The organism is Brevibacterium sp. LAARM3_SD1, assembly GCF_057364765.1.
In genome coordinates this window covers 113,336-156,861 of sequence record NZ_JBNFOL010000008.1, presented here as the reverse complement: position 1 = coordinate 156,861, position 43,526 = coordinate 113,336, and the positions used below count along the sequence as shown (strand labels likewise).

At 64.0% G+C, this 43,526-nt stretch carries 29 protein-coding genes and 2 pseudogenes (1 of these 31 cut by a window edge); 7 read left to right on the top strand and 24 right to left on the bottom strand.

What is annotated here, in order from left to right; genetic code table 11:
• Positions 1-43: 43 nt before the first annotated feature.
• The 4 genes from AC2W7L_RS07060 to AC2W7L_RS07045 all read right to left on the bottom strand — a co-directional run bounded on the left by AC2W7L_RS07060 (position 44) and on the right by AC2W7L_RS07045 (position 5,805).
• The gene (locus AC2W7L_RS07060; RefSeq protein WP_486003875.1) at positions 44-1,870 is read right to left on the bottom strand and encodes a dipeptide ABC transporter ATP-binding protein; all 1,827 of its coding nucleotides are present in this window, start codon (positions 1,868-1,870) and stop codon (positions 44-46) included.
• Complete coding sequence (locus tag AC2W7L_RS07055) at positions 1,867-2,838, bottom strand: ABC transporter permease (protein WP_486003874.1); 972 nt, start codon at positions 2,836-2,838, stop codon at positions 1,867-1,869. Before AC2W7L_RS07055 ends, AC2W7L_RS07060 begins: the two co-directional genes overlap by 4 nt.
• Before the next feature lie 87 nt (positions 2,839-2,925).
• On the bottom strand, positions 2,926-4,017 hold the full coding sequence (locus AC2W7L_RS07050; protein ID WP_486003873.1) for an ABC transporter permease: 1,092 nt from the start codon (positions 4,015-4,017) through the stop codon (positions 2,926-2,928).
• Positions 4,018-4,170: 153 nt separating this feature from the next.
• A complete protein-coding gene (locus tag AC2W7L_RS07045) occupies positions 4,171-5,805 on the bottom strand; it encodes an ABC transporter substrate-binding protein (protein WP_486003872.1) in 1,635 nt (544 codons plus the stop codon).
• Between the two features lie 375 nt (positions 5,806-6,180).
• Here AC2W7L_RS07045 and AC2W7L_RS07040 point away from each other — a divergent pair.
• Positions 6,181-7,718: pseudogene (locus tag AC2W7L_RS07040) on the top strand (alanine/glycine:cation symporter family protein).
• A 208-nt stretch (positions 7,719-7,926) separates the two neighbouring features.
• Here the strand turns inward: AC2W7L_RS07040 and fbaA are convergent.
• Both fbaA and AC2W7L_RS07030 read right to left on the bottom strand, forming a co-directional pair.
• Positions 7,927-8,952, bottom strand: coding sequence for a class II fructose-bisphosphate aldolase (gene fbaA, locus AC2W7L_RS07035; RefSeq protein WP_486003871.1), 1,026 nt, complete (start codon positions 8,950-8,952; stop codon positions 7,927-7,929).
• A gap of 248 nt (positions 8,953-9,200) precedes the next feature.
• Positions 9,201-11,162 carry a BCCT family transporter gene (locus AC2W7L_RS07030; RefSeq protein ID WP_486003870.1) on the bottom strand — a complete coding sequence of 654 codons (1,962 nt, stop codon included), beginning with the start codon at positions 11,160-11,162 and terminating at the stop codon, positions 9,201-9,203.
• A gap of 186 nt (positions 11,163-11,348) precedes the next feature.
• Here AC2W7L_RS07030 and AC2W7L_RS07025 point away from each other — a divergent pair, with 186 nt between their 5' ends.
• The gene (locus tag AC2W7L_RS07025) at positions 11,349-12,683 is read left to right on the top strand and encodes an MFS transporter (protein ID WP_486003869.1); all 1,335 of its coding nucleotides are present in this window, start codon (positions 11,349-11,351) and stop codon (positions 12,681-12,683) included.
• 36 nt (positions 12,684-12,719) lie between these two features.
• Here AC2W7L_RS07025 and AC2W7L_RS07020 read toward each other — a convergent pair whose 3' ends face one another.
• Positions 12,720-13,208 carry an SRPBCC family protein gene (locus tag AC2W7L_RS07020; RefSeq protein WP_486003868.1) on the bottom strand — a complete coding sequence of 163 codons (489 nt, stop codon included), beginning with the start codon at positions 13,206-13,208 and terminating at the stop codon, positions 12,720-12,722.
• A gap of 31 nt (positions 13,209-13,239) precedes the next feature.
• A complete protein-coding gene (locus tag AC2W7L_RS07015; protein ID WP_486003867.1) occupies positions 13,240-13,581 on the bottom strand; it encodes an ArsR/SmtB family transcription factor in 342 nt (113 codons plus the stop codon).
• 102 nt (positions 13,582-13,683) lie between these two features.
• On the opposite strand from AC2W7L_RS07015, the gene AC2W7L_RS07010 reads away from it, so the two are divergent.
• From AC2W7L_RS07010 to AC2W7L_RS07000, 3 genes are read left to right on the top strand one after another with little or no spacing between them, the layout of a single operon-like run.
• The gene (locus tag AC2W7L_RS07010) at positions 13,684-14,328 is read left to right on the top strand and encodes a TetR/AcrR family transcriptional regulator (RefSeq protein ID WP_486003866.1); all 645 of its coding nucleotides are present in this window, start codon (positions 13,684-13,686) and stop codon (positions 14,326-14,328) included.
• The gene (locus tag AC2W7L_RS07005) at positions 14,325-15,263 is read left to right on the top strand and encodes an ABC transporter ATP-binding protein (protein ID WP_486003865.1); all 939 of its coding nucleotides are present in this window, start codon (positions 14,325-14,327) and stop codon (positions 15,261-15,263) included. The genes AC2W7L_RS07010 and AC2W7L_RS07005 overlap by 4 nt, the downstream gene beginning before the upstream one ends.
• On the top strand, positions 15,260-16,996 hold the full coding sequence (locus tag AC2W7L_RS07000; RefSeq protein ID WP_486003864.1) for an ABC transporter permease: 1,737 nt from the start codon (positions 15,260-15,262) through the stop codon (positions 16,994-16,996). The genes AC2W7L_RS07005 and AC2W7L_RS07000 overlap by 4 nt, the downstream gene beginning before the upstream one ends.
• A 29-nt stretch (positions 16,997-17,025) precedes the next feature.
• Here the strand turns inward: AC2W7L_RS07000 and AC2W7L_RS06995 are convergent, their stop codons facing one another.
• The 14 genes and pseudogenes from AC2W7L_RS06995 to AC2W7L_RS06930 all read right to left on the bottom strand — a co-directional run.
• Entirely contained in the window at positions 17,026-19,383 is a 2,358-nt protein-coding gene (locus tag AC2W7L_RS06995) for a helix-turn-helix transcriptional regulator (RefSeq protein WP_486003863.1), read from the bottom strand.
• A gap of 288 nt (positions 19,384-19,671) precedes the next feature.
• Positions 19,672-20,985: an O-antigen ligase family protein gene (locus AC2W7L_RS06990; protein ID WP_486003862.1), complete on the bottom strand. Its 1,314-nt coding sequence runs from the start codon at positions 20,983-20,985 to the stop codon at positions 19,672-19,674.
• Positions 20,948-22,126: a glycosyltransferase family 4 protein gene (locus AC2W7L_RS06985; RefSeq protein WP_486003861.1), complete on the bottom strand. Its 1,179-nt coding sequence runs from the start codon at positions 22,124-22,126 to the stop codon at positions 20,948-20,950. The genes AC2W7L_RS06990 and AC2W7L_RS06985 overlap by 38 nt, the downstream gene beginning before the upstream one ends.
• A gap of 4 nt (positions 22,127-22,130) precedes the next feature.
• Complete coding sequence (locus tag AC2W7L_RS06980) at positions 22,131-23,465, bottom strand: lipopolysaccharide biosynthesis protein (RefSeq protein WP_486003860.1); 1,335 nt, start codon at positions 23,463-23,465, stop codon at positions 22,131-22,133.
• A 13-nt stretch (positions 23,466-23,478) separates the two neighbouring features.
• Positions 23,479-24,156, bottom strand: a complete 678-nt coding sequence (locus tag AC2W7L_RS06975; protein WP_101555351.1) for a sugar transferase — start codon at positions 24,154-24,156, stop codon at positions 23,479-23,481.
• 5 nt (positions 24,157-24,161) lie between these two features.
• A complete protein-coding gene (locus tag AC2W7L_RS06970; RefSeq protein ID WP_486003859.1) occupies positions 24,162-24,773 on the bottom strand; it encodes an arsenate reductase/protein-tyrosine-phosphatase family protein in 612 nt (203 codons plus the stop codon).
• Entirely contained in the window at positions 24,766-26,352 is a 1,587-nt protein-coding gene (locus AC2W7L_RS06965; protein WP_101555353.1) for a tyrosine-protein kinase domain-containing protein, read from the bottom strand. Before AC2W7L_RS06965 ends, AC2W7L_RS06970 begins: the two co-directional genes overlap by 8 nt.
• Before the next feature lie 219 nt (positions 26,353-26,571).
• On the bottom strand, positions 26,572-27,786 hold the full coding sequence (locus AC2W7L_RS06960; RefSeq protein ID WP_486003858.1) for an aminotransferase class I/II-fold pyridoxal phosphate-dependent enzyme: 1,215 nt from the start codon (positions 27,784-27,786) through the stop codon (positions 26,572-26,574).
• Entirely contained in the window at positions 27,783-28,850 is a 1,068-nt protein-coding gene (locus AC2W7L_RS06955; RefSeq protein ID WP_170286910.1) for a GNAT family N-acetyltransferase, read from the bottom strand. The genes AC2W7L_RS06960 and AC2W7L_RS06955 overlap by 4 nt, the downstream gene beginning before the upstream one ends.
• 261 nt (positions 28,851-29,111) lie before the next feature.
• A complete protein-coding gene (locus tag AC2W7L_RS06950; protein ID WP_486003857.1) occupies positions 29,112-31,007 on the bottom strand; it encodes a polysaccharide biosynthesis protein in 1,896 nt (631 codons plus the stop codon).
• A gap of 248 nt (positions 31,008-31,255) precedes the next feature.
• Complete coding sequence (locus AC2W7L_RS06945; protein WP_486003856.1) at positions 31,256-33,943, bottom strand: LuxR C-terminal-related transcriptional regulator; 2,688 nt, start codon at positions 33,941-33,943, stop codon at positions 31,256-31,258.
• 283 nt (positions 33,944-34,226) lie between these two features.
• Positions 34,227-36,800 carry a LuxR C-terminal-related transcriptional regulator gene (locus tag AC2W7L_RS06940; RefSeq protein ID WP_486003855.1) on the bottom strand — a complete coding sequence of 858 codons (2,574 nt, stop codon included), beginning with the start codon at positions 36,798-36,800 and terminating at the stop codon, positions 34,227-34,229.
• Positions 36,785-37,534 carry a helix-turn-helix transcriptional regulator gene (locus tag AC2W7L_RS06935; protein ID WP_486003878.1) on the bottom strand — a complete coding sequence of 250 codons (750 nt, stop codon included), beginning with the start codon at positions 37,532-37,534 and terminating at the stop codon, positions 36,785-36,787. Before AC2W7L_RS06935 ends, AC2W7L_RS06940 begins: the two co-directional genes overlap by 16 nt.
• A gap of 1,380 nt (positions 37,535-38,914) precedes the next feature.
• Positions 38,915-39,331: pseudogene (locus AC2W7L_RS06930) on the bottom strand (AAA family ATPase); the annotation flags it as partial.
• A 301-nt stretch (positions 39,332-39,632) separates the two neighbouring features.
• Here AC2W7L_RS06930 and AC2W7L_RS06925 point away from each other — a divergent pair.
• Together AC2W7L_RS06925 and AC2W7L_RS06920 are read left to right on the top strand one after the other, a co-directional pair.
• Positions 39,633-40,826: an acyl-CoA dehydrogenase family protein gene (locus tag AC2W7L_RS06925; RefSeq protein ID WP_135808845.1), complete on the top strand. Its 1,194-nt coding sequence runs from the start codon at positions 39,633-39,635 to the stop codon at positions 40,824-40,826.
• Between the two features lie 38 nt (positions 40,827-40,864).
• Positions 40,865-42,010: an acyl-CoA dehydrogenase family protein gene (locus AC2W7L_RS06920; RefSeq protein WP_039212058.1), complete on the top strand. Its 1,146-nt coding sequence runs from the start codon at positions 40,865-40,867 to the stop codon at positions 42,008-42,010.
• A gap of 357 nt (positions 42,011-42,367) precedes the next feature.
• Here AC2W7L_RS06920 and AC2W7L_RS06915 read toward each other — a convergent pair whose 3' ends face one another.
• Both AC2W7L_RS06915 and AC2W7L_RS06910 read right to left on the bottom strand, forming a co-directional pair.
• Positions 42,368-42,997 carry a TrmH family RNA methyltransferase gene (locus AC2W7L_RS06915; protein ID WP_486003854.1) on the bottom strand — a complete coding sequence of 210 codons (630 nt, stop codon included), beginning with the start codon at positions 42,995-42,997 and terminating at the stop codon, positions 42,368-42,370.
• Positions 42,994-43,526, bottom strand: the 3' end of a protein-coding gene (locus AC2W7L_RS06910) for an ABC transporter permease (RefSeq protein ID WP_486003853.1). 1,150 nt of this gene lie beyond the right edge of the window; only the last 533 of its 1,683 coding nucleotides appear in the window; its start codon lies off the right edge, out of view; the stop codon is at positions 42,994-42,996. Before AC2W7L_RS06910 ends, AC2W7L_RS06915 begins: the two co-directional genes overlap by 4 nt.

Genomic DNA, 43,526 nt, shown 5'->3' with positions numbered 1-43,526 from the left:
CAGCAACCTCGCGCGAGGTTGCTGGGCCGCCGTCAGGTAGTAATCAGGGGGTGGTGCGGAGGGTTCTGGCCAGTTCGCGGCGCTCAGCCTGCTCCTTCGGGTCCGGGACCGGCAGCGACGCGATGAGACGCTTCGTGTAGTCGTTGTCCGGTGATCCGAGCACCTGCTCACCCGTGCCCTCTTCGAGCAGCTCACCGTGGAAGAGCACCCCGATGCGGTCGGAGAGCATATCGACCACGGCGAGGTCATGGCTGATGAACAGGGCCGCGAAGTCGAAGCGGTTCTGCAGCTCGACGAAGAGCTCGAGCACCTTCGCCTGCACCGACACGTCGAGAGCCGAGGTCGGCTCATCGGCGATGAGCAGCTCCGGATCGAGCGCCAGCCCACGCGCCAACGACGCCCGCTGGCGCTGACCGCCTGAGAGCTCGTGCGGATAGCGGGCCGCATACGCCTTCGGCAGCTGCACGGAATCGAGGAGTTCGAGCACTCGCTGCGACCTGTCGGACGGGCTCATCTCCCGCCGGTGGATCGCGAACGGTTCGGCGATGCACTCCCCGATCGTCAGGTGCGGATTGAACGAGGCCGCCGGGTCCTGGAACACAAACCCGATCCGTCGCCGGATCTTCGAGAACGCACGCTCCTTGAACCCGACCATCTCGTGCCCGAGCACCGCGAGGCTGCCGCCGCTGGCCCTGGTCAGGCCCGCGATCGCACGCCCGATCGTGGTCTTGCCCGACCCCGATTCGCCGACGAGTCCGTAGACCTCGCCGGCCTTGATGTCGAAGCTGACCTTCTTCACCGCGTGGAAGTCCGATTTGCCGATTCCGCCCGGATAGACGATGTCGAGATCGCGCGCGGTCACGATCGATTCGCGTGCATCTCTCTCCTTCGCCGAGGCGGTCCCGACCGAGGTCTCCCCCGCTGAGTCGGTGCGGCGTGAGCCGGCACCGTCCGATGTCTCACCCGTCGACGACGGATCCCCCGCGGTCGCACCGGACCGGGGTTCCGCCTCGGCGGCGGCCGCCTTGCGACTGCCGGCCACGGTCGACCCGATCCGCGGCACTGCCGCGAGCAGCTCACGCGTGTACTGCTCCTGCGGATCATTGAAGAGCTGCTCGACGGACGAGACCTCGACGAGGTCGCCGCGCAGCATCACGGCCACGCGATCGGCGAGGTCGGCGACGACGCCCATGTTGTGGGTGATGAGGACGATGGCCGTGCCCGTCTCGTCCCGCAGTTCGCGCAGCAGGTCGAGGATCTCCGCCTGCACGGTGACGTCGAGGGCGGTGGTCGGCTCGTCGGCGACGATGAGCTTCGCGCCGAGAGCCAAGGCCATGGCGATGACGATGCGCTGCTTCTGCCCGCCCGAGAACTGGTGCGGATAGTAGTCGAAACGGCTTTCGGCATCGGGGATCCCGACCTGCTGCATGGCCGTGACGACGCGTGCCTTGAGGTCGGCCTTGCTCGCCTTCCTATCGTGGGCGCGCAGGCCTTCGGCGATCTGCCATCCGACCGTGTACACGGGGTTGAGCGCGGTCGACGGCTCCTGGAAGACCATCGCCACATCCCGGCCGCGCATGGCCCGCAGCTCATCGGCGGAGACGCTGAGCACGTTCTGCCCGGAGATGACGATGGCTCCGGAGCGCTGTGCCGTCTCCGGCAGCAGCCCGAGGATGGACCGGGCGGTCACGGTCTTGCCGGACCCCGACTCACCCACGATCGCCAGCACCTCACCGGGTGAGACGCTCAGCGATACGTCTTTGACGGCGTGGACGTCCCCGCCATCGGTGGAGAAGGTGACGTCGAGGCCGTCGACGTCGAGGATGCTGCCGGTCGCCGAGGCGGTCTGCTCGTGTTTCTGCTTGCTCATGCCGTGACCTCCGCGGACTTGGTGTTCTTGAGCTTGGCTTTGCGTCGCACGCGCAGACGCGGATCGTTGAGGTCGTTCATCGACTCACCGACCAGGGTGATTCCCAGCACCGTGAGCACGATGGCCAGGCCCGGGAACACCGCCGTCCACCACACGCCGGAGGTGACGTCCGGCAGTGCCTTGTTGAGGTCGTATCCCCATTCCGACGCCGAGGTGGGTTCGATGCCGAAGCCCAGGAACCCGAGTCCGGCCAAGGTCAGGATCGCCTCGGAGGAGTTGAGTGTGAAGATCAGCGGCAGGGTCCGCGTGGCATTGCGGAAGATGTGCTTGGAGATGATCCGCGTCTTCGACGCGCCGAGGACGATCGCCGATTCGACGAACGGCTCGGCCTTCAGACGCAGGGTCTCGGCACGGACGACGCGGAAGTACTGCGGGATGAAGACGACCGTGATCGAGAACGCGGCCGCGGCGATGCCGCCCCACGCACTCGACTGACCGCCGGAGATCGCGATCGACATGACCAGCGCCAGCAGCAGGGTCGGGAAGGCGTAGACGGCATCGGCGATGACGACGAGGATGCGGTCGAGCCAACCGCCGATGTAACCGGAGATGAGACCGAGGATGACACCGGCGAAGATCGACATGACCACGGCCACGACGATGACGGCCACAGCCGTCTGGGCGCCCCAGACGACACGGGAGAAGACATCGTAGCCGCCGACGGTCGTGCCCCAGATGTGGGTGCCGCCGGGGGGCAGCTTCGAGCCGAAGTTGCCCTCGGAGGTGCCCAGCTGGTTGAACCCGTAGGGGGCGATGAGCGGAGCGAAGATCGCGCAGATGAGCACGATTCCGCACAGCACCAAGCCGGTGATGAGCATTCCGCGCTGCAGACCGACCGACTGCCTCAGGTGGGAGATGATCGGCAGGCGGGAGAACCAGGATTTCCTAGTTCGGTCGTCGAACGCCACTGCGGGGACACCGGAGCCGGGAGCCTCCTCGGCGAAGGTCTGGGCCGTCTCATCCGGGCCGGTTCTGTGGAGTCTCTGGAGTGGACATCAGTACCTCACTCTCGGGTCGATGAACGCGGCGATGACGTCGACGAGGAAGTTCGTGACCGCGACGATGACGGCGAGGAAGACGACGATTCCCTGGACGGCCACGAAGTCACGGGCGGTCAGGTATTCGGCGAGTTTGAAGCCGAGTCCCTTCCACTCGAACGTCGTCTCCGTGAGCACGGCGCCGGCGAGCATGAGCGCGATCTGCATGCCCATGACGGTGATGATCGGGATCAGCGCAGGACGGTACGCATGCTTGGTGACCAGGCGGTATTCGGAGATTCCGCGGGATCGACCGGAGTCGATGTACTGCTGTTCGAGCGTGCCGATGAGGTTCGTGCGCACGAGTCGGAGGAAAACTCCGGCGGTGAGCACGCCGAGCGCGATCGCCGGCAGCACCGCATGGGCGAGGACATCGCCGAGGACGGAGAAGTTGCCGATGCGCAGAGCATCGACGAGGTAGAACCTCGTCGGGCCGACGACACCGGACATGATGTACTCGGTCTCCGTGGTGCCGCGGCCGGCCACCGGCAGGACCGGCAGGAAGACGCCGAAGATGAGTTTGAGGATCATGCCGGCGAAGAACACCGGGGTCGCATAGCCGAGGATCGCGAGCACACGCAGTGCCGCATCCGGGGCCTTGTCGCGGTGGTAGGCGGCGAGCATGCCCAGCGGGATGCCGAGGATGAACGCGACGATGAGCGCGTAGAAGACGAGTTCGACGGTCGCCGATCCGTAGTTGAGCAGGATCGACGAGACGGGCTGGCCGTCGGAGACCGCGGTGCCGAAGTCGCCCTTGAGCAGGTTGCCCATGTATTCGAAGTACTGGACGAGGATGGGCCGGTCGTAGCCGGCGGCGTGGACGCGCTCGGCCAGCTGGGCCTTCGTCAGGCGTCCGCCCAGCGCTGCGGTGATCGGGTCACCGGTGATGCGCATGAGGAAGAACACCAGAGTGGTGAGGATGAAGATGGTGGGAATGATGAGGAGGAAGCGGATGAGGACATAGCGTCCCAGACCGCCTCCCGAGGGCTTCTTGACCGCGACCGAAGTCTCGGCGGCCTCTTCCCCTGGTTCGCTGATGGCAGCAGACATGTGTTCCTTATGGGATGTGTTTCGAGGCGCTCGCGGCGAGGGACGGGCAGAGGTCGCCTCGGTGAGGGGTCACTGCAGATGTACGGACCTCACCGCGAACGCGCCACGAGGTGCAGGCGAACCGGTCGGCTCACCTGCACCTCGTGTGGGTGATCACTTGCTCAGCAGCGCCAAACGGAACTGGAAAGCGGGGTCGAGGGTGTCGTCGACGCCCTTGACGTCCTTGCCGGACACGGCGATCTGGTTGCCCTGCAGCAGCGGCAGGGTCGGCAGTTCGTCAGCCAGCTGACCCTGGATCTTCTTCAGAGCCTCTTCGCGCTTGCCCTCATCGGCGATCGAGGACTGAGCGTTGAGCTCCTTGTTCATCGCCTCGTCACGGTAGTGGTTGGCGAGGAACGACGGAGTCTCATCCGTGTCGTAGAAGAACGGCACGAGGTAGTTGTCGGCATCCGAGTAGTCCGGGAACCAACCCAGCTGGTACATCGGGTAGACGTCGTCGGTGCGGTCCTTCGAGTACTGCACCCACTCGGTCGACTGCAGCTTGACCTTGAACAGCCCGGTCTTGTCCAGCTGGTCCTTGACCAGGGCGTACTCATCGCCCGAGGACGGACCGTAGTGGTCCGGGTTGTACTGCAGCTTGAGCTCGACCGGGGTCTTGACTCCGGCGTCCTTGAGCGCCTTCTTCGCCTTCTCGACATCGGCGCCGCCCTTGCCGTCGCCGTATTCGGACTTCAGCGGCTCGTCGGAGCCGGGCAGTCCGTCGGGCACGTGCGAGTACAGCGGGGTGAAGGTGTCCTTGTAGACCTGGCTGGCGATGGCCTGACGGTCGACGGAGTCGGCCATGGCCTTGCGCACGGCGAGCGCCTTCTTCTCATCGGCCTCATCGGTCTTCGCACCGAAGGGCATCGTGTCGTAGTTGAACACGATGTAGCGGATCTCGCCGCCGGGGCCCTTGTGGACCTTGAGGTCCTCGTTCTTGCCGAGGTCCTCGACGTCGGTGGCCGAGAGCGAACGCCAGGCCACGTCGATGGTGTTCTCCTGGACGTCGAGCTTCATATTGTTCGCGTCCGAGTAGTACTTCATCTGCACGGTCTCGGTCTTCGCGGGCTCGATGAAGCCCTTGTAGTCCGGGTTGGCCTTGTAGGTGATCAGCTCGTTGAACTTGAAGCCGTCGATCGTGTACGGACCGGCGAAGGCCTTGCCGTCGACGATGTCCTGATCCTTCGTGACCTTGTCGGCCGAGAACACGTCTTCGTCGACGATCGGTCCGGCGGCGCTGGCCAGCACTCCCGGCCAGGTCTGGTCGTTCTTGCGCTTGAGGTTGAAGACGACGGTCTTCTCGTCCGGGGTCTCCACGGACTTCAGTCCGCCCAGCAGCGAGGAGGGCCCGTTGGGGTCCTGGATCTTCAGCTGCCGGTCGAAGGAGAACTTCACGTCCGAGGACGTCAGTTCGTTGCCGTTGGCGTATTTGAGCCCGTCCTTGAGCTTGACCTCATACTTCGTCGGCTCGGTGAAGTCAGCCGATTCGGCGATCGATGGGTTGAGCTCGGCCGTGCCCGGCTTGTAGGCGAGGATATACGGGTAGATCTGCTGTTCGACGAGCGAGCTTCCGTTGTCGTACGCAGCAGCCGGGTCGAGAGCCACGACCTTGTCCGTGGTTCCGACCGTGAGCATTCCGCCCTTGTCGTCCCCGCCGCCGCCTCCGGTCGTCGAGGTCGAGCAGGCGGAGAGGAGCAGAGCTCCGGCTGCGGCGATGGCCACAGCCTTTGCACCGGTTCGTCGTTTCATGGTGTTCCTGTCGTTTCAAAAGTGCTCTTCGTGTCTTCTTTGCTCGAAGAGATCCGCACCACATCATACGGTCCCCGTCCCAAATAGTGAACTGACCCACATGAAGTGATCCAGTTCGCAATGACTTCGCAACAATTCGCCGAGGCGGCCCTGCCCGGCACAGCGAAACCTCTTTTGCCGGAACGGGAAACTGCGTCGGCGAATGCGATTTGCGTCACCGATGACAATCGGTTTGACTTATGAGGTGCATCACGGAGAACACATGGGAAACACTCGTGATACTGGCCGCTGAATCGCCGGCCGGCGCTCTGGCACAGACGCTAGATAAGCAACACCGTGTCGGCGATCCCGGCGCGGAAGAACGAATGGAGAAGCGTGTCCGCTTTCATCGACTGGCTCAACGGAGTTGTGTGGTCCTCCGCCCTCGTCTACCTGTGTCTCGGCGCGGGTGTCTATTTCACGATCCGCTCCCGCGCGGTTCAGATCCGCCAGATCCCAGCCATCTTCAGGCAGATGTTCAGGGGCAAGAGCTCCAATGAGGGAGTCTCGTCCTTCCAGGCCCTCGCGATCTCTCTGGCCGGCGTGTCGGCGTCGGCAATATCGCCGGCGTCGCCACCGCCATCGGCTTCGGAGGCCCGGGTGCCGTCGTCTGGATGTGGATCTCGGCCCTCCTCGGCGCTTCGACGTCCTACGTCGAATCCACCCTGGGACAGATCTTCAAGGAACAGGATCCCCGCACCGGTGAGTACCGCGGCGGCCCGGCCTTCTACATCGAGAAGGCCTACCGCCACACCAAGGCCCGCGGGCTGTTCAAGGTCTACGGCATGGTCTTCGCGGCCGTGACCGTCATCGCCATGTCCTTCATGCTGCCGGGCATCCAGTCCAATGCGATCTCCGGCGCCGTCGAGAACGCCTGGAGCGTTCCCACCTGGGGAACTGCCATCGCGCTCGTCATCATCCTGGGCTTCATCGTCGTCGGCGGAATCAAGCGCATCGCGCACTTCGCCTCGCTGGCGGTTCCGTTCATGGCCGTCATCTACATCATTGCAGCCATCGCCGTGACCATCATCAATGCCGACCAGATCGTTCCGGTCTTCCAGCTGATGTTCAACTCGGCATTCGGCATCGACGCCGGTCCGGAAGCCGCCTTCGGCGGAATCATCGGCATGGCGGTCCAGTGGGGCGTCCAGCGCGGCATCTACTCGAACGAAGCCGGACAGGGCACCGGACCCCACGCAGCCTCGGCGGCCGAGGTCTCACACCCCTCGAAGCAGGGACTCGTGCAGGCTGGCTCGGTCTACATCGACACTCTATTCGTGTGCTCGGCGACCGCGTTCATGATCCTCTCGACCGGTATGTACCGAGTCTTCGACGCCGACGAGACGACGATCATCGGCACCGGTCGCGGACAGATGGTCGAAGAGATCGCTGCGACCCCGGGCGAGAAGTGGCCGCAGGCGGGACTCGACTCGATGATCCACGGCTTCGGGGCCAGCTTCATCGCGATCTCGATCTTCCTCTTCGCCCTGACCACGATCGTCGCGTACTACTACATGGCAGAGACGAACCTCGTCTACCTGCTGGGCAAGGCCAATAACACCTTCGTCCTCGCGGTCGGCAAGCGCGTGCTGCAGCTGCTCATCCTCATCGCCGTCGCCGTGGGTGCGATGTCGACCGCGGGCAGCGCCTGGGCGCTCGGTGACATCGGCGTGGGCCTCATGGCCTGGCTGAACATCATCGGCATCCTCATCCTGCAGCAGCCGGCGTTCAAGCTCCTGCGCGACTTCGAACGCCAGATCAAGCACGGCCTGGACCCGGTGTTCGAGCCCGAGAAGATCGGCGTGCGCAACGCCGACTTCTGGGATCAGCGCGTGGCTCGGCTCAAGGCCGGCGAGGCGGTGCCGGAAGGCTGATGACCCTCGCGGTCGGCTGACGATTCGTCGCCGCCGATCCGCGGGACACCACGAGGCCCGGGACAATGGCGTCCCGGGCCTCGTGCCATTCACAGTGGAATCTCGCCGAGAAACGGGCTGAGCGCCGAGACACGGGTGTGCACATGCGTTTCTCGACGCTTGGCCCGTTTCTCGACGGTTCACGGGGCAGGCTCTGCTGCCCGCCGGCTCACTTCTTCAGGCTGGTGCCTGCCGAGCCGAGGTTCTGGCAGGCTTCGACGACGCGTTCGGCCATGGCCTTCTCCGCCGCCTTGCCGTAGGAGCGCGGGTCGTAGAGCTTCTTGTCGCCGACCTCTCCGTCGATCTTGAGCACTCCGTCGTAGTTGCGGAACATGTGCTCGACGACGGGGCGGGTGAAGGCGTACTGGGTGTCGGTGTCGATATTCATCTTCACGACTCCGTGGCGGACCGCCTCGGCGATCTCCTCTGCGCTCGAACCCGAGCCGCCGTGGAAGACGAGGTCGAAGGGATCTTTCTTGCCGACCTCGGCGCCGACCTTCTCCTGGATCTCACCGAGGAGTTCGGGGCGCAGCCTCACGTTGCCGGGCTTGTACACGCCGTGGACGTTTCCGAAGGTGAGAGCCGTGAGGTAGCGGCCCTTCTCGCCGGTGCCCAGCGCCCGCGCGGTGGCCAGTCCGTCCTCGACGGTGGTGTAGAGCTTGTCGTTGATCTCGTTCTCGACGCCGTCCTCTTCGCCGCCGACGACGCCGACCTCGATCTCGAGGATCGAGTGCGCGGCTGCCGAGAGCTCGAGCAGCTCCTCGGCGAGGACGAGGTTCTCGTCGAGGGGTACGGCCGAACCGTCCCACATGTGCGACTGGAAGTAGGGCTCGCCGCCGTTCTTCACGCGCTCGGTCGACGCGGCGAGGAGGGGCTTGACCCAGGCTTCGACGGCGTCCTTCGGGGCGTGGTCGGTGTGCAGCGCGATGTTGACGTCGTAGCTCTTGGCCACCTCGGCGGCGAAGACGGAGAACGCGATCGCACCGCGCACACGGTCCTTGACCGTCGGCCCGGACATGTATTCGGCGCCTCCCGTGGAGATCTGCACGATGCCGTCGGAACCGGCTTCGGCGAAGCCGCGGATGGCGGCGTTGATCGTCTGCGAGGAGGTGCAGTTGATCGCGGGGTAGGCGAAGCCCTGGGTCTTCGCGCGGTCGATCATCTCGGCATACACTTCGGGGCTGGCAATGGGCATACTTGCTCCTTGGTCGGGGTCGGCCGTTTCTGCTGCCACCAGCCTACTCGTTCCGTCCTGCCCATGGCAGGAGGTCCCAACGGGACCTTCCCTCGCCGAGGATGCCCACCCCTGGCATGGCCCGTGAACGATGAAACCGCTCGACCGGTCGGTCGAGCGGTTTCGTCGGTGGTGAGCCGCCTCGGCGAGAGACTCTGTCCGATGGGACACTCAGGGTGTAAGCCTCGGACGGGCCACTTCGGCGCGGGTCACGACTCGGTGTCCGGAGGTGTCTCCGTGTCCCGGGTCGGAACCTCACGCACGCCGCGCTTGTTGTCTCGGGAAGAAGACTTCGCGCGCTGCTTGCCGAGCAGACCCTGGGAGCTCTTGAGCCGGTAGTCGATGCGTTCGTCGACTTTCTCACCCAGGTATTCGTCGAAGTCGTCGGCCAGGTGCTCGCCGACCGCACGGTAGCGTGCGGCACGTTCGATCGCGGCGGTCCGCTTAGCCTCCTTTCCGAAGGCCTTGAGCGTGGACACACAGACAAGCAGCAAGATGATGGAGAACGGCAGAGCCGTGACCAGCGAACCCGCCTGCAGAGCGGTCAGTCCGCCGGCGACGAGCAGAGCGATGGCGATCGCACCCTCCATCACTGCCCACAGCACGCGCGACCAGATCGGCGGGTTCGGGTGACCGCCCGAGGCGAGCATGTCGACGACGAGCGAGCCCGAATCCGAGGAGGTGATGAAGAAGATCGCCACGAGGATGATCGCGATGACCGAGAGGATCGAGCCCAGCGGCAGGTCTCCGAGCACGTCGAAGAGGACACGCTCGGCGACGACTCCCTCATCCGGGTCGACGAGGTCGCCGGAACCGAAGATCTGACGGTAGATACCGGTTCCGCCGAGGACGGAGAACCAGAAGAACCCGACGATCGAAGGCACGAGCAGGACGCCGGCGATGAACTCGCGAACGGTGCGGCCGCGGGAGATGCGGGCGATGAAGACACCGACGAACGGCGCCCAGGCGATCCACCAGCCCCAGTAGAACAAGGTCCAGCTAGAGTTCCAATCAGCGCCTTCCTGACCGGAGTAGGCTCCGATGTCGAAGGTCATATCGAGCACGTTGGCCAACCAGACGCCGAGCGATTCGACGAAGTTCTGGAACAGGAACAGGGTCGGCCCCAGCACGAGAACCGTGATCAGCAGGACGCCGGCCATCGTGAGGTTGATGTTCGACAGCCACTTGATGCCCGCACCCACACCCGAGACCACCGAGGCGGTGGCAAGGAAGGTGATGATGACAATGAGGATGATGAGGAACGTGTTGTCGTAGTCGCCGACAACTCCGATGTGCTTCAGCCCCGCGGAGATCTGCTGGACGCCGAGGCCCAGCGAGGTGGCGATGCCGAAGACCGTGCCGAAGATCGCGATGATGTCGATGAGGTCACCGACCCAGCCCTTCACCTTGTTGCCGAGCAGCGGTTCGAGCGCCCAGCGGATCGACAGGGGACGTCCACGACGGTGGATGGCGTAGGCCAGCGCCATGCCGAGCACGGCGTAGAGAGCCCAGGGGTGCAGTCCCCAATGGACGAAGGTCTGCGCCATTCCCATCTGCGCATTCTCGACCTCGCCGCCCGGCCAGCCGGGTTTCGGTCCGGTGGTGGCGTAGGTCAGCGGTTCTGCGACGCCGTAGAAGACGAGGCCGATGCCCATGCCGGCGGCGAAGAGCATGGCGAACCAGGACATGAGTCCGAATTCGGGCTGGTCGTCGTCTTTGCCGAGTTTGATCTTGCCGTACTTCGAAAAGCCGACGATGATCGCGAAGGCGACGAAGAGTCCGACGACGAGCATGTAATACCAGCCGAGCTGGGAGACGATCCAGTTCTGGACGGTCGAGATGACATTGCCTGTGCTCTCGGGCAGGGCCACGGAGAACACGACGATGGCAACGATGATGACCAACGCAGGCCAGAACACACGTGGGGCGATCATGCCCTTGCCGATGCGCACACCCTGACGCTGCAGCTTCTTCGTGATCGCGTCATCGGAGTCGGTGTCTCCGATGTGGTACTTCTCAGGCAGGTGCAGTTCGACGGGGTCGGGTTCGCCGAACAGCAGCTGCTCTTCTGGACCCGGGCCGAGCCCGTTACCCGGCTGGGAGTTCGTGTCGGAGTCGCTCACTTCGTCCTCCTGATCGAATGATGGGATTACCGCTTCACTCTGCCCCATTCCTCAGCCACCTTCAAGACAGCTTTCAGCTGGCACCCGCATGACAGGGGTGTTATCCCTGGTCACGAATGGAGTTCATCAGTTCCGGAATCGGGAGACATTACTTAAGGGCATGAAAGTGCGAACGGGAGAATCAGCCCGAGATGGAGACCTCGTTTCGGACTCTGCGTTCAGTACAGTGGCCTCATGGCCTCGACTCTGACTCCGCCCGGTTCGGGAACCGGTTCGGGCAATCGCCTGCGCATCTTCAACTGGGCTCTATGGGACTGGGGTTCGGCGTCCTTCAACGCCGTGATCATCACCTTCGTCTTCGCTCCGTATCTGACGAAGTCCGTCGCCGCCACCGAGGAGGCAGGCTCCTCGGCCTTGGGCTGGTCGATGGCCGCGGCCGGTTTCGTCATCGCCGTCATCGCTCCGGCCGCCGGCACCCGGGCCGATGCCGGAGGTCGGCATCGCCTGTGGCTGGGCGTGCACACGGCAATCGTCGTGCTCACGATGTTCGGGCTCTTCTTCGTCCGCGATTCCCCCGACTATCTGTGGCTGGGTCTGCTGCTCCTGGCCGTGGGCAGCGTCTTCTTCGAATTCGCCGAGGTGTCCTACAACGGCATCATGGTCCGCATATCCCACCCCGACAACGTCGGCAAGGTCTCCGGATTCGGTTGGGGCATGGGCTACGTCGGAGGGCTGGTCCTTCTCGTCACCCTCCTCGTCCTCGTCATCCAACCCGAGATCGGCTTCCTCGGCGCCAGCGACGAGGAGGGACTGAGATTCCGCATCGTCGCGGTCCTGTCCGCCGTGTGGTTCGCGATCTTCGCGATCCCCGTCCTGTTCTCGGCACCGGGCGCGAAGGTCAAGGGCTCCTCGGGCGGGCACCCGATCCGCGCGTTCCTCTCCGATTATGCGGGCCTCGTGCGTCGTCTCATCCGGATGTGGTCGACCGAGCATCAGACGCTGCGGTTCTTCATCGCCTCGGCGGTCTTCCGGGACGGACTCGCCGCGATCTTCTCCTTCGCCGGTGTGCTCGCTGCCGGCAGCTACGGGTTCTCCGCCTCGGAGATCATCATCCTCGGCGTGGCCGCGAACGTCGCCGCCGGTGCCGGTGCGATGATCGCCGGCTGGTTCGATGATCGCCTCGGACCGAAGCCCGTCATCATCGCGGGCCTCGTCGTCATCATCCTCGGCGGGCTGCCGATCCTCTTCAGCGCCGAGGCGGCCGTGTTCTGGGTCTGCGCCCTGATCCTCAGCTTCTGCGTCGGTCCGGTCCAGGCGTCGAGTCGGTCGTTCCTGGCCCGCATCACCCCACCGGAATCGGCCGGGGAGAACTTCGGCCTCTACGCCACAACCGGACGGGCCGTGAGCTTCCTGGGTCCGGCGATGTTCGCCCTGGCGATCATGATCTTCGGTTTCCAACGGGCAGGGACGCTGGGCATCCTCGTGGTCCTCGCCGTCGGTCTGGCCCTCATCATCCCGGTCCGACCCGACGCCCCGGCGCATTCCATGCAGGCGCGCGACGAAAGCTGAAGCATTGCGGAGAGGCCGGGCGCCGGCCGCACCAGCTCACTGCCGGGCGAGCAGCTCGTCGATCTGGTTGAGCGCTCCTGTCGTTCCTTCGACGGCACCCATCTCCACCACGGTGCGCAGTGCCTCGACGGAGTCGAAGATCGATTCATAGGTGGCTCGGGTCCCGTTCTCGGTCGCTTCGAAGCTGTAGACGCACCTGCTTCCGGGCATCGATTCGACGATGGCGAAGTTCTCATCGGCGAAGTAGTCGCGGAATTCCAGGCGCGTGGGACGATCAACAGCGGTCACCTCCCACAGTCCGCAGAACCTCTCGCCCTCCGGGCTCGTCATGAAGTACGTGACTCTGCCGCCGGACTCGAGCGAATGGTCGACGACCGTGGCCGGGTACGTCGGAGGGCCCCAGATCTGCTCGAGCTGGCGGGGGTCGGCGTAGATCTCCCACACCCGGTCGAGCGGCGCCGCGAATTCGGCGACGATCGTCAGCGTCAGTGTCTCTTCGTCTGTGAAAGTGTCGATGACCGGCATTGCTGCTCCTCGAACATTGTGTTGGCTGGCTTCACGGCCCGGCCTGGTGATCCCCGGCCAGAAGGTCGTCGATCCTCTGCACTCGGTCGACCCATTGGTCTTCGAGCTCGGCGAGCATGCTCCGGATGGCGCGAAGCGGACCCACCTCTGTGTGGGCGATCTGCGCTCGACCGACTCGGCGCTTCGTCACCAATCCTGCACGTTCGAGGACGGCGACGTGCTTCTGCACTGCGGCGAAGCTCATGTCGTAGTCGGCTGCCAGATCGGACACCGAAAGGCCCTCCCCCGCGACTCTGCGCACGATATCGCGCCGGGTCCGGTCGGCCAATGCCTGGAAGAGCGCATCCGCCTCGTCATCGAGAAGTCCTTTCATACAATCCATCATACAACCGAATGGTTGTATGTAAATAGAGGGAGCGGAATTTTCCGGCTGCGCCATTGACATCCACGATTGCACACGCGTTTAATATTAAACATGCGTTCAACGACTTCCGATTCCAGCCCGCGCCGCTCTCCGAACTCCTCCCCGGAGACGGCGCAGAAGATCCTCTCCGCCGCCGTCGCCGAGTTCGCCGCTCATGGGTTCACGAGGACAACTGTCCGCGGCATCGCCGCTGCGGCCGCGGTCTCCCCCGGGCTGGTCATCCACCATTTCGGTTCCAAGGACGGGCTGCGCAGCGCCTGCGATGATCACGTGTTCGACCTGATAACGAGCGCAAAGGCGCGCAATGCCGAATACGCCACCATGGCAGTGCAGATGATGTTCGACGACCCCGAACTGGCCACGGCAGTTGACTATCTCGTCAAGTCCCTGCTCGACCCCAGCGACCACGGACAGCGCTACTTCGACCACTATGTCAACCTCGTCGAGTCCTATATCACCGAGGGATTCGCCGGATACACCTTCCGACAGAGCGAGGACTCCCACGGACAGGCGGCGACCATCGCGGTCATGGCTCTGGCACCCTCCCTGCTCGAACATCGTCTGCATTCGGTTCTCGGCACCGAAGACATTGCCGGAACGATGGCCCGACTCGCCCCGCATCTGCTCGATCTCTACCTGCATGGAGCGCTCGAATCCGTCCCCGACAACTCTGACCTAGGAGATGAGGAACCATGAGCACTGTGACCCGCACCCGTCGTACCGACGACAACCGAGCATCCGCCTCGGCGGCGATCTCGATGCACGAGGTCGTGAAGTCCTTTGGACGTGTCCGCGCACTCGACGGCCTCGACCTCGAGGTCGCCCGCGGCGAGGTCCACGGCTTCCTCGGCCCCAACGGCGCCGGCAAGTCGACGACGATCCGGATCCTGCTCGGAATCCTGCGGCACAACGCCGGTACGGTGCGCCTCCTCGGCGAGGATCCCTGGTCGAAGGCGGTGCCCCTGCACCGCCGTCTGGCCTATGTACCCGGCGATGTCGAACTGTGGCCGGGGCTGACCGGCGGTGAGGCGATCGACCTGTTCGCCCGGCTGCGCGGAGGGGTCGACAGACGACGTCGCGATGAACTCATCGAACGCTTCGACCTCGATCCGCGGAAGAAGGGCCGGACCTATTCGAAGGGCAACCGGCAGAAGGTCGCGCTCATCTCCGCACTGGCCTCGGACGTCGAACTGCTGCTCCTCGACGAACCGACGGCCGGGCTCGACCCGCTCATGGAGGCGGTGTTCCAGGACTGCATCCGCGAGGCGAAGGACGCCGGCCGCACGGTGCTGCTCTCCAGCCACATCCTCGCCCAGGTCGAGGCACTGGCCGATCGGGTATCGATCATCCGCTCCGGTCGCATCGTCGAGACGGGAACTCTGTCCGAGCTGCGGCACCTGTCGCGGACGACGATCGCCGTCGGTCTCGAACACGATGTGCCCGCCCTGTCCGAGATGACCGGAGTCCACGACCTCGTCCGCGAAGGTTCGCGGCTGCATTTCAGCGCCGATACGGCGCAGCTGCCCCGTATCATGCGGGCACTCGGCGAGCATGATGTCGAATCGCTCACCGCGACCCCGCCGACCCTCGAGCAGCTGCTGCTGCGTCACTACGGCAAGGAGGAGTCATGAATCTGCTGGCCGCGCACACGGACGATGGGGATCGCCCCATCCACGGCGGTGGGCCCACAGCACCTCGGTCGTCGCGCCATCGTGGTGCACATGAACGCGAAGGGGCCGGCCGCCTCGGCGAGGGGAACCTGGCAGGGCTGGGCCATCTGCTGCGGTTCATGCTGCGGCGGGACCGGCTGTGGCTGCCGATCTGGGTGCTTGCCCTGTCTGCGCTCACCGCGTATTTCGCGAATGCGATCGCCGTGGTCATGGACTCGGATTCGCTGCAGGCGATGACGGCGTTCGCGAAAAATCCGGTGATGGCGCTGATCACGGGTCCGGGCTACGGGCTCGACCAGGTGACCGTCCCGCGGTTCATCGTCGGCATGTACGGGGTATTCCTCATGATCGGGGCGGCTCTGATGTCGATCCTCACGGTCTCTCGGCACACTCGCGCCGAGGAGCAGACCGGGCGGGCCGAGCTCGTCCGCGCGAGCGTCACCGGTCGGCATACTCAGCTCATTGCGGCCCTTGTGCTCACGGTGTTCATGAATCTCCTGCTCGCTGCTGGGATGGCGGCGGCGTTCGGATTCTCTCAGGCCGAACCGGATTCGTGGTCGGCGACGGTGCTGTTCGCGGTCGGGATCGGCGCGGTGGGCTGTGTCTTCGCGGCCGTCACCGCGGTCACGGTGCAGCTGAGTGCCTTCGCCAGGGCCGCCTCGTCGATGGCCGGCGCGGTGCTGGCGCTCAGCTTCGTCCTGCGCGGGATCGGCGATATGTCGCACGTTTCCGGAGGTTCGCTCGATTGGCTGTCGTGGTTCTCGCCCTTGGGGTGGGCGCAGCAGACGGCGCCGTTCACCCTCGACCGCTGGTGGCCGCTGCTGTATTCGGCCGGTCTGTTCGCAGTCCTCGTCGTCGTGGCCATGGTGCTGCAGTCCCGTCGCGATCTGGGTGCCGGGATCGTCGCCGAACGGCTGGGCCGGTCGCAGGCAGGACTGCTGCTGTCGACGCCGCCCAGTCTGGCACTGCGCCTGCAGGCATCGAGTCTGATCTGGTGGTCGCTGAGCATGCTGGTCATGGGAGTGGTGTTCGGTTCGTTCACCGGGCCCATGGACGAAGGAGCGGCGGGGATGCCGCCGGAGATCCTGGCGATCATGGGCGGGCGGTCCGGAATCGTCGACGGCTACCTCGGCTATATGGCCCTGTACTTCGCCATCATCGTCTCCGCGTATGCGGTCATCGCCGCAGGTGGCCTGCGGTCCGAGGAAGCTGCTTTCCACACCGAACCGGTGCTCGCGACCGCGGTCTCCCGCAGCGGTTGGTTGGCTTCGTGGGCCGCCGTGACGCTGGTCGGGGCGGGATGGCTGATGGCCATGGCCGGTCTTGGCGAAGGAGTAGGGGCCGCGGTGTCGATGGACGATTGGTCCCTGCTGTGGCCTGCCCTGCTCGGCCACCTCGCGCAGACGCCGTCGATCTGGGCCCTGCTCGGCTTCGCCTACCTGCTCTTTGGCTTCGCCCCGCGGCTGATGAGCCTGAGCTGGATCGTCTTCGGCGCCTCGGCGGTGCTCGCGCTCTTCGGCGGGCTGATGCAGCTCGACGATGCCATCCTCGACCTGTCCCTGTTCACCCATATCGGCCAATACCCGGCTCAGGATCTCTCCGCCGAGGCGGTGCTGTGGTTGGTCGGCATTACTGTGGTCCTCGTCGGGGCTGGGATGGTCGGGTTCCGGAGGCGGGACCTTGTGACGGCGTGAGAGCCGGGGCGGGTGCGTCCCGCCTGGTCTCAGGTATGCGTCTCCTCGGACTGAGAATCGGCAAGGAATCCGGAGGATCGGGCCCGGCGGAGGACCCCTGCACGGTTCGTCACCCCAAATTTGCGATACAGCGCCGAGAGTCGATTCTTCACGGTGCCAGTGACTTGGTTGAGTTCGGCTGCGATCTCCGCAACGGAGAGACCGCGAGCCAGGAGATCGATGAGCCGGGCCTCTCCGGCGTTGAGCTGAGGCGTCGAAGCAACTTCCACGGCCACGGGCCCGATGGCACGTAGCCGTGTCATAAGGTCCGCAGGTGAGTCACAGCAGTCCGAGAACTCATTGGCGGCCTCAGTCCACGCAGGCGAGTCGGCGGTGAGATCGATGAGGCGGCTTCGGTCGGCTCGCGGCAGAAGTGCCAGCGGAAGCAGCGAGCTCACCCAGGCAGACAGACTCACAGCCGTCGAAAAATCGCTCCGCGCCGCCTTTGTGTCTCCTCTGCGCAATTGTGCGGCGGCTCGGAGTGCGACGAGTTCGGCGCGGCCGCGTGGGCTCAGCGTCCGGTGGTAGAACCATGTGTCGGCGCATGCGATCGCGTCGGCGCTGTGCCCGGCGATGAGCTTCATTCTCACGTCGAGAACGATGCGGGCATCGCAGGATGGCGAGAGCCTCTCACGCTCGATCTCGGCCCATCGCAGTTGTCCGAGAGCGATGAAGACCATACTGCGCCCGAGCGCCAGCAGATTCTTCTCCGCCTCGGACAGGACTCCGGAGTCTCGGAACCGCTCAGCATCGTCGTTGACGAACAGCAGTCCGGACTCCGCCTCAGCGGACAGAACCGCGAGGACCCTGGCGATGAAGGGCAGATAGACCCACAGGGTCCGCTTCTCCGGATAGGCGATCAGAGCCTCGAGTTCCGATTCAGTTCGGTCCAAGTCGAGACGATCGAGTGACCGCAGTGCTTGGGCGATGTGCAGGGGCGGGGTGACCAGTTCGTCGATGATGACGGTCGGTGGCTGGTGCATAGGGTCAGAGCGGCGCAGCTGAGCCGAACCGGGTTCGGACTCCGAGCGGGTCTTCACCAGCGAATCGTTGATTGCCGGCAGGTGCTCGTCGGCCCGCTCGTGATCGCCGCTCAAAACGGAGATCAGAGCTGTCCAGGCGTTGATAGCCGGAAGCAGGAAGTCGCCATCTGTGTGTCCGGCTCGAGCCGAGCTCTCGATCTCATGGAGGATCGACAGGGCACGTCTGGGCTCGGCCGCATGGTGAAGGGCGATGGCGGTGAGGAGAAGGATGATGGACCGTGTTCGAGCGCTCCGAAGCTGAGTCGCCGTCTGCATTCCCAGCGTCGCAGCTTCGGGGTGACGGCCTGCGTCCGCGAGGCCGATCATCTGCCGAACTGTGCCGATGAAGTCGACGGGCCTTGATTCGTCAGGCGATGCATGCCCCGCGTTCTTCATGGCCCGACTGTCCTCGACCCTGCCGCTCTCGACCTTGCCGTCTCTGTGCGTCCCGGGCAGTCGTGATCGCAGCATCCCTGGACCGGTCTGCTCCACTGCCGCTGCCCGAATTCCGGCAGGAGTCCACTCGGCAGCACCGGCGATGATGTCTTCGGCGAGAGTTCCGAAGAACTCAAGGCCCGAACCGGCCTTCCTTGCTCTGGGCGGCAGCAGTCGGAACGCGGCACAGCCGGATTCTGGGGCAAGGAGGAACATCGAAATGCCCACTGCCTCAGCGATGCCCAGGAGTGCGGACCAATGCCCTCCGCGTCGGGCCAGAAGCAGAACGTCGCTGAGAAGTCCTGCATCGACCTGACCCGGAGATTCCATATGCTCGATGAGCACGCTGAGCAGTGCTTCGACTGCGGCGCGGACCCGGGAATCGGCGTCGAGGTCTCTGCGTATCTTCGCGGCGAGGAGTGTCGGGACCTGCAGAAGGGCCCCACGGTCCGCATCGTGGATGCGGATGAGCACTCCGCTGGTCTGGAGCCGCTCGATCACACTGTCCGGGTCATTGATTCCGCTGGCGCCGAGGAGTTCGTCGGCGACAGCGGTCAGAATGCGCAGTGCAGTCGTCTCGGATACGACGCTGAGCTGAGCGAGCACGACGACGGCTGATTCGTCTCCCGAACCGAGAGACAGGTTCACTGGCGGGCACAGTTCGGCAACCCAGTTCGAGAACGCTGCCGAGTCGGGCTCGACAGGAACTCCGGCGCCGTTGGCGGCTCTGATCACCGCTTGAGCGAAATGAACACGACCGGCACAGGCCATCCACAGTCTTCGGCAGAGTTCTGAGTCGAGGGGTCCCACGTCCTCGGAATCGAGTGCCTCAGCAAAATCGCGCAGGCCGCGGCGGGGGTCCGGCATCTCGCTGTCAGCGGTCCAACTCATGGCCACCAATCCTTCAACTCGGCGGATCATTCCCGCGTCCCATTCGTCGACGTACACGTCGGCCCTCCTCCCAGCCCCGTCCTCACTGACCGGACTTGCCGGCTCACGATTCAATGAGCCGTCCGAGTACACACTGTGCCCAATCCTCGACGAAGATCGGGCCTCCCCTCGGAAGGTCTGCGGTATGCCGCGAACTGTATGCGGACATGCGAACAGCAGACGGACCGGTTCGGTTTCGGCCCAGGCAGCAGCTGCACCTGCCTGCTCTTTCCTGATCGCGGCATTGGTTCAGTTCACCGCGCAGACCTCAGTTCGTCCACGCGCGAAACTCTGCGCATCTGTCGGCGAGAGATGCGCGTACAGAAGCGGAAGAGATACGAAGAAGATCGTGAAGAGCGTGCCGACGAGTCCCACGGTGAAGAACGAAACGCTTTCGACGCAGGCCAATCCGGCGACCCCGACCGCCGATGCATAGAGAACGTGGCGACGCCCGATGTCGAGACGGGATCGGACGACCTTGCGCCAGACCAAACCGAGAACAGACAGCATCACGACAAGTTCGACTATTCCGCCTCCGACCAGAGTCTCGACGAAGAAGCTATGGAATTCCTCATAGGGCATGCCCCGTTCCTGGGCGATCTCGACGCTTCGGAAGCTTCCGCTGCCCAGCAGAATGCCGTGTTCGCGCCAGATATCGAGCCCAATCGACCAGACTTCGTCGCGACCGGCTAATGCGGCTTCAGGTCTCAGAACGAGTTCTTCGAGTCTGCCTCCTTGACCGGATGCGGCCACGGCCACTGCGCCGATTCCGCCGACTGTCAGAAAAGAGGCAGCGTATTTGGGTTGGGATCGGAATCTGAGTACGCCGAAGACGGTGAGAAAGATGAGTGAGGCAGCGATTGAACCACGCGACATCGTCAGCAGCAGCGAAGCAATCTGCAAGGCAAAGAGACCGATGTTGTGAAAGCGGGGTCGCCGGCCGTGGAGGTACAGCGCGTGGGCGACAAGGCTGAGGAACAGAAAGTATCCGAACTGATTGCGGTTGGCGAAGAAGCTTGCGAATTCGAACTGGTAGCTCGAATCCGCGCCGAGAATTGAGGGAATCTCTGCCGCGTGCTGCACGAGGTTGACGCAGGTCGCGACGAACGTGAGCCACAGGAATCCGACGAGAAAGATCTGCAGGTCGCGTTCATTCGGTCGCATTGCTTGAAAGAGCCCGGCGAAGGCAACTATTCCGATGATGCCAGCTGCCGCTCCGAGAAGGTCAAACGCATCATAGGTTCCGTATTGCATACCCACGGATGCCAAAGTGGTGGTCTGAACGATTCCGTAGAGCACAGCTATTGCAATCCAAGGGTCGCGCGGCTGAAGTCTCAAGTGGAATGCCGCGGTGGATATGACCGCCAGCTGCAGTGCATAACCAGCACCTACGACGACCATGAACGGCACTGGGATCCCGAACCCCACCACTGCAGCCACTGGCACGATTGCAACCACGAGAAGGATGAGCAGCAGCCAACCGCCTCCGCTTCGTGTCGCATTGCTTCGGCTGGGCACAGCCGGTTCAGTCCTCACCGAGAACCACCCCGCCGAGGCGCTCATAAGTCACTCCGCGATCAAACCGCTCCTCAGCCATGCGCCGAGAGCCTCCGCCGCGCTCCGCCAGATTGCGATCATTCGACAGTCTCACCAACGCAGCTGCGATGGAGTCCGCCGTCTGCTCACAGCTGATTCCTGCACCATACGCAGCGAGCAGGTCGCGATACTCCTGGCATTCCTGTGAGTTGACGACGGGCAGACCAGCCGCGGCATAGTCACCGATCTTGTTCGTGATCGATTGTGCGGCTCCCGGAACAATCGGGTTGACCGCGATATCGCAACCGCGCAGGCGGGCGACCATCTCCGAATACTCGAGACTTCCATAGAAGATGACCTCGGCCGACAGATCTGCAGCATCTCGACGCCATTGGTTCTCGAAAGGTCCGGTGCCCATCACATGCAGGCGCATGCGCAAGCCCTGTCGCTTCAGTAGTCGAAGTGCGTCGAATACCGTCGGCAGGTCGTAGCTGTGCCCCAATGTTCCGATGTACGCAAGCTCAATGTATCCGTCGTCAACCGGCCGGGTCGGCCCAAAACCATCGAATGTGCGCAGATCCGTACCGAGGTAGACCGTGGTCACCTCGTCATCGTCACCGCGCGCCGCTGAGACTCGATTCGAATAGGTCTCAGATACGGTGACCACTGCGTCCGCCGCACGATAGATCCGTTCAGCAGTCCGTCGAAGAGGCCTCAGCATGCGCCGGCCGGCCCAATGCGGTCGGAGCACCAGTTCGAAGGCTTCCGGCCAGAGGTCCTGCACGTCGAGAACGAGTCGCGCGTCGTTCTTCGCAGCGAATTCGGCTGCAGCGCGTGCGACTTCGAGGGAAGGCACAGCGCAGTACACGACGTCCGGAGCCCGACGATGCCGCAGATATTCTGTGAGATTTCGTCCGAGGATCTGATGACTGAGCAGTCGACGTACGGAGACGTTGGTCCGATAAGACGGTTCTGAGATATACGTCGTTCGGTACAGCTCGTCTTCCGCATCCGCAACGTCCTTCTGCTGCTTCGACAAGTGGTGGAACGTCGAGGTGACCAACTCAACGTTCGCACCGCGACGGGCAAGTATGCCGGCTAAGGTGTCGAAACGATCGCGCGACCTTCTTCCGGCCCTGGTGAAGTGGGCGATCATCAATACATCCACGGTGTCACTTCCTCATCTGATCTGGATGCTGGCATCCGGTGTCGTTCATGGCCAACTCGCTTTCGGTCCTCGCCTCCGTATCCGCTGCCGCAGGTGGAATGCAGGCCTTCGCATCCTCATCGCATTCATCGACGACCGCGGATGTGGGCCTTTTCCGGGACACCTGAATGAGCGCGATTCCGCCGGCTGCGGCGCAAGCTGAGTATCCGATGATCGACCCGTAGGCTGCGCCGAGCATGCCGAGGGACGGAATCAGCGCCACATAAGCGAGCAGTGACGCTCCGGTGCCGATGATCTCCACAATCGATACCCGTCCGGGCGAGTCCAAAGCGATGAGCAGACCCTGTTGGACACGAGTCACTCCGAAGACGACAGCCGACACGGCCAAGGGGATGATCACCACTGTCGCCGGTTGGTACGACACAGGAAGGACGAATCCGATCATGGCAAATGCCGCTGCGGCAAGCAGAGAGGCAAAGAACATCAGCAGAAGAATGCTCCGCGCGATGAGGTGGAAGATTCGTGGCGGGGTCGATGAGAATGACTTCGACCAGCTGCGCAGAGAAGCGTCAACCCATTGCTGTACGGGCCACGTAGCCATCTCAAGAACTGTGGCTACGGTGACGTAGAGTCCTAACGCCGCCGAGCTGCTCAGCATGGGAAGCAGCAATCGGTCAGAACGCAGCATTGCAGTGTTGCTGAAGTCGGAGAGAAGCAGCATCCAGCCGCGTCGACGCAATCCTCGCGTCTCCGCTCGCGTAGGAGCCTCTCGCTTCCAGGAGCTCGGGGCGAGAAACAGCATCGCGACGGCTGGAAGCGCCGAAGCGGCATAGATCCACATCCACATCACAGGGTCGTCGACACGAAGGAGCACCAGCAGCCCGGCCCCGACAACGATGATCAGCTGCGTGACAGCGGCGTTGGCCGCGAACCATTTCCACTCTCGGCTGCAGACATAGGCGACTCGCAGTGCATGCACCAGGGAGTTGAGCGTCGTATATGCTGCAACAGCCAAGACTCCCATCCACAGCCACGAGGTGCTGAACGGTGACACCATCGTCGCGAGAATCACAATCGGAAGTATGCAGAGCGCTCCGGGCGCCGCCATTCGCACAAAGACGCTGTATTCGGTACCGAACCTTCCGGACCGGGCTGCGATGAACGGACGTTCCAGACCCATGAGCGCGAACACGGAGAAGAAGTACGCAAGCTGCAGTCCGAACGCCAGATCTCCACGTCCGGAAGGGCTGAGGACGAAAGCGGCCAGCAGATTCACCGCGACGGCCCCGCCCGCAGCCAACATCTGCGCGCCTACCAGGAAGCCGGCGGCTATTCTCACGTCCCTCGGCCCGCTACGCGCATTCATTTCCCGCGCCCTTCTCTCCTGTGTACACGGGCATCGTGTCGAATCCGCTTTTGTTGATCCCGCGCATTCCGCACACGGTCTGCACTGTCTTCAGCAGGATGACCATGTCGAGCTTCAGACAACGGGAGTCGACGTAGTCCACGTCGAGTCGGAATCTGTCGTCCCAGTCGAGGTCGTTGCGACCGCTGACCTGCGCCAGTCCGGTGATTCCCGGCCGCACCTCGTGTCGCCGAGACTGCTCAGGTGTGTACCGTTCCAGATACTCGACCATCAGGGGTCGGGGCCCGACAAGGCTCATCTCTCCCCGGATGACGTTCCACAATGAAGGCAGTTCATCGAGACTCGACGCACGCAGAAACCGACCGAGTCTGGTCAGTCGCTGCCCATCGGTGACATGGGTGGAGTCCGGATGCAGCATGGTTCGAAACTTCAGGATCTCGAAAGTCGCCCCTCCCCTCCCCGGCCGCGGCTGCCGAAAGAGCACAGGTCGGCCGAGCGCTATCAGGACGAAGACGGCGACGCCTGCCTGAACAGGTGCCGTGGCAATGAGCCCGATCCCGCTGACGAAGAGATCAAACGCACGTTTCACAGCGTCATAGCGTCGCCGTTCCGTGCCGCAGTTCGTTGAGCGCACCCGCTCTTCCGTCGACCGCTGTTCGAACATCCCCATCATCTCCCGTCACCGAGGTTGAGTGCCCTTTGGAACAGGACTGCCACCCCTTCGATCGCCGGTGCCAGCTGCAGCGCCGCGAGCGCATAGATCTCCCGGTCGCAGCCGAAGGGATCGATGACATCGTCTGCAGGACGGTCCTGAGAACGTCGGTGACTGCGCCGTCGGGCCGCTGCTTCGACCGCTGCCCGCAGACGAGTCACCCGGTCCGCCGTTGGAAGCGCACCTTGTCTGATGATCTCCTCGTCTGTTGTCAATGCTGCGAGACTTGCGAGCTCACGGATCGTGAAGGCTCGGCGGACGACGCGCGGATTGAGTTCGACCAGCACCCGTCGATGTTCGCGCGTCATTGCGAGTACGACGTCGGCCCCGCTGAGCATCTCCTCGCTGACTTGCCGCGCGCGATGGGTTCGGATGCCGATGGCTCCCATGAAACCAGCGACCTCCCTGGCCTCTCCGGGCACCGGCCGCCCCAGAGCGGCACGCGTGCCTGCCGAATGCAGACGAATCTCGGAGATATCGGCGAACCTCTGCGCAAGCACCGATGCTGCAAGAGGAGAGCGGCAGAGATTTCCAGTGCACACGTTCAGGACGGTGAAGCTGTCAGGCATCAGCGCTCACCTTGGGCGAACCCGGCGGCGGATCTTCCGAATCCGGGGCAGTGACCGCGGCATCTTCGAGTTCGCTGCAGGGCAGGATCGGCCAGACTGCAGGGCTGGTGACATGATCCGCAACGACTGGCGACACCTCTGGAAAGTTCTCGCCTGCAGCGTGTGAGCCGGCCCCAGTCGACGGCTGAGCATAATCGGCCGCTTTGCCGTAGGTATATGGATCGTCGCCGTTCGAGGGCAGCATCGTGATGACGACTCCGGCGACACGGGTGCCCAATGCTTGATGAATGCGAATAGATTCGTCGAGTGCGGGCTTCTTGGTTCTGCCCGCCGCAGCGACCATGATCACCCCTCCAGCTCTTGTGCCGACCACCGCAGAATCTGTGACCGGCAATGTCGGTGGAGCGTCGAGTACGACGTAGTCGAAATCATGCCTCAAGTCGTTCAGCAGTGTGTCCATAGCCGGCGAACCCAGCAGTTCACTCGGATTCGGCGGGATATGACCTGCAGGCAGCGCGCAGAGACTGTGGTCCCCCCATGGCTGCAGCACGTCGGCGATCTCCACGCGCCCGACAAGCACGTCACTGAGACCCGCCGCTCCTTCGATACCCAGATACTCGTCTATCTTCGGTCGTCGAAGATCACAGTCGACGAGGGCAACTCGCTGTCCCGATTCGGCAAGGATGATCGACAGATTCACCGCAGTGATCGATTTGCCTTCGCCGAGGCTCGGGGAGGTGATGACGAAGACGCGGGCCTTGGAGCCCACAGCGAGGTAGTCGACGTTGGTGCGCAAAGCCCGGAATGACTCGGCCGCAGCGCCGTGCTTCGACGCCAGTACGACAAGGGGATCCTGGACGATGCTGGAATCGCGGGGGATCCTGCCGATGACGGGCGCGGATGTGAGCTGCCCGATGTCATGTGCCGATCGCACTCTTGTGTCCAAGACGGCGGTGACGACGGCAGCCCCGACTCCGCACAGAAGCCCCAACAGCAATCCGGCCGGCAGGAGCAGGACTGCCCGTGGGCTCACCGGTTCGTCTTCCGCCTGAGCCTTCTGAGTAGTGGTCAGACCGATCAAGCTCTGCCCATCAGCTGTCTGAGGTTCGAGCTGGTTCTGCACAGCCTCTGTCAGACTCCGACTGATTGCCTCAGCGATGAGTTCAGCTTGTTGGGGGTCGGCATCAGTGACCGTGATGTCGATCAGGACCGATCCGTCGGGGGAGCTGGCTTTCACGTCCTTGCGGAGCTCGGCAACTGTGGTGTCCAATCCGAGGTCTGAGATCACCGGTTCGAGAACGACGCTTGTCCCGACAACATCCGTATAGCTGCTGACGACTTCTTTGGCGAAGCTGTTGCCCTGAGCAAGTTCACCAGTTCCTCCCGCAAGTGACCGGACCGAAACATAGAGCTGAGTCCGAGCTTCGTACTTCGGGGGCATCAATGCGACGGGCACGGCCGCTGCCGCAATCCCCACTAATCCGGCAATTGTGACCAGCAGCCACCTTCGCTTGAGGATCCTCAGATAGTCACGCAGATCCAGAGCCGTGACGCTCGGAGCCTGTTCAGCCGTGCCCATGCCTGTGTCCTTCCAAATCGCAATACAACTACACGGAGAACCGATTTCGATAAGCGCCGAACGATCTCAGAAAGCACTAGTGGTCTCCTTATGCCGTTCTGTCTGTTGCCGACAGCTCGGCGTCTTGTTGTGACGTTATCGACGCGGCGTGTCCGGAAGTGACGTCGACGGAGGAACCTGCGGTGATCCGCAACCGCCCTGCGGCAAGCCGACTCCTCCTCAGCGACGTCCATTGGTCAGCAGCTCGTCGAGCGCCGAGAGAACTCGGTCGAGCTGGTCATCGCGCATCGCTGAACCGCTGGGCAGAGTCAAACCGTGCGAGAACAGGAACTCGGAGAGCCGACCACCCGTCATAGAGCAGCGGGCGAACACCGGTTGAAGATGCATAGGCTTCCACAGCGGTCTCGTTTCGATTCCGCGATCAGCCAACATCCGTCCCAAAGCTCCAGCGCTGATTCCGGTCTCGGCCTCGTCGACGATCACCGCGGTCAGCCAGGCATTGTCGCGATGGTGGTTGCCATCGCCGAAGAGAGCGAGGCCCGGGTGCTCGGCGAAGAAGTCAGCATACCGTCGACGGTGCGCCCGTCGCCGTTCGACCATCTGCTCGAGGCGAGTCAGCTGGGCCCGGCCGAGTGCAGCCAGGAGATTGCTGAGGCGGTAGTTGTATCCGATCTCCTGATGTTCGTAGTGGACGACCGGCTGTCGTGCCTGAGCAGCGAGGTGAGCGGCTCTGCGAGCGAGTTCGGGATCGTCTGTGAGCAGCGCACCACCGCCGGAGGTGGTCATGATCTTGTTGCCGTTGAATGACACCGCAGATGCCCGACCGAACCCGCCCACTGGCTGCCCGAGGTACTCGGAACCGAGGGATTCTGCGGCATCGACCAGGACGGGGACTTCGTATTCCGCCGCGACCGGCAGTATCCGCTCATAATCTGCAGGTCGCCCGAGCAGGTCGACGGGGACGATCGCGGCCGGAAGTCGTCCGGCTCTCGCTGACCGTTTGAGGCGGTGATGCAATAGGCCCGGGTCAATGTTGCCGTCCGGACCGCAGTCGACGAATTCCGGAGTCGCCCCGCAATAGGTGATGGCATTCGCGGTGGCGGCAAATGTCATCGTCGAGGTGAGGACTCGGTCGCCCGTCCTGACCCCGAGACCGAGCAGGCCCAGATGAAGTGCCGCAGTTCCGGACGACAGCGCAACTGCATGAGCAACACCTGTTGCAGCTGCCAGTTCGCTTTCGAACGCCGAAAGATCCGGCCCCACAGGTGCGATCCATCCGCTGCGGAAGGCCGCGAGAAGATAGGTTTCCTCAAGGCTTCCGACGTCAGGAGTCGACAGAGGAATCCGATCGGCTTCGACGGGCGACGGAGAGTGCGGGCGGGCAGCCGTCGGCGGCAGGACGCCGGTGCTGCGATCGGTTTCGGAGACAGTCATGACGCCGCCTCCTGCAGCGAACGGGAGAATCCATCGGCATGGGCGTTCGGCGTCTCCGATTCCGACGAAGCGCCGCTGTCATCGGCCCCCCGTGTCTGCGAAGTCGGTTCGGTTTCCCGTCGATAAGCGGGAAAGTAGTCTCCGGTTTCATCGAACTCCCGGCCGACGGCCGAGAGCCTGAGCCGATGTGCTGCCAGCAGTCGGTCGTACCGCGCAGCAGAGAATATGCGCTCGCGAGTGAAATAGTCGACCTGTCCGGTCGGTGCGAATCCCCGTTTGTACCGTTCGAGGCTGTCCTCAGCCGTGACACCGCCTCCGAGCACATACTTCTTGCAGCCTCGCTCCTTGAGCCATTTCATCGACTCCATTTTGACGAGGTCGTTGGGACGAGCTCTGAAGGCTGCGGCTTCAGTCCCCCCGAGGAAGTAATAGCCCACTTCTCGGCCGAAGAGGAGGAGGTCAGAAGAGACCAGAAGACCGTCAAGGTGCGCATACACATAGGCGAATTGGCCTGGCAGGGCTGTGTGGAGGCTTTCGAAGAAAGGCCGTTTGAATCGGTACCAGTCGACGCTGTCGCGACGTTCCATCGTCTCCGAATAGATACGGACGAAATCATCGACGTATCGCCCATCGGTATCGACGACGATCGTGACGCCCTCACGATGAGCGCGGCGAACATTGCTTCGAACCTTCGATGCCACTGCCTGAGAGAGTTCCTCGGAAGTGACTTCGAGGTCTCGGACAAGGTTTGTCTGCCGTTTCCGGGTGTGACCGGCAAATGGCAGAAGCGATTCCTCGAACAGCGACAACCTCGCGAACTCGCTGACGACGCGATTCTGCTCGGCCCAGACGGCGAAATCCGCTTCGAACTTCACGGTCGCAGCGGCGACATCGCCGATGCACCAGTGCATCGGCCCGCCATAGCCATATGGGGAGACGAGGTCATAGAGCGGGGCACCATCGTCTCCGGTGAGACCTGCAGCACGAGCGAGGTCTCCATCGATCTCGCGGAGAAAGAACGGATAGAGCACGTGCCCGCCCGTGTGCGACAGCGACGCAGCCATCAGTCGGCCGCCCTTTGGCCTGAGTGCGGCACACACATCAGGATGGGCAAACGGATGTCGCTCGGCAGAGTCTGACCAGAGGTCGATCCACTGCTTCCGGTCCGCAGCAGCTTCTCCGTCCCAGACTGTCCATGTGGCTCTCATCGCCCGCACCTCGCTGCTCTTTCACTCACTGGCTTCTCCTGTCCCCGAAGGCGGAAGTGACCGATTGCTCTCCAGATTTCGCATGGGCAGTCGACCGCAGCCACCCTGAATCGCCTCTCAGACTGCATGGGTCCTGCTCTCCGTTCGGCGTACATCTGCTTCATCGACATTCGTGCAGGCCCGGGAGCAGAACAAGTCGATGGCAGCTCGGTCGGCGGAGTCGAGTGGCATCGCTCCGGCGTCGAGGCTCGGTGCCTCGACCCGGCTGATCTTGTCGTGGATGCGGATGATGGTGCCTTCGTAGTCGCCGAAGAGCTCCTCGTCGAGCTTCTCACCCTCCCGCAGGCCGGTATAGACGATCTCGGTAGTCTGATTCGACATCGCAACCAGACTCCGGGCGATGTCGACGATGCGCACGGGTTCACCCATGTCGAGAACCATGACGTAGCCGTCCTCGCCGATCGTCGCCGCCTGCAGCACCAGCTGGCACGCCTCCGGGATCGTCATGAAGAAGCGTCGGACCTCCGGATCGGTGACCGTGATCGGACCGCCCTGTCTGATCTGTTCCTGGAAGGACAGGAGCACCGATCCGCGGGAGCCCAGAACATTGCCGAAGCGAACCGAGAGGTAAGTGCCTGGAGACTTCGCTGCGAATCCGCTGACGAGTCTTTCGGCAATCCGTTTGCTCCGGCCGAGTTCGCTCGTGGGTGCTGCGGCTTTGTCCGTCGAGATGTTGACGAAGGTTTCGACTCCGACCGTGCGTGCTGCTTCGAGGACGTTGAGGGTGCCGTGGACATTCGTCTTCCACGCCTCCTCGGGGAACCGCTGCAGCATCGGCAGATGTTTGAGCGCCGCCGCATGGAAGACGATCTGTGGCTTCGCCTCGGCGAAGATGTGGTCGAGGGCGCTCCTGTCGCGGATATCGGCGAGCACTGTGTTCTGCGACATCAGCAGCGCCGAGCCGTAGAGCGTGAGTTCGACTCCGTGCAGCGCGGTCTCATCGCGATCGAGCATGACGAGGCTCTCGGGGTGGAGAGCGAAGAGCTGCCGGCAGAGTTCGCTGCCGATCGATCCTCCGGCTCCGGTGACGAGTACTCTCTTGCCGGCCACCTTCTTCGCGATCTCTGCCAGATCGGTGTGCACCGGAGCCCGGCCGATGAGGTCTTCGACCTTGATATCGCGGATGTCGCCGATCTCGACCTTTCGATTGACCATCTCTGCCAGCGGCGGGATCGTCCGCAGCCATTTCCCTGTCGGCTGCAGACGATCGCGGCAGATCTGCAGAAAATCCGCTTCGGAATCGGCGATCGCAACGATGACTCCGGAGACGTTGAGCCATCCGGCCACCTCGGCGATGTCCTCACTTGTTCCCCGAACACGGACCCCATGGATGCTCAGTTGTCGTTTGTGCGGATCGTCGTCGATGAGCCCGACGGGAAGATAGGCGCCGTCAGGGTCGGAGAGCATCTGCCGAATGAGGGACTCGGCCGCGGCACCGGCGCCGACGACGAGCACTCGCTCCCCCTGCAGCGGGCGGGTGGCGATCTGGTGGGACCAGCGGACGAGGTACCGGCTGCCGGTCATGAAGATGACAGCGGAGAACACGGTGAGCAGAACGAATGGGGAATCTCCCAAGGTGACAGCCATCAGACCGCACGCGCTGATCAGTGCGATGATCGCGATGCCGCCGTATTCGGCGAAGCTGCCGTAGTGGTAGCGACTGCGATAGAGCCCGATGAGCAGACCGAGGAGCAGCTGCAGGACCGCTGCGGCTGTGACCGCGGAGGCGAGTTCGGCTGCGCCGACGACACCCGCACCCATGACCGCCGATGCGAGCAGTCCGGCAACAGCCCATGCGCCCACGTCGAAGACCAGCTGAAATCTGGTCTTGTTCCTCCAGATCCGCATCGCCAGCCGCGCCGACCAGGGTGCACCGGCGGGCACCGGAGCCGGCGGAGCCGCGCCCACAGCGCTCCCCCGGGTGAGTGGATTCGGATGTTCTGACACAGTCATCGTGATCTCCCATGCTCGACAATTCCGGCCCATTCGATGTGGCTGCCGGGCATCGTCGGTGAGAGCCGACGATGCTGCGATTCCAACTGCGGAATGCGTCGACTTCACGCTATGAGCGCGATGACTCTGTTCTGGTGCTTGCGGAGGGGAGACTGCGGTCATCCGCGACTGCGGTGCGGGTCTCCGCGGGGCGTTCTGCCGCAGACTGTGAGATCCGTCTGCGGCTCATGTTCCAACCGGATTTCGGTTCAGACCGCAGCGAGACGCGGGTTGCCCGCGAGCCTCGATACGAGCTCTGTGCGTGACCCGACATCGAGCTTGCGGTAGACAGCGGTGAGGCGGAGTTCGACGGTGCGCAGGGAAACGAAGATCCGCTCGGAGATCTCCCGGTTCTTCAGTCCCGCACGAACCAGTTCGACGACCTTGAGCTCCTCATCGCTGAGTTCGCCGAGGCGGGGCAGCTCAGGCATCGTCGGCGCCTTCGGCTCTTCGACGGTCTGCCCGGTGCGGAGATGGTCGGAGAGACGGCCGGCCCCGACTTCGTGAAACAGCGCCGCAGCGGCGAGTCTCTGTTCGCGTGCTCTCAGGTTCGAACCGTTGTCGGTCAGACGAGAGGCGAACGCCGCATGAGTGACCGCCTTCTCGAAGACGAACTCTGAGGTGCTGGACTGCCGCAGCACTCGCCCGAACAGGTCGGTGGCAGTCTCCCCGGCGGCCAGAAGCGCTTCACTCCGACTGACGGACAGATCTGTCCACCGAGAAGGGCATGCCTTCGCGCGGTCACGCAGCTTCTGGAGCAGAAGAGTCGCATGCTCTCTTCTGCCGATACCCACCAAGGCTTCGATGAGGTCGCCCTCGGAACGACGCACGTTCGGGTTGGTCTCGTCCTCGGACAGCTGTTCGCAGCGCCGAAGGTGCCCGATCGCTTCGGCCGCGCAGTCGATGCGCAGCAGGTATCTGCCCTGAAGCGCATTGAGTTCGGCCAGCAGGCGATGGTTGTTCGTCGCCGACGCCAGGGCAGCGGTCTGGTCTTCGACGGGCCCCGCTTCACCGGCGCGTCCGGTCAGCAGCAGCTTCCAGGCGCGCAGCAGCAGGATCCGATCCTGACGCACGACGGCAAGGCCTCTGCTCTTGTCCGTCGCCACGTCCGCAGAGATTCCGTCGATGACCTCAACGGCCTGACTGACGCGGCCGCGCCGCATTTCCAGTTCCGCACGAACACAGTCCACCTGCCGCTTCCAGACCCTGGTCGCGGCCCAGGTCTCACCGATGCGGTCGAGCACGGCCGTGGCGGCTTCATAGTGCTCGGTGAGCATCAGCCCGTGGGCGACGGCGAGTCCGAAGCTCGGTCTGATCGAATCCTGGTGTTCCTGCAGGCTCGCGAATCCGGCGAGCGCCGATCCGTCCTCCCCGCCGTTGCTGTCGAGCAGGATGCGCACGGCCTGTGCAAGCTGCGGCTCACTGTCGCGGAAATGCTCTGCGGCGGCTTCGGCCAGTGCCAGAAGCTCTCGCGCTCGGGAGAATTCGCCTCGTTCGCAGTGACAGAGTGCCAGAGTCAGCTGCAGACGCGCCACCTCGGCGGGCGCCTGCTCCGATTCATACCTGCTCCACGACGTGAACAATGACGACGGCAGCGTCTGCGTCTCAAGGAAGACGTTGCGGACCTCGAGAGTCCTGGCGCGGACGACGACCGCGGCCCGGTTCGACCGGGAGGCGATCCGCACATAGCGTCGAGAGAAGGCGAACTGCCCGTGGTCGGACAGTGTCTCGGCGATCTCGACCAACTGGTCCCGCAGCTCCTCGAGGTCGTTGCAGACGCGGATGGCCCGTTCGGCGAATTCGGCCCCTCCGGCAGTGAGTCCGCGTCGCACCAGTCCGAGAGCATGCGCCGCCAGCTGCTGTGCCGTCTCCTCCCCCGGGTCGATGAACGAGACGTGCCAGGCTTCGACCTGCGGCCAGGTGTCGGCGCAGTCCTCGGCCAGAACAAGGTGGTTCCTGCGTCGTTCACTCGCCCCCATCGACTGTTGCACCATGGCACGGACGAATCCGTGCGGTATCCGCAGGAATGCTCCCCGACGTTCGATCGACCCGCGCGATTCGAGTTCGTCGACGGCTTCCCAGAACCCGGGCAGCCTCCTGGCCAGAGGCCGCAGCGGGGTCAGCGGGGAAAGAGACAGGCATCTGAGAAGCCCTTCGGCTTCATCGCTCAGCCCTTCGACGTATTCGGCGATCATCGGGCGGCTGGCCGGTCCCACGCGCACCGGGATCGACAGCGCGATCTCCCCGCGCATCTCGCTGGGGGCCATCTCCTCGAGGATGTGGCTGACCGCCAGGGGGCGACCCGACGCGGCGTGGGCGGCGACCTGGGCCGCCTCCTCGGCGATCCTCGTCTGTCCGAACCGGGCCAGGGCGAGGTCACGCGCGAGGTCGATGAGTTCGGCGATGTTCAGATCCGCAAGTTCGATCTCCGGCACCGAAGCGAACGGGCTGTCGTCGTCGATCGCCCGTGCCGTGATGACAATGTGCAGACGGCCGGACTTCAGCCGGCGCAGCATCTGTCCGAGCAACCGCTGCGAGTCCGTGTCCATGTCGTCGGCATTGGGAACGAGGACGAGCGTGTCCTCATCTCCTGAGATCGATCGGAGTGCCTCCATGATCCTCGGCATGATCTCTTCGGCGGCGAGTTCCGCCGGACCGCAGAGTCCGTCAGCGGATGCGCTGACCGCGGCGAGCAGGCCGCTCAGCCCGGACCGGGGCGTGTCCTCGTCGAGCGGGCTCGATGCGACCCTGATGACGGGTCCCTGCCACTCGGATTCGAGTGCCCGCAGGATCGACCGCCTGCCGGTCCCGAATCCGCCGGTGACGGCTGCGGCGCGGTGCCGGGTGAGGAGGGAGCGAAGGTCGCCGACCTCCTTGCGACGAATCACCTGACGCATGGCCTGCCTCCTGTCGTCGAGTCCGGGGAGTCCGTGCGGAGAATGATTCCCGGCCCGGTGATGGTCGCTGCCGTTCGCGCAGCGCGGGGATTGCTTCGGCGAGGAGGGTGCAGTGTGATGTCCATACTCAGATACTGCTCGCCGGCAGCCGCCCCGGACCAGGTGGTCGATACGGGAGTCCCCTTCAGGTCACTACTCAGTCACCGCCGGGTCACCACTGGCGGGTTGGACTGAGTACTCGCTCGTGTCCGAAATCCCGCAATTGCCGGTACTCCAGTCGAGCTCAGGCGCGCAGTCGTCCTTCTGTATCCCGTATCGCCTCGGCGACCTGTTCTCTGCGCTCGATGCCGAGTTTTCGGAACAGCCGGTACGTGTGCCCTTCGACGGTTCGCACCCGCACCCCCAGCTCCAGAGCGATCTCCGCATTCGATCGGCCGGAGACGATGAGCGTACTGATCTGCTTCTCCCGGGCAGTCAGCCCCGTGACCTGCCCGCCCGGTCCGCGGCTCTGGCCGGCTCCGAATCGTGCGGCCAGTGCGACACATCTGCCCGCCAGGTCCGGCATCGACGGGCCGTATTCCTCCGCAAGGGACGTCAAGGCAGCACGATCATGATCGCGCAGAGCAGCGCCGAGGCGGCCGACGATGTCGAACTCACGCCCGGTTCCGTGCGCGGCCGCTTCGCACATCTCCTCGGGGGCGATCTCATCGAAGTGCAGGAAGAGATGCAGGCGGATGAGGACGACGATCGCCGCTGCCCCATCGGCTTGGGCTTCGTCCAACATGCGGCGCAGCTCGTGTTCGTACCTGGGCTCCCCTGTGCGAATCGCACGTGCCGTCGTCCGCAGCACGAGCGCCCGCCGATATTCGTGGTACGGAGCTGTCACGGGCAGCACGTCGAAGCGGGCATGCAGATCATCGGCCTCAGCCGCAGTTCCCACCCGAGACACCGCATATTCGGCCTCTGCCAATGCAATGGGAAGCTGCGTGCCCATATTCCAATAGGTCAGCGATTCGATCGCGGCTCGCAGCGCCTTCATCGCCCCTGGAAGGTTGCCCTCAAGCAGGTGGGTCTGCGCCCACAGCAGGTCGATCGGTCCCGATCGGGCTGACAGATACGCGATGTCATGCGTCGGCAGCGCTGTCATCAGCTCCCTCGCCTCGGCTACCCGTCCCAGCTGCAGCAGAGTGCGCCCCCGCAGCATGACCACATGGAGCACTGCCGTGCTGTCGAAGTGGAATTCGGCCTGCAGGGACTCGAGGAGGGCGAGCGCCTCCAAGGTGAGGCCTGAGTCGAGCATATGTGTTGCCTGCAGCATCGTGTCGAGGAGATGGAAGCTGCCCGGCGCGACGCTCTCGTGGGAGAGCCCTTCGAAGACATCCACCGTGATCGCTCGTTCTTCGGCCACGAGCGCAGCGACTCGGTCGAACAGCTTGAGCCCGAATTCTGCATCCACTCCCCCTCCGGGGTGTCCGTCACCGTCATCCTGCAGCCGTTCCAGTGCGGTGCGGAAGTCCGCAAGCCGCAGCGCGGGCGACATCGAGCTGAGAGCGCGATTCATCCACACCACGAGTGAGTCCACGACCAGCTGTGCGCAGCAGGCCGTGCGAACGCCGTGGGCCAGGAAGTCGAGGCCGAGCGGCGCCTTGTTGCATCCGCAGTAGAGCAGGGCGACCGAGAGCAGCTCGTGCGGACTCAACCGCTCCGTCGGGATCTCCCCGATCAGCCGCATGGCCCGATGCCAGTCTCCGAGACGGGCGGCGGTCAGTGCGGCCTCGATGGTCTTCGACTCGCTGACCTCTGCTCCACAGATCAGCCCCCATTCGGCCCTGACCACCTGCGACCACTCCGAAGGCGCATCTCCGCAAGCGTCGATGAAATCGAACCACTCTCTGCTCCGACCGGTCGGAGTTGTGAACCTGATCGTGTCCGAGGCGTGGTTCTCGACCGCCCTATAGATATGGGACCTCTGCGCGTCGATCTTCAGCTCGCCGGCGGCCACAAGCGCATCCGCGGCTTCCCCGAGTCCCGACTCGAGCAGTGTCGAAAGTTCCACCTCTCCCGCAAGGACGACCAGCTCGAGAGCGTCCGTCTCCTGCGGCGAATGGTCGGCAAGACCCATCCGTGCATAGTCGCGGGCACGCGCATCGTAGTCGATGTCGAGTCCGTCGAGGATCCACACTCCGCGGCGCATGAGGAAGCGCGAACGTCGTGCGGTGTATTCGAGGAGTTCGATGAGCTTGCCCGGATTGCGCTGCGAATGGAAGTCGACGATGTCGACCACGGCCTGGGACACGATGTGACCGAGGCGGTGTTCGATCATCGACCGATAGTCCTCAAGCGGCAGAGGGCCGAGCACGAGATGCTGGAGCACATGGTCTTCGACCAGAGTCGAGAACGGCATGACCCCGCTCTCGGGATTGGACCGCGACATCGCAACGAGCCTGATCGAACCGACGCTGGCCAAGTCGGCCAGGATCTCCTGCGAGCGGGAGTCCAGCAGGTGGGCATCGTCGACGAAGACCGCCTGGGGAGTTCGAGTCGAGGTGAGCCGGGACACGATCCGTCCCACCAGCGTGGACGGTTCGCCATCGAGGTCGACGAGCAGACCGAAGACGCCGAACTCGGTGTTCTGGTGCACCCGGTCCCCGCGGATCCAGATGCCGTCGTTCCCATCCGCGAAGGCCGTTCTCGCCAGGAGAGTCTTGCCGACGCCGATCTCACCTTCGATGAGGATGCCGGAGCATTCCGAACAGCGCGATGACTGACGAATCAGGTCGAGTTCGCCTCTGCGTCCGAAGATCTCAGTTCCGTCAGGAGCACTCGAGGCGGCTGCTGTGGTCAGTTCTTCAGCCATTCCGTCACCACCTCTCGCAGCTCCTGCCGATTGGCCACGTGAACTCGGCGGTAGAGACGGCCGAGGTGCCATTCGACGGTTCGGGCCGACAGGTGCAGCTCCACTCCGATCCCGGCGCTCGTCCGGCCGTCGACGACACCGGTGATGATTGCTTCTTCGAGCTCGGTCAAGTTCTCATGGAACAGCTTTCCATCACTGCCGAAGTCGAGCTCGCGCCGACTCCGCCCCAGCAGGATCCGGGCTTCTTTGGTGGCTGTGGCATCGCCTTCGGCGACGGCGCGCTGTCGGGCCTCGCCGGACAGTTGGGCGCAGAGGACGACGGCGCCGAAGAGCAGCGCCTCACGGGCCGCGGTGATGAGCGCCTGCAGATCGCCTGTGCTGAAGGCATGAGACACAGCACGCAGCAGGCGACCGAGGGCACCATCGACCCTGCCGGCCGACGCCGCCAGGCAGCCGATGGCCTGCTCATGCCAGAACCGGCCGGCTTCGAGCCAGGCGAGGCAGGCAAGAGTGTGCGCGCCGTGCTCGTCCGCCCAGGCCCCGAGCTCGTACAGTTGCGGGCCTGCGGGCCCGGGCGACGTCTGCGCCAATGCCTGAAGGTCGAAGAGTCTGGCTTCGAAGGACGCCCACCACGAGTGCCGACTGGCGTCGGAGTCCTCGTCGACGGCGATCGGGACGACTTCGCTCCGCTGATGTGTCAGCACCGCGGAGAAAGACAGCGCCGACCTGGCCATTCCCGCTATATCGACGATGTCGCAGGGGTCGGCACCGAGGTTGAGTTCGCTGAAGATGCGGTGAGCCTTCGCCGCGTTGCCGGTACGCAGGTCGATGAGCGCGTTCGTCAGTCTGGTCAGCCGTCGGCTGGACGTCAGTTCATCCATTGCCGTTCGCGCCTCGGCCCAGTTGCCGGCGATGAAGTTCGCCACGAAGAACTGCGGGACGGCATCTTCCCGTTCGAACGATTCGGGCCCGGGAAGTCCGAACATGAGCCGGGCTTGGGCGATATAGCTCAGGCCCAGTTCGATGTGCCCGGCCATCACTTCTGCCACGCCGAGGAACGCACACGCCCGGAGGCGATGGCGCACCGAACACGCGTGGTTGAGATAGACGCTTTCGGCCAGAGCGCAGGCAGCGGCGATCCGACCTCCTTTGAGTTCGAATCGAGCACGCGTCGCGTCGAGCCGACCGAGGTCGGTCGGTGATTCCAGTCGATCTCGGACCCAGGCCAACCGCAGTCGCTCAGGAGTCCGCGGGTCCGTCAGTCGCAGTTCCATAGCGGCGAGGCGGGACAGAAATTCCCCCGACGCCGTCCCCGGGTCCAAGCACACTTCGGAGACGAGCGGGTCGATGATCTCCCTGGCCTGTCGGAGCCGGCCCGCTCCCCATTCGCAGCGGGCGAGCTCGAGGTTGAGTTCGGGACCGCGATAGCCGCTGGTGCGGATGACGTCCGCGGCTTCGAGGTACCTGCCGCGCGCGTTTCCCCACATGGCGGCTTCCAACACCTCCTTGGGAGTCGGCACCCGCCCCAAGGAGATCGACCACGAGACGTAGCCGAAGAGCGCGCTCCCATGGAGTACCGAATGGTCCGCTCCGGCATCGAACCGGGTGAGCAGCTCGAGACTGCGAGAAGGCGGAACCGCGGAGCGGACATTCTCAGCCGTGACGGGTTCGCGCATGCTCACCTCTCCCCCTCGGCCCTTCGAAATCGACAGGAGACCGTCCTCAGCCAGAGAGTCGATCATCTGCGGACTGGCGAGCCCGACGAGGACGTCATAGGGCACTGCCTCGATTAGAGAGACAGTTTCGATGACTTCTCGACTGGACTTGTCGGCTCGAGCGATCGCGGTCTCGACCCCGCTGGTCCGGCTCCGTCCGAACAGCAGCCTCTCGAGCAGCCGCGGATTGCCGTGGGCGACCGCACACAGCTCGGAGACCGACCTCGTCTCGGTCTCCACGAGTCCGATGCTGTTGATCATCGCTGCCGCATCGGCTTCGTCGATACCGTCCAGATCGATCCTGACGACACTTCCGGCCAGCCACAGCCCGGCGATGAGGTCGACCGGGGAGCGCACGGATTCTGCGGCGATGACGAGCTTGATCCTGCGCGCGTCCGTCAGTTGGGCCAGCACCGCCAGGGAGTGATCGTCGACGAGATCGGCATTGTCGACGACGACCAGAAAGTCTCCTCCCTCAGCTCTCCGTTCGAACAGATCACCGATCACCGACAGCGCTCGACCGGGCGGAAGGTCTGTGTCGATGCCTTCCCGGGACAGCAGGATTTCGAAGATTCCGAGGTTGCGCACCCGCGCGGTCTCCGATCCGCGCAGGCGGGTGACCGACAGATCGGGGTCGAGACGGGAGAGTGCGGCATTGATCAGCGCGGTCTTCCCGACTCCCGCCGCGCCGACGATGAGCGCACCCAGATGCTTCTGTCCGGAGATCGCGTCGACGACCGTCGAGAGTTCGGATCCATAACCGAAGAGTCGTCGCGACGGTGCGACTTGGGGGATGCGCGTGGTCCTGCCTGACACGTTGCTCAGCTTTCCGTACCCCTGGGGATCTTCTGCGGCGGGGAATGCGGGGCCCAGCGGCACGGGGTCCGGCCGGAGGGACTCTCAATCGGATTCGACAATGGAATTCCTGAGTTAGTCTTACCACTCGCGATAGGTGTAGTAATACATTTTTGAAACAAAGTTAGCCGATTGTGATATGAACATCCGATCGGATAGGAGGGCCGCCTCGGCGAGGATCTCCGTCTTTGCCCACTTGTGAGCCGGAACACCGGACCGTACCATTGGAGGAAAGTTACTGAACGATCTATAAGGAGTTCACATGGACACACTACTGAATGCGGAAGAGCGCGATTTCGCGCAGCAGATGCGTCAGTTCTACCGCACGGAGATCCCCGAGGAACTCCGCCTCAAGGTCGCCACCGGCCAGGAGCTGACCAAGGAAGACATGGTCACCTCGCAGCGGATCCTCAACCAGCACGGCTATGCCGTGCCGAACTGGCCGGTCGAATGGGGCGGCCAGGACTGGACTCCGGTGCAGCGCCACATCTGGCTCGAAGAGATGCAGCTCGCCTGCGTTCCGCAGCCGCTGCCGTTCAACGTCTCCATGGTCGGCCCCGTCATCGCCACCTTCGGTTCGCAGGAGATCAAGGAGCGCTTCCTGCCCGCCACCGCGAACATCGACATCTGGTGGTCGCAGGGATTCTCCGAGCCCAACGCCGGTTCGGACCTCGCCTCCCTCAAGACCACCGCGGTGCGCAAGGGCGACAAGTACATCGTCAACGGCCAGAAGACCTGGACGACCCTGGGCCAGTACGGCGACTGGATCTTCAACCTCGTGCGCACCGATCCGGATGTGAAGAAGCAGGCCGGCATCTCCTTCCTGCTCATCGACATGAAGACCCCCGGCGTCACCGTCCGTCCGATCCAGCTCATCGACGGCGGCCATGAGGTCAACGAAGTCTTCTTCGACAATGTCGAGGTGCCCGTCGAGAACCTCGTCGGCGAAGAGAACAAGGGCTGGACGTACGCGAAGTTCCTCCTCGGCAACGAGCGCACCGGAATCGCCCGCATCGGCGGCTCGAAGGTCAACCTCGCCCGCGCCAAGGCCTATGCCGCGGTGACGAAGACCGCTCGCGGCACACTGCTCGACGATCCTCTGTTCTCCGCTCGTCTGACGAAGATCGAAGCCGAGCTCACCGCGCTCGAGATGACCCAGCTGAGGATCCTCTCGACCCAGGCCGCCGGGTCCGACAAGCCGGATCCGCGCTCCTCGGTGCTCAAGCTCAAGGGCTCGCAGCTGCAGGAGGACATCTCCGAACTCCTCGTCGACGTGCTCGGCCCGCAGGGCCTCGACTTCGTCTCCGACCGCGTGCAGGGTCAGGGTCTGTCCGACCTGCCCAACGGCGCCGTCGATGCGCTGCCCGCCTACTTCAACACCCGCAAGGTCACCATCTACGGCGGTTCGTCAGAGGTGCAGCGCGGAATCATCTCGAAGGCACTGCTCGGTCTCTGAGATACCGACGCTCATCCGATCTCCCAAGAAGGACAACCATGGATCTTGAACTCAACGACATTCAGCAAGAACTCGCCAGCACACTGAACAAGTACCTGCGCACCGAGTACGACATCGCCAAGCGCGAAGAGATCCTTCGCAGCGAAGAGGGCATCTCCCGCGAGAAGTGGCAGGCGTTCGCCGAGATGGGACTGCTCGGTCTCGCAATCCCCGAGTCCTACGGCGGCGCGGACATGACCTTCAACGAGGTGGCCGTGGTCGCCGAGGCGTTCGGGCGCTCGCTCGTCCTCGAACCGTTCCTGGCGACCGCAGTCCTCGGCGCCAATGCCGTCCTTCTCGGCGGCAGCGAAGAGCAGAAGCAGGCCATCCTGCCTGGTGTGGCAGAGGGCCAGACCTTCCTCGCTCTCGCAGCGCTCGAGCCCGGACTGCGCTACGCCGTCGACGCCCCGCAGACTCAGGTCTCCGGTGCCGACGGCAGCTTCACCCTCACCGGTGAGAAGAACAACGTGCTCGGCGGAGACGTCGCCGACCACTTCGTCGTGACCGCTTCGCAGAACGGCGAACTGGGACTCTACCTCGTCGCCGCCGATGCCGAAGGTCTGACCCGAGTCGCTCAGCGCCAGGCCGATGGCCTGGGCAGCGCGAACCTCAAGCTCGACGGTGTCGCCGCTCAGCGCCTCGACGCCGCCGATGCCAACGCCGTCCTGTCCGAGGTCCTCGACCTGGGCAACGCTGCGATCATGGCCGAGGCCGTCGGTGCACTCGAAGCCTCGCTGACGATGACCGCCGAGTACCTGAAGACCCGTGAGCAGTTCGGTGCTCCGATCGGTGCGAACCAGGCTCTGCAGCACCGCGCCGCAGACCTCTACGCCGAGCTCGAGTACGCACGCAGCATGGCGCTGTACTCGCGTCTGGCCGTGACCTCCGAGGTCCCCGGGGCCGAGAAGGACCGCCACCGCGACGTCATCGCTGCGAAGATCATCGTCGACCGGGCAGCTCGCAACATCAGCCAGGAATCGATCCAGATGCACGGCGGAATCGGCATGACCATGGAATACCCCATCGGTCACTACGCCAAGCGCCTGACGGTCATGACCCGCACCTTCGACGACGCGGATTCGCTGACCGCGGAGCTCGCCGAACTGGGTGGACTCATCGAGCCCCAGGCGGCCGACCTCAGCTGAGGCAGCGACCGAGTCGCTCCGGTTCCGCCGAGGACCCGAGCGACTCGGTCCGGCAGCACAGAAGCGCCGAGGCGGCACGAATGATTTCGTGCCGCCTCGGCGCTTCTTCGTGTCCGCTTCGCACGGTCAGCATCGTCCGTGTCTACTCCGCCCAACCCTGGCGAAGGTACAGCACCTTCGGCGCCTCACCCACCGGCTGATACGCTGCTGCGCCCGGCGGAGTTGGATTGTGGGGTGTCCACGGTGATTTCCGCGCTCAGAACACCGTGGATCGACCCAACAATGACGTCAACCGCACCTGCCCGAGGAGGCCACAGCTTCCTCGGCGCGGGCAGCACCTCCGCCCCGACGAAACCGTCAGTTCACGGGCTGGTCGTACACGTGGCGGCGGACCCAGGAATGCATCGTGATCGCGGCAGCGGCTGCGGCGTTCATCGACCGCGTCGAACCGAACTGCGCGATCGAGAGCACGTCCCGACTCGCCTCATGCGCTTCCTCACTCAGCCCCGGTCCTTCCTGGCCGAACAGGAGCAGGCAGCGCTTGGGCAGGTCGTAGGTTTCCAAAGGCACGGAGTCCGGGAAGTTGTCGATGCCCAGCAGCAGCACGTCGTTCTCGGCGCACCAGCTGAGCAGGTCGTCCACGCTCGGATGGTGGATGACGTGCTGGTATTTGTCCGTGACCATCGCCCCGCGCCGGTTCCAGCGGCGTTTGCCGACGATGTGCACGGCTGCGGCGTTGAACGCGTTGGCGGTGCGCACGACCGAACCGATGTTGAGGTCGTGCTGCCAGTTCTCGACTCCGACATGGAAGTCGTGCCGCGAGGCATCGAGGTCGGCCACGATCGCATCGTGCTTCCAATACCGATACCGATCGACGACATTGCGCCGGTCGCCCTCAGCCAGCAGCTCCGGATCGAAGTGCTCTTCCACAGGCCAGGGGCCGGTCCACGGACCGACCCCCACCTGCGGTTCAGCGCTTTCGGTCACTTGTCGTCGCGGGAATCATCCGCCGACTTCGCGTCCTCTTCGTCTTTCGCCTTCACATTCGACTTCTTCGCCGAGGCGGCCTTCGACTTCCCGTCTACCGCTGAGTTCGCGTCCTCGTCCGAGTCGACATCGTCCGAATCCGCGTCATCCGCGTCCGAGTCCGAATCATCCGCAGCCGAGTCCGATTTCGCGGAGCCCTTCGCCGAGGTGGCGGCACCGACCTTCTGCGCGCGCTTGCTCATCTTCACGGTCTTGCCGCCGCGTCCGCCTCCGGACAGCACCGAGCGCACGTACGCTCCCGAGGCCAGAGCGTGGAGGATGACGGCGAGGACGAGAGCGATGCCGGCGGCGACGAGGCCCTCCCACCATTCGGTCTGACCGGCGAAGGAGCGGCCGGCGATGCCCAGCGGCGAGGTGAACGGCGTCCACGACAGCACCTTCGCGACGGTGCCCGTGGGGCCGATGAGGACCGGGGCGAAGAAGCCCGCCACGGTGATGACGCCGATGATCGTGAGGAAGGTGGCACGTG

Excerpts from the sequence above, each read along its gene's own strand:
- AC2W7L_RS07005 (WP_486003865.1), top strand. The coding sequence starts at position 14,325 with ATGAGCACTGTGACCCGCACCCGTCGTACCGACGACAACCGAGCATCC.
- AC2W7L_RS06920 (WP_039212058.1), top strand. The coding sequence starts at position 40,865 with ATGGATCTTGAACTCAACGACATTCAGCAAGAACTCGCCAGCACACTG.
- fbaA (WP_486003871.1), bottom strand. The coding sequence starts at position 8,952 with ATGCCCATTGCCAGCCCCGAAGTGTATGCCGAGATGATCGACCGCGCG.
- AC2W7L_RS07020 (WP_486003868.1), bottom strand. The coding sequence starts at position 13,208 with ATGCCGGTCATCGACACTTTCACAGACGAAGAGACACTGACGCTGACG.
- AC2W7L_RS06935 (WP_486003878.1), bottom strand. The coding sequence starts at position 37,534 with ATGGCCAGGTCGGCGCTGTCTTTCTCCGCGGTGCTGACACATCAGCGG.
- AC2W7L_RS06960 (WP_486003858.1), bottom strand. The coding sequence starts at position 27,786 with ATGACTGTCTCCGAAACCGATCGCAGCACCGGCGTCCTGCCGCCGACG.
- AC2W7L_RS06940 (WP_486003855.1), bottom strand. The coding sequence starts at position 36,800 with ATGGCTGAAGAACTGACCACAGCAGCCGCCTCGAGTGCTCCTGACGGA.
- AC2W7L_RS06965 (WP_101555353.1), bottom strand. The coding sequence starts at position 26,352 with ATGGGCACGGCTGAACAGGCTCCGAGCGTCACGGCTCTGGATCTGCGT.
- AC2W7L_RS07000 (WP_486003864.1), top strand. The coding sequence starts at position 15,260 with ATGAATCTGCTGGCCGCGCACACGGACGATGGGGATCGCCCCATCCAC.
- AC2W7L_RS06970 (WP_486003859.1), bottom strand. The coding sequence starts at position 24,773 with ATGCCTGACAGCTTCACCGTCCTGAACGTGTGCACTGGAAATCTCTGC.
- AC2W7L_RS06955 (WP_170286910.1), bottom strand. The coding sequence starts at position 28,850 with ATGGCTGCGTCGCTGTCGCACACGGGCGGGCACGTGCTCTATCCGTTC.
- AC2W7L_RS07025 (WP_486003869.1), top strand. The coding sequence starts at position 11,349 with ATGGCCTCGACTCTGACTCCGCCCGGTTCGGGAACCGGTTCGGGCAAT.
- AC2W7L_RS06990 (WP_486003862.1), bottom strand. The coding sequence starts at position 20,985 with ATGAGCGCCTCGGCGGGGTGGTTCTCGGTGAGGACTGAACCGGCTGTG.
- AC2W7L_RS07010 (WP_486003866.1), top strand. The coding sequence starts at position 13,684 with ATGCGTTCAACGACTTCCGATTCCAGCCCGCGCCGCTCTCCGAACTCC.
- AC2W7L_RS07045 (WP_486003872.1), bottom strand. The coding sequence starts at position 5,805 with ATGAAACGACGAACCGGTGCAAAGGCTGTGGCCATCGCCGCAGCCGGA.
- AC2W7L_RS07030 (WP_486003870.1), bottom strand. The coding sequence starts at position 11,162 with ATGGGGCAGAGTGAAGCGGTAATCCCATCATTCGATCAGGAGGACGAA.
- AC2W7L_RS07050 (WP_486003873.1), bottom strand. The coding sequence starts at position 4,017 with ATGTCTGCTGCCATCAGCGAACCAGGGGAAGAGGCCGCCGAGACTTCG.
- AC2W7L_RS06925 (WP_135808845.1), top strand. The coding sequence starts at position 39,633 with ATGGACACACTACTGAATGCGGAAGAGCGCGATTTCGCGCAGCAGATG.
- AC2W7L_RS07015 (WP_486003867.1), bottom strand. The coding sequence starts at position 13,581 with ATGAAAGGACTTCTCGATGACGAGGCGGATGCGCTCTTCCAGGCATTG.
- AC2W7L_RS06975 (WP_101555351.1), bottom strand. The coding sequence starts at position 24,156 with ATGTTCGAACAGCGGTCGACGGAAGAGCGGGTGCGCTCAACGAACTGC.
- AC2W7L_RS06950 (WP_486003857.1), bottom strand. The coding sequence starts at position 31,007 with ATGACTGTGTCAGAACATCCGAATCCACTCACCCGGGGGAGCGCTGTG.
- AC2W7L_RS06945 (WP_486003856.1), bottom strand. The coding sequence starts at position 33,943 with ATGCGTCAGGTGATTCGTCGCAAGGAGGTCGGCGACCTTCGCTCCCTC.
- AC2W7L_RS06995 (WP_486003863.1), bottom strand. The coding sequence starts at position 19,383 with ATGAGTTGGACCGCTGACAGCGAGATGCCGGACCCCCGCCGCGGCCTG.
- AC2W7L_RS07060 (WP_486003875.1), bottom strand. The coding sequence starts at position 1,870 with ATGAGCAAGCAGAAACACGAGCAGACCGCCTCGGCGACCGGCAGCATC.